Origin of the sequence: Facklamia sp. P12955, from assembly GCF_050409565.1 — a bacterium.
Classification (GTDB): Bacteria; Bacillota; Bacilli; order Lactobacillales; family Aerococcaceae; genus Facklamia.
This window is the reverse complement of the sequence record NZ_JBNUPF010000016.1, coordinates 1-52,588: the sequence shown is the minus strand read 5'-3', so window position 1 is coordinate 52,588 and position 52,588 is coordinate 1. Positions and strand designations below refer to the sequence as shown.

Sequence of the window (52,588 nt, the reverse complement as noted above, 5' to 3'; positions counted from 1 at the left end):
AGTTTTATCCCGCAAATTTTTAAAATTTCAGGACATTTTCATTTACGGTTGACAGTTTTAATGTATAGACTATTATTAAAAAATGTTGAATGTATAGACTATTATTAAAGCTTCTTAATGAGACAGATCGAAATGTTAATATTTTTTGTAATAGTATTTCTATTTTTTCTAAAAAAACAGATCAAAAAACTCCTTTGATTCATAATTACACATGTATAATGCTCTCTGCAAATTATACTGTCTTCATGATCTAAGGAGTTATTTGTTTATATTTAATTATTAAATTTAGGGGTTATTTTAAACTGGATCATCTTAGTTCCAATCAGCTAAAGATCCCATTGGATCCCATGGTTCTAATTCAATGACTGGTTGATTAAGAGCATCTAGCCATTTTTGATCAAGGTATTTCTTATCAACAGTCACTTGATAGTTATACTCGTCAAACCATTGATCACTCATTGAGAAGATACCTTTATCGCCAGATTTTTCACCCCAACTGTTCTCAACCTTCCAATTGACTGGTTTACCATCAGCATCTAGGTCCACACCTACTAAAAGCATGGCGTGAGTTAATAAACTCTCCCCATAATCTAAGCGCTCAGCCTTATTTAATTGAGGCGCTTCAGCTAAGATAGCCTCATATTCGTATAAGTCTTTATCCATAATACCCAATTCACGATCACTCATCTTACCAACATCACAACCAAACCAAACTGGCTTGCCATCTTTGATTGAAGCAATTGCAGCTTCTTTAAGCACTTCAATTGGTGCATTAATATAAGTAATCGGGTGGCCTTCGGCTACAGAGGCTAAATATTTAACAGTGAACGCCCGTCCGAAAGGCTTATCTTCAGTCGGTGCGTTGATTACACTGACTTTACCTTCTAAATCCCAACCCACATACTTATTAAAGAAATCTTGTGGTGTGATGTCTTCAATACGGTGATATTTTCCATCCTTGTCGCGGTAACTGTAAGAGAACTTCTCTGGAACCTGTCCCAAGGCTTTAACTAAGATGTTGTATATAACATACAGCATATCTTCTTTCATTGCTTTCAAATCTTCTTTTGAAGCCTTATTTTGATAAGCCGTTCTTAATTCTTTAGCAAAGGCTCTTAAACGTTTAGTAATGATTGCTACCATTTCATAAGTATTAGAAGAATGGTAAGTTTCTGGCATTACCGATTTAGGAACTGAACCATACTTTTGTAGTAAGGCTGTGAACATATCCCATTGTCCACCATCTTCGACCGGTGCTTGCAATAAATGTTGTACCACACGTGAATTTAAAGGTTCCTCTACCGTTTCAATGATAGAATCCAAGAAGAAGTTTGATTTTTCTAACTTATCCCAGAAGAGGGTATAATTTTGCGAAAATTCAAAAGTTTCTAAATTTAACTCTTCCATTGTATTTACACGCGCACCGTTTAAGGCAGCAAACATCCAGCAACGACCGCTTTTCTTCTGATCGGTAATCTTACCTCTTTTTGTTTCATCGGAGAAAACGAAGGTATGGTCTCTCACGGCCTCATTATTAAATGAAGCTTGATTGAACCCAACTTTAGCTACCGCATTTTCTACTGCATGATTGATCGTTTCTGCTTGATATTTTGTTTTGAATGATTGTATTAATTCTTGATTGATTGTCATAGTCATTTCCTTTCTTTAAATAAGATTTTTTAGAGTCCATTCTAATAATAGAGAACTTCTTCATTTATTCTGGCTAGTCTTTAAATATTTTTCTAAAGAATAGCTTAAAAAATAATCACTACTATTCACACCACTTCCTTTAATAACTAATCATTTTAACTAATTAATAAGATATAGGACTGGCCTTCAAAGCTTAAATCCCTTAAGAATTTATATAGAATTAGCGATTAAATAGGCTTCTAAACTTACTATATAAAAACTCAGTGCCACCATTAAACTTAATTAATTATATAAAGCTACAGCCATTCCCTAATAATATTTTATAACAAAATTAGAGTACTTGCAATAAATTTTTAGGTTAACCTAAAATACCCTTCAGTCTATACCTTGCTAAGTCACAACATACTTTATGATCAGTCATCGAATATAGCTACAATTTAAAAATTCCAGCCAAAAACCCCCCACTTGATTAAAATGAACCTTAGATCAGATATATTGCACAAAAAGTGCTCCTGGATATCCACAATCGGGTCTACCTCTTTAGAACTGTTCAAGGTGGTTCATTCTAAACTTCCTACAAACTTGTAATGTATTTCTACTTTCTATGTGATTTCTCCAACTTCTTCTACTAGGTCATAGACGTATATTTTATCTATTAATTGATTTAAGATATATCGATTCAGTTCTTTAATCTTTGCATATTTTGCTAAGTTTTCTATGAACTTATCACAGTCAGATTCATTTAGTTTGTCTTTTTCAATATAGCTTTCTAAAATCGCCCCTCTTTCTATTAATCTTTTTGTCCTTTTCTTACTTTCTTTCTGACTAATCTGTCTTTTGATTTTCTTCTCTTGATTTTTTAATTGCTCAAGTTCAAGTTCACATTTTTCCTTTTCATCTAATAAGTTTTCTATCTCATCTTTTAATAGATTTAATCTTTTTGTGCTTCCCATTTTTTATCTCCTCCTAAAATTGGGCATGAAAAAAGCGACTAGAATATTATTTTCTTAGTCACTTTTTTATATCATTTCAATTTTTGTTAATTTAAATATCCATTTTAGCCATGCTAACACAGATCCCGAACGCCTTACTATTTGTCCTTCATTACAAACATTATATAGCCTCATCTTATCTTGTATATGAGCTTTAGTTGGGAAATTCCCAGTTGTATAAATTCCAAAAAACAATTCATTAAAAATTTTGTGTTCTAATATTAACTCTACTATTTTAAGTTGACGTTCCTTATATTTCATACTTGCAATTTTTTTACCTAATGCAGTAAGTCTTATTTCAACTATTGCTTTATCTAATTCATCAACTGTATCGAGTTTTTCAAATAAACCTAGATATCTACCTGCATTAAAGTAATAATCTGATTGTCTTAAATCAAATTGCATTATTTCAGCAATGCTTTCAGTTGTTTCATTATTATTTTGTAAGATTTCTAATAAAGATATAACTCTCTCAAAAGAATTAGCTTGTATGAAGGGTATGTCTGTATTCATTTGGTTATCATCAGTTTTAACTTGAGTTTTTTCAAACACTTTTAGCAAATCATTATTATTAATTTCTGTATCTTGTAAAGAATAGCTCTTTTCTTTTACTAATTGAATGGAGGAGTAATTATTAAGTTCATTAAACTTATACTCTAATAATCTAAAAATTTGATTACTGTAGATTGAGAATACTAATCTTATTGGCTTTTCCACCCTAGTTTTCCATAATCTATATGGATAATAAAGTTGTCTAATATGAAAGTCAGGATATACAACATTTTTTGCTTCGATTATTACAACAGAATTAGCATTTTCCAATCCACCATCTATTTCACATTGAGCATTTTCCACAAAAACATTTAACTTTTTTTTTGAAGTTCTATCAACAAAAAAATCAAATTTTCCTGTACCCATCCTTCCATTAAAAGTTGAAACTGAATCATCTTCATTTAAGAAATCATCTAAGATATTAGAAAGTAATAGTACATTAATTGCATTTGATTCAGAATTAATATTTTCTATATCTATACTTTCAAATTCTGGTATCTCTACGCGTTGCATTTTAGTAATATGTTCTGTAAGATCTGGTATTTCTTCATATAATTTAAAGTCACTTAAAATGTATGAACCTCTACTTGTTGGTAAAATATTAATATTGTGTTTTTTGAATATATCTGGTAATGACTCAGAACTATCCCATTTAGCCATTAACCTAGGTTCTTTAAATTCTTTTATTTCACTTGCTTTTATATTAAAAAAGCCATTTTTTTCTATTTCGTTAACAATATCATATTTATCAAATAACTTTTTCCACGCATCATTTGCACTTATCTTTGCCATAATTACGCACCAATACCTCATTTATTTCGCCACGTTTATTACCATTACTATTTATAGAACGACGAGCCTTAACTGTTATAATTTCATAATCTTTATATAAATCTCTTATTAAAGGGTGATCTGAATTAGAAAGCAGGAAATTTATCCCTCTTTCGTTCAGTTTATCGCATTCTTTTTTTAATTCTATTTGTTCTTTTTGTGAAAAACCATTTTCAGTATATCCAGTAAAAGATGAAGATGTGGATATCGGCATATAAGGCGGGTCAAAATAAACAAACGCACCTTTCCTTAAGCCTTTTAATGCTTGTTTATAATCTCCTTCTAATATCCTTATATTATTTTTATTAAAATATGTGGACATAGCCAATATGGCTGGTTTATTTATAATATTTGGATTTTTATATCTCCCATAAGGTGAGTTAAACTGCCCAGCTTGATTAACTCTAAATAGACCATTAAAACAAGTTTTATTTAGATAAATAATTCTAGCAGCTTTTTCAACTTCACTCATCTTTTCATAGTTTTTATTTCTGTCTAATTCTCTAACTTTATAGTAATATTCTTCATTATTTAGCTTATCATGCTCCTCTAATAAAGCTAACAATTCATCTGGATTATCTTTGACCACCTTATAAACATTAATCAATTCACTGTTATAATCATTTATTACAGCTTTTTTAGGTTGTAGATCAAATAAAACTGCTCCTCCACCAACAAATGGTTCCACATATGTTGTAATTTTTCTTGGAATAAGAGGGTTTATTTTATCTAATAATTGTCTTTTTCCACCAACCCATTTTAAAATAGGTGCTAATATAACATTTTTACTTGACATGGTCGCCCTCCTTTTCCTTATATATTTCCACAACATCATCAATATTACAATCCAAAGCAAGGCAAATTTTTTCAATAGACTCTAAATTTACATAAGAGTTCTTTCCCATTCTTGCAACTATATTGCTAGTTATATTAGCTGCTCTTTTTAAATCTTCTTTATTCATATCCTTTTCAACAAGTAAATGTCACAAAGGTTTATAACTTATAGCCATAAAATCTCCTCTCATTTCTTAAAGGTTATTTTCATTAATTATACCACATTTCATCATATAAATCATTATACAGTGTTCTTTACTTTCGTTCGCGTTAGTGTTTATTGAGATAGTCCTGTTCTTTTCCGTGTACCACTTCAAAGTACTCTAAATCGATAGCTCGCCCAGTCACCAAAGAAAATTTAATTCTCAGTGGTCATTTTTCTGATATCATTATCAAAATCTTTGTTGATAGTCGTTAAGTGAAGATTGCACCATTCTAACCATCCATTAGTCTTTTGATGAAAATAATTCAAATTTCCTGCTAAGACTTGCTCAAAATACATTGCAATTCCTTCGGTAAAGAGTAACCATAAAAAATAGTTTTCACCTTGCTCAAATTGGTCAAAATTACCATATTGTTGATGATAGATATGCCCTAATTCTTGAAAAACAAGTCCATACATACGGTCTTTACTCATTTAATCTCATTCGATCATTTTTTCAATTCCCACTAGAATATAAGTTCTTCTGTCCAGTTCTACCACCCAACCTGCCCCATTACATAAACCTAAATAAAGCATAATTGTAAAATCTAGCTCTTTGCCAAATGCTTGAATAACTTTTTTATTTAACCCCCCAGTTACTTGCCTAAATGAGTCTACTACTTTGAACCGCTTTTTGCTTTCTGAAAAAGTCCTTTTTTTAATGGGGAAATAATTGTTTAAAAGCTATACTTCCCACCAACAAACACTCTTTTGGCGTCATCAGACAGTAAATCCTGATAGTTGGCTAACCATCTATCCATATATTCTTTCATAAACTGATTTGAAACTGCCCATTTACAAATAATGGATCAACTTCAGCAGTCGCATTAATGATTTCCATACCAAGTCTCCTCTTATTACCTATGTCAGCATATCCTATAGATCGGATCATTGCCAAACAAAGACCAGGATAATTTAAGCTATTTACAATTAGTCATATTCAGCCAACTAGCAATTTCTTCAGCTATTTTTTCAGGTTGGTCTTGATAGATAGCATGACTCGCGTTTTCGATAATTTTCATGCTTATATTATCATTTAAATTTTTAGATCTTTTTAGCTTGGTCGGTAAAACCTCTTGAAGATCACTAATCAGAAGCAATGTAGGTGTTTTATATGCTTTACTAGTAATCGATAACTGAATCGAATGATTAAGACTCAAAAGATTCAAAACGCTCTCCTCGTTCATATATTTATAATTACCGCTAGATAGGATCTGTTTTGCATTGATCAGTTCATCTTCCAATGATACTCCAAAATCTTCACTTGAGATAATCCCTCCATCAAGTAAAATGACTTTAGTAATATTACTTAAATGTGCAGCTAGAAAAGCAGCTATTTCACCCCCGATAGAATGCCCTATTATAACAGATGGTTTCTCCCCGATAGTATCCTTATAAAAGTTAATCAGGTCTTCTTTAGCTACTACATTGTCATTAAAGGCCTCTTCATGTCCGGGTAAATAGAGATAATTTACTCCTAAGCCTTTTTTAGACAATAATTTCAAAAAAATTTCACTCTCTTCCTTCATGCCACCAAAACCATTAATAAAATAGATACATTCTTCTAACATATTGCTCTCCTTAATCTTATCAAAGACAGATTGTTAAAGTGGTTAAATACATAAATTAATTATACAGCGATACTAAGACAACTTTCAAAGTGTTTTGAATGTTCCACAAACTTGCTCAATGGATAAAAATCATAAATTTATGGGGACTTTAACTCAACTTATAAACAAATAATAATAATTACATTTTAACATAGTAATAGTTGCTGTGTTTAGCTTGTTTATACCGTAGCTATTATCATTTATGTTGGTCTAGTAGCCTATTGATATACCAGTTATTCATCTTTGTACTCTTGTCGCAACAATCTTATTCTCTTTTGTACAATTTGGAGTCATTTCTTAATAAATTGTTGAAAATTTACCTTACTTTTACTTAGAATTTACTAAAAATTTACAATGCTCTGCTAACTTATATCTAGATGAATAAATCATCAATAAATTATAAAGAAGGATTGAGCCAATGAAAAAAACAGTAATTCTATCATTATGTGCTTCTGTATTAATGTCAGTATGTGCCCCTACAATGATTTTTGCTAAACAAGAAGAAGGTCAATGGTCGGAACTTCCAGTAGCAACCTTGGAAGAAGGCCGTGCGTTAACTGAAGATTTATCTCTTATTTCTAAAAACCGAGCAAAATATGTCTTCTTATTTATCGGAGATGGCATGGGAAATATCCCTGTTTCTGCGGCTGAATATTACTTAGGTCCAGATAATGGTGACGAAGGTAACGGTCAAGCAGTCGCTCAACCGTTAAATTTTGCTAAATTTCCTGTTGTTGGTCTGCAAAACCCAACCGATGCTGACCATTATGTTCCGGACTCTGCTGATACTGCTACCGCATTTGGAAATGGCGTAAAGATTGATTCAAACGTCATTGGTCTAACACCTGGCTATACCGAACAAACAGAATCAATTGCTGAAAAAGCTCAAGCTCAGGGAAAAGCCGTTGGTATCCTATCGACAGTAACTTTAAATCATGCGACTCCTGCTGCCTTCTATTCAAACGTTGAACACCGTAGAAATTATTACGAAATTGGTGAACAAATGGCTGCTTCAAACTTTGAATATTTTGCAGGGGGTTCTCTTGGTAAGCGAACAGGTGCTGAAGATGATCAAAAAGACTTATACGAGGTATTAGAAGAAAAAGGATATATGGTAGCAGATACTCAAGAAGAATTCGATACTATTACTGCTGACACTGAGAAAGTTTATGCACCTGCATCTGTTCTTTCTGAATCAGATGGTTCTTCTATGAAATATGCGATTGATCGACAAGAAGGTGAACCTACATTAGCAGATATGGTCGCTAAAGGAATTGAAGTCCTAAGCGCTAACGAAGAAGGTTTCTTCATGATGACAGAATCTGGTAAGATTGACTGGGCAGAGCACGCTAATGATGCCGCAACAACTATTAAAGAAGTGATTGACTTTCAAGACTCTATCCAAGAAGCAATTGATTTCTACTATGAACATCCTGAAGAAACTTTAATCGTTGTAACTGCTGATCATCCTACCGGCGGTTTCACCATCGGAAACTCGGAAACAGGTTATAACTCTTACTTCCATTTACTAGACAATCAAAAAGTTTCTCAAGAACAATTTGATGTAATCTTTGCTAAGGCCAAAGAAGAAAATCCAGAAATGACTTTTGAAGATGCTGTTCCATTACTAGAAGAAAACTTCGGATTTATCTTTGACCTGGAAGCAGAAGAAGTTGTGAAGACTGCTGGCGAAGTCGAGAAAGCGGCTGAAGAAGGTGAAGAAGAAGCCAAAGACTTAATGTTAGTAACACCTTATGAATTAGCAGAATTACGTTATGCTTTCGAACAAACAATGAAACCATATGAAGAACGTAATCTGGGTCAAGCAGATATTATCAAAGGCTACCATGCATATGAACCATTATCAATCGCTGCTACACGTCTATTAGCACGTAAAGCTGGTTTAGCATTCACAACTGTTGACCACTCACCTGAGAAAGTTCCAGTTTTTGCAATCGGTGCTGGCGCTGCAATGTTTGAAGGTAATTTTGAAAATACAGATATTGCCTATAAGATTTTAGCAGCCATGGGATTATATGAAGGTGGCGATACTAAAATGGCTCCTTTAGAAGTAACAAAGAAGTTTTCTGGATCTATTGAGGAAAACGATAAAGAAGAAGCTTCTGAAGAAACAGTTGAAGTAGAAGAAGTTTCTGAAGAAAGTGTTGAAGAAAGTTCAGATTCTGAAACAAGTGAGGAAAGTTCTGAAAATTCATCGGTTGAAGAAAGCAGTAACTCTGAAGAAGAACCTGAAGAAGTAACTGAAAGCTCTGCTGAATAATTAATACATTAGTCACAAAAAGCACAGCTAAGATAAGGCTGTGCTTTTATTCTTTAAGGAGAATCTTATGCAACTTAAATCTATTTTAGCAAGTTTCCTTTTGTTTATTTCCCTACTCTCACCTTGTTCTCTTGTTAAAGCTGAAAGCTCAAGCATGAAAGAATTACCTTTCAGCGGATACTATCTAGCCCCTGAAGCAAGTAGTATTGAAGGATTGCTTTTTCAAGAAAACCAATTAATCATCTATATTAAAAATGAATCAAGGTATGCTCACCCTGTTTATGGACACGACCATGAAGAAAACTATGATAATGAACAGCAAGATGTGGAAAAAGATATTAAATCAAACAAAGACCATCACGATGACACCATTGATCAAGAATTTATAGAATGGTTATTCGAATTTAATGCTTACCCTTATCCAGACCTTAAGAATTATTCTATATCTGTTCAAGAGAGATATAAGAAAGAAAATAATCTTCCAATTAACTTAAAAGAAGTTTATCTAGCCATTGTAGATCAGATAACACCTGAAATGACACAAAGAAATATCTTAGACTTGATTAATCAAACGATTCCTGACATTTCATATACACAAAAAAATGATTATAATTATTTCACTATTTCCTGCCCAACTATCACTGTAAATAACGATCATTGGACCGTCCAATTATTCGGTGAAGAAATTTTTTCTTTTGTGCAACAGTCTGGACAATTAATAGATAATCATGGAAATACTTATGAATACATTGACGGAATTAAACCCAACTAATTGCTGAAAGGTGTGAACTAATGAAAAGAATATTTATTACTTTATTAATTTTAACTGCCTTAACCCTTAATCTACTTTTTCCACACGCCACTTTCGCACAAGCAGAAGCTGATGTTAAAGAAACAAACCATATGAAAGTAGACGGTCATCACCAAGGACATCACATTAAGGCTAATTTTATCCCTGATAAAATTCTTAATCCTGACGATAGTCTATATGAAGCACCAGAAAAAATTGAAAAGTACGTTGGTATATATCAAGCACAAGCAACAGTTCCTAAATTGAATCTTAGCTTAGATATCATTGTCTCAATCGAAGAAAGTGGCTTATTTAATATGGCCTACTATTTTACACAACGAGAAAAAGGAGAAAGTATACGTTTCTACGTAGATGAGAATGAAACAATTGAATCTATACCCGCTCCATATCAAGACCTCGTTATCTTGACAGGAGGTCTCAAAGAGTTTGAAGGTGGCTTAGGCTCAGGCTTAATTCGTAAAACGGTGTCACCGGTAGTACTATTAAATAATCAAGGCAAACCCGAAAGCTTATATCCTTATCAATCAATGGCATATGATCTGCGAGAAAATTATCAAAATGCTAGGGTTTATCAAGACCTTGGTCTTTATATAGTAAATGATGAAATTGTGATCGATGTAAACCATTTGATTGGTCTAGATGATGAACAAGAAAATAGAATCGCATTAAAAGCTACAAGTTTTAAAAATGAAGATGCTTTCCTAGTTGAAAAGAAAACATATGAAATTCTTCAAAAAGCTTTTGATTACTATCTTGATGATTATAATGATTTTAAGCTTCAATTTAAAAATAGTAATGACTTTGTTCAAGTCATTCAAGCAATGCATTTGAAGACCAACGCCAGTTTTCCTGCCGATACTAAATTTGAACTGATCGATCCTAGTCAAGTCAATAAAGATTCTGAAAGTGCCCATACATTTGCTTTGCTCATTAATGACCAAATCTTATATTTTTATGATGGACACAAATTATTTGTTGCAAATGAAATTGAAAATAATAATAGATGCTATTCTGCGAATAAATGGCAAACGAATTAATAGTTGAAGTCACCGAAAATTAAATTCTAAAATTTTCCATCCAGCCAAACCCTATTAAATAATCAACAACTACAAATAATCCCTTGTTAGATTGAGCAAATCGATTGAAGATAAATGCCATCTTTGCTAATGTTTAAATAAAGGAGATGGTATGAATGTTTTTAGTTATGCAACATATAAAACCTAAAGTAGGCAAAACAGAAAGCATCATCAATAAATTATCGAATCGTGAAATCATAAATGATCAACCAGGTTTCATTAATTTATCAATCAGTAGAGGCATTGAAGAGGATTTAATTGTGGTTTTAGGCTCATGGAAATCACAAGAAGATTGGAAAAATTGGGAAAATTCAGAAGATCGAAAAAAATTAGACGATCCAGATGACAGTGAAATTGAATCGATGGAGTCACATAAATTAGAAATTCTAAAGGACGAAAAAATGCCTAAAAAATAATCCAAGTTATCTTAAATAATTCGATAGGATTAGGAAACAAAAGAGCAAGCAGCATGTGTGCTGTTTGCTCTTTATTTAGTTAATTGATTATAAACTATCTATCAAATCTAACATCTCACTATTTTCAGGGATATCTTTCATGGAATGACCGTAGTGAATATATCTCAACTCACCCTTTTTATCTACCAACATTTGAGCTGGCATCCGTCCCATCTTAAAAAGATTTACTTCTTGACCATACAATTTTAATACCGAATGGTTTGGATCAGGTAGACCATAAAATTCTAAGTCATTTTCATGCCAGTAGTCTGCGAATTTTTTATCGTTTTCAGGACCAATGACGACAATAGCGGTGTCTCTTTTTTCAAACTGATTATAATCTTTATGCAACTGCATCATGTGCTTGCGGCAGAAAGGTCATATAAAGCCTCTGTTTAATACAAGCATTACATTTTTACTTCCTCTGAAAGCTGAAAGCTTAACTGTCTTTCCTTCGAAATCTTCTAATTCAAAGTCTGGTGCCTTTTTATTGACTTCAATACTTGCCATAAAATTCATCTCTTTCCTTTCACTGATTAAACAATATACTATTTAAAAATCACTATCTTTCAGCTTTATTAAATCAATAAAGTGGTTTAATGATTAATCTTAAAGGATTAACTTTTTATATCCACTTTAATAAAACACTTTAAATAGTTGATACATACAACTTACCACTCATTGCTTAGTCATTTTAAATATTTACAAAGCTTATTGTTATAATGTTTTTGTTTAAAAAAAAGAGACATGAATTTAATTTCATGTCTCTTATTTTTAATTTATATCAACACTTTTGACCTACTCATTAGCTTCAGTAAGAACTTTTTGAACAGCTGGATCTTCCTTAAGATGTTCTACCATACGCTTAACGTTTGGATAGTCTTTATACGTTTTTTCTAAATTCTTAGTCCAAGTTGCAAAAATGAATGCTAATGGATCAAGCACAGTACGTTTATTTTGGTAGAGGTGATTAGAATCACCAATAATATCATCAAGATGTTTGAAGTTCGCATCAATACGAGCAGGTGCTGCCGCACGAGCCATTTCAATTACATCTATGTCTTCAGATGTTGTATAACGCTGTGGGTTAAAGAACGGCCAGAATGATGGATGAATATCTGCAGAAAGGAATAGAGATGTTTCATCAAACTCAAAAACATTTTCTAACCCTTCATTAGGTCCTAAATCTTTTTCTGGAACGGAATTAGCAATGTATTGTAAAATTGCTCCTGCTTGAGTCATCGGACGATCGGCTCCAATTTCAAGAGCAGGAACCATTCCTAAAGGATTAATTTTACGATACTCAGGATCATTGTAATCCACACGAATGGTTTCATACTCAAGACCAGACCATTCTAAAGCGATCCAGCAAGCCAAGGAACAAGTACCAGGTGCATAGTATAATTTCAACATTTTATCAAACCTTTCTTTTTTTTATTGATTATATTATAGCATTAAAAAGTGTCATAGGAAATAATTGAGTGAATTCGATAGCATGCTTTTAAAATAAGAGTAAGCTAGTAACTAACTAATTTTAAACAGCAGCTGTAACTCCTCCATCAATGACAAACTCAGATCCAGTTGAATATCTTGCTTCATCGGAAGCTAAGAATACAACTAAATTAGAAACTTCTTTAGGCTGAGCCACTCGGCGCATAGGAATAGTTTCTTTAAATTTATCAACCGCTTCCTTAACACCCGGTTGTTCTAACATTGGTGTGTGTACTACACCAGGATGGACAGAATTAACGGTTATATTATATGGAGATAACTCTCTCGCTGCTGATTTCGTCATTCCTCTAACCGCAAACTTAGTGTCTGTATATCCGATCGCCCCACCTACTAAACCATTCATAGAAGAAATGTTAATTATAGAACCATACTTTTGTTGCTTCATAATAGGTGTTACGGCTTTAATACCTAAAAAGACGGAAACTTGGTTGATATTCACAATTTTCATGTAATCGTCTAATGAAACATCTTCAATTTTCATATTATAAGTGATACCTGCATTATTAACGAGCGAGTCTATCCTGCCCCATTTATCCATTGTCGCATCAATTACCTTTTTCCAGTCACTTTCCTTGGTCACATCTTGTTTAACAAATAGAACATTTTGACCAAGTTCTTTAGCAACTTCATTCCCTTTTTCTTCATTAATATCAGTAATGACAACCTTAGCTCCTTCAGCTAAAGCGACCTCTGCATGCACTTTCCCCATCCCTTGAGCGCCGCCAGTAATAATTAAAACTTTACCTTCTAATCTTTCCATTTTGTTTCCTCCTAATATAATTTAATACTTCCTCCATCGACCATAAATGTTTGACCTGTGATGTAACGTGATTCATCACTTGCTAGAAAAACTGCGACTGGTGCGATATCTTTGTCAATATCACCAAATTTTTGGAGTGGAATACCTTGAACGACTTTTTCATAATATTCAGGGTTTTCAGCACGCCAAGCATCGACACCTTCAGAATAGGCTATAGGTGAAATGACATTCACATTGATACCATCTTTACCAAACTCATTCGCCATCACACGCGAAATCCCACGAATCGCTTCTTTGGCTGCTACATAAGCCCCTTGATGGTTATCACCCTTAATGGCTGCTCCTGAACCAAAATTAATGATATTTCCTTTAGTCTTTTTAAGATATGGAATAGCTAGTTGGCTCAAGAAAAAGGTAGCATAGAAACCAGACTCCATTGATAGAGCTAAATCTTCTTCTGTAATATCTAAGAAGCTCTTCATCCTTGAAGCATGAGCATTATTGACCAACACATCGATTTGATGATAGCGGTCAACAACCCCTTGAATGCACGTTTCTAAGGCTGATTTTTTAGTCAAATCAGTCTTGATAAAGAAGGTATTATATCCCTCCTCATTTAGAGAACGGCTTAAAGCCTCGCCTTTTTCTTGATTAAGATCGACGATTGCTACTTTTGCCCCTTCTCTAGCATAGGCGCGGACAATGGCTGAACCAATTCCACCAGCCCCGCCTGTTACTATTGCCACTTTATCTTTTAAGCGCTCCATTCTATTTCCCCCTTATAATTTATTTTTGAATCTGTAACATCTGCATATTTTAATCATACGCCACTTTAAGAAAATTGGCTAATAAAGCGACTCGTAAAAACGTCCTTAGGGTTGCTATAAATACATTTGTTAAAATTTTAAACAGTTAGGATAAAAATAATTTTAATCCTTTATATTTAAATTCCGTATAGGGCGGATCATTCAGTTGAAGCATATCTTCTTGAAGCATTTCCTGTAATAAAGTGTTGATATATAAGTCACCGATCTCTGTAAGTTCTATAAAAGCTTGCAATTCTTTTTTAAAAGCATCTTGATAGCTATTCGGATCTTTTAAATAACTAATTACAAAATCTTTTTCTTCACGACTATATTCCATTTAACCCCCTCCTTCTCTATTAAAAGCATCCTCTTATCCATATTCGGTGGCAAACCAGACGGCTTAAAAAAACCTCCTGCTGATACAGGAAGTTTAAATAAGTCGCCCACTTAATCTTCATAAGATTTAAAGGGATCGTTTGAATTAGGTAATCGGTCTGGTGTAATGGTTAAGCCCATTTCTCTTTGTTCATGATTCAATTCTTTGATGAGGGATAAAATAACTAAAATAAGAATGAAAACAAAGGGTAAGGAAACGATTATTAAGACATTTTGAATAGCTAGTAAACCGCCAGACAATAGTAAGACAACCGCAATAATTGAAAGTGTAAATCCCCAAGTAATCTTAGTTCTATTATTAGGCTTGATATTACCTTCTTCCGACAACATGGCCAAAACAAAAGTCGCTGAGTCCGCTGACGTAATAAAAAATGAGACAACAAGAATAATCGCCACTAAAGAAAGAAGGCCGCTTAAAGGATAATAGTTAAAGGTTGCAAATAGCAACTGTTCGGGTTCAAAAGCTGTTAAGTCGGCTATATTCATTTGAACATTGGCTGCTAAAGTTCCAAAAGTAGAGAACCAAATAAAACTTAATAGCGTAGGAAGTAGAAGTACCACCGTTAAAAACTCACGTATGGTGCGTCCGCGCGAAATACGGGCTATAAAAATCCCCACGAAGGGCGACCATGAAGTCCACCATGCCCAATAAAACAAAGTCCAAGTATTAATCCACTCCCTCTTATCCCTATCAAAAGCGGCTGATCGAAAACTCATTTCAATAAAATTTTGTAAATAATTACCCAATGATTCTGTAAATGTGTTTAAAACACCGACAGTCGGGCCTACAATAGCGACAATGGCTAATAGACAGCCCGCTAAAAGCAGGTTTAAATTGGAAAGAATTTTAACCCCTTTTCCTAAACCTGAAATAGCAGAAAGTATAAATAAGATCGTTGTGATAATTATAATAATAATTTGGACACTATTAGAAATAGAGATATTAAACAAATAATTTAACCCTCCATTAATTTGGGCTGCGCCAAAACCAATAGTAGTTGCGACCCCAATAACAGTGGCAACAATCGTTATTGTATCCACTACTGTTCCGATCCAGCCCGTTGCTTTATTTCCTAGTAAAGGTTTTAAAGTATGAGATAATAGGTAGTTTTCTTGCTTACGAAAACCAAAGTAAGCTAGGGCAAGTGCTACCACACCATAGATCGCCCAACCATGTATCCCCCAATGGAAAAAAGTAAAGCGAAAGGCATCCGCTAACGCTTCTTGACTTCCTGCTGGAGCAATCGGAGTCGAAATAGCAAAGTGTGACAAAGGTTCTGCCGCTCCGTAAAAAACAAGCCCAATTCCCATACCAGCGGAAAACATCATAGCTACCCAAGAAGTGGTCGAATATTCAGGTTTTGAGTCGGGTTCTCCTAAGCGAATCTGGCCTAAGGGACTAAGTATGAAATAAATACAAACTAATAATATTAGTGGAATGAGTAGAAGATAAAGCCAACCAAAATTGTTTGCCACCTGATCTTTTAAAATTTGTGTTCCAACACTTAATTCATTAGGAATAAAAATACCTAAAATAACTAATAAAAATGACGTTATAAGCGATGCATGATATACTGAAATTTCTTTTAACTTTTTCAAATTATTCCTCCTAAATTCATTTTAAAACAGGGCTTTTATACTATCAAAATTGACTTTGTTTGTAAAATTTACCCATTTTTCATCGTAAGACTTGTTGTTTTTGACAAGATTTTATATAGTTAATATTTATAAGTATTCAATAGAAAGGATGCCCTTATGACCAAAAAAATTATTGGTAAAATTACTAGTGCTTATTTTATCTTCACCATACTGACCACACTTTTTGTCCATTTAGGTTTAGAAATTAAAAAAAATGAATTGGTAACTTTCGATACTCCCATTCAAAGCTGGGTACGCGACCTTCAAAATCCCTTGATGGACAAAATCATGCTCTTTATTACCCACTCTTCAAGTGCCATACCAGTCTTAATTTTTTTCGCCATCATCCTTTTAATGCTTTTTAAAAAAAGAGCCTTTAATAAAATGCACTTCCTATTGATAGCTATTCCGGGAACTTTGGTTATTAATACAATTCTAAAGTTGATTTTCCAAAGAGACCGACCAGATTTGCTCAATCTTTTAGTTGAAGAAAACTTTTATTCTTTCCCATCTGGTCATGCTATGATTAGTTCTACCGCTGTCTTTGCCATAATGGTCTTATGTTGGCGTAGCAAGCACTTTTATAAAATTTTAACTTTAGGTTTAATTTATACTTTTCTAGTTGGTTATTCCCGCGTTTATCTAGGAGTACATTTCCCTTCGGATATTATAGGCGGCTGGATGATTAGTTTCGCTTGGGTGGTCTTAGCTCAAAAATTAATTTTAAACAAGAATGTGATTGAATAAAAAAGCCAGCTCAATTGTACTGACCCCTTAAACCCGAACAAGGTTTTAGGGGGTCGGTACATTGAGCAGGACTCTTTTTTTAATTAGCTTAAAATCTTAAAGATAAACACGTTAAGCTACCGTCAATTTTCTTAAATTCATCAGTATTTACTACTTTTACAGGATAACCTAAACTTTCAATATGTGCTTGTGTTTTAGGGTGACCTTCAGGAACCAGCACCGTCCCATTGATATAAAGACTGTTGATGGCATAGAGTTCTTCCGCTTCAACCACATATCGCTTATATTTTTGGAAATCCTCGACCTTATTCATCACCGGACTAACTAACATATTGTTATTTTCTAAATAAATAACAAAGTCTTTTAAGTGCAGTCCTTCTGTGACCGACACCGTTGAAGAAGTATAGCCAAACTGGCGCACAATTTGGTCAAATTGTTTAGCCCCTTCTTGATTAGTTCGATCGGATAAGCCCACATAAAAATGCTTATCTACTAGCATCACATCTCCACCCTCCATAGTTCCGGGTGCCTCAATGTAAAAGATTTGATCTTCTTTATAGAAATCCTTAAGTACTTTTTTCATTTCATATTTTTCTCCATTACGCGATTCTTTGGGTGAATTAGTCACAATCGCAAACTCTGCCATAACCACAGCTGGATCTTCAACAAAACAAGAATCAGGGTATTCTTCTAAAGGCTCTAAAGCAGTGACTTTTACTCCTAATTCTTCCAATGCTTTGACATAGTTAGCGTGTTGCACCAAGGCATCTTCATAAACTGGTTGCTCTTTAGAGAACATTCCAGTCGTAATACCTTCTAACATTGATTGACTAGGTGTTCTAACGATGGCATGCGAAAATTTTAACATGTAATTCCTCCTGTTTTTTTAGTTATTGATGTGTTGGCACTATTGTATTTATTCAAGGACTTGTATTTATTTTATTTGTTCAATTAATTTGTTATCAATACTTAACAAATCAATTAGGACAATGTCTTCATGTTTGATTTCGTATAACTGATTTTCAGTCAAATCATCGATTGTTGAAGAAGAAAGAACAAATGATTCCTTGGTTTTTTCTATAATCCTACCTTGAAGTATAAAATCATTCTCGGTAGTTATAATTGATACTTGTTTATTCACTAAGATAGGCTCATTGATTGGGTCTTTTCCTTGAAATTGTTGTTCATAATCTTTGGTCAGTGAATATGGGTCGTAAAGATTAATTGATTTATTATAATCAATTATTTTTTTAAAATTTTTAAGATAGCAAGTTGAAGAAACGATATTGGATATAAATGCATTTTTCCTATATTGAAAACTCTCAATCATTCCATATTCATTAATTGAAATTAGAGTTGAGAAGTCGTCTTCAATTGCAATTAAGTATCCAAGTGAAAAATATTCTTCATTTTTGTTACTAAATTCAGAATAAATTTCTACTATTTGATTTGTTTTTAAAGTTAATTCTAATTCATTCATATAAATCAGCTCCTTAATCAGATTGCTAAATTCTCATGAAATTCACTCCCTTTTTTTAGTGGTTATAGGTGGGGTTAGTGAATGTCCGTTTGTAATCTTTCTATTATTTAGGCTTTTTAGTAAAACTTTGTAACCTATTGTCCTCCTATAAAATGAAAAAGTTCCAGCATAGGCTTTGGTTCTAGTAGGATACACTATTCCTCCAAAAACAAAGTGATGGTTTTCTAACAATGCATTATAATTCATAGCTTATCTCTTCAAATAAATCAGCTTGTTCCACCCCTGCTTTTGTCTTTTCATGCTCCTTTCTTTCAATAGATAATCTTTCAACTTTTTTCTCTAGACTCTTCCATTAATAAGTTGAACTGTCTTACACTTTCCTCTCGGAATATAGGAAGGGCAGATTGTTTATCGATATATTTTACATTTCCACTGAAACTTTGCTTTAATCGAAAGGCTTCTCCTAAACGTTCACTATAGTCGAAAATGCTAATAGGTGTGTGTCTAATCGCATGCTTGATAGATAGTCTCCCAATTTTTATTTGTTCAATTTAAAGCTTTATTAAGCATCGGTATATTTAATTGGTTAAAAAGCTAGTGTCTTAAAACTATCCACCTGCAAGATGTTTGTATTTTCTTTTAATCGTTTAAGTATTGATTTATTGCCGATACCATTTAGCTCTTTGAACGATAAAATCAGCTTTGCAATCGCTCGATTCATTTTTTCCAATATTTTCACTCCAATTGATTTGTCTCATTAATTTTATCAAAAAAACGCTTTAAAGTCTTAGCTATTCATAGTTAATATTTAGAGAATCTAACTTCGGAATGACCGATATAAAAGACGCTCCTGCTGCTTAAACTCTATTTTTTTGACTTACAAGCTATGAGGAGTAAAACGAAGCCATAGATAGACAACCGTCTATATAGGAGAATGCAAATGAATTGAGAAGAACTTAGTTTATTACTAAAAGCAATCGCCGATCCTAATCGTCTCAAGATCTTAGAACTTATTTCATGTCAGGGAAAGAGAGCTAGTGAACAAGCCACGACCTATTGCTGGCATTGAGAATTTAAAAGTAGCTAATTTCAGTCCTGAAATTTCCCCTTCAAAGGTAAATTGATTAGGATTAGAAACGAAGCCTCCTAACTGTTGGCTCCATTAAACATTACGCCTAAAAAAGAGTGCCCTTCACTGATTAAAAATACCCTTTAACCGGTTAAGATTCCATTGTTTTTAATAACTCATAATTGCTTGACTTCCTCATCCGTTAAAGTAACTCCTTTGCCCATCTTATCATGATCAGGTAAACAATCTCCAAGGCCCTATTTAGCAGGACACTTATTCCATGAAAGAAGATTGAATTCTTTAGACCATCCTTTATTAGCGGAAAGACTCCCAATGGTTTCAATATTTTTGTAAGTAATAGCTGCCCTTTTAAAGTAGTCTTATTTTTAAACGAATAGCCGCCCTCTGTTTCTATCCATCTTATAGTCTTCATTACCGTCATTATTATCACTAATCCTTCCAGTTTAATTTACCATAAGCCTCGATGACTAAAAACTATTATAATCAAAAGCACTTATCTCTAAGAGACAAGTGCTTGATCGTATTACGGATATTCTTTTGCTTTTAAATTTCTTTCTAAATGGGTTTCTTTCACAAGAATTATTCATCTATAGTGAGTAGTGAAACCTGAGCTAAAATTTCTTTCTAAGTACTGCTTGCCATAATCCGTCATATATAACAAAAAAATTATGCAAAGATTGGCTTTTAATGATTATTTCCATTTTAGCAGTAACATTTAGCTTTTTAGTAGAGACGTAACCATTCTTGTAATATAGATAAACTCTTAAAGAAATGAGTTGCCTTCTCCTTCCTCCGCTATTGGTTGATAGGCACTAAAAATTAAATGAATTCCGCTTGCTTAAAAGCTTTTATTTCTTGGACCATCATGGCTAAAGCAATAAGAATTACAATCAAATCAACTAGTGCTTCTGCCCACCAAACAGCCCCACTTCCAAATATTCCAGGTAAGATAAGCAAAGCTGGTACGAATAAAATAAGTTGTCTTAACAGAACAATAATCCCAGCTTTTTTACCATTGCCAATCGATTGGAAAAATGTGATTGCCATATTCATAGCTGCATAAAGTATATATACTGAGAAAAACAGTCTAAAATGCCCCACTCCACGTTGGATAATTTCTTCGCTCACGTTAAATAAACCAAATATTCTTGCAGGGAAAAATTGTGCCGGTAGGTAGAACACTAAAGATAATATAGTACCTGATAGGATAAAAATCTTCATCGTTTCTTTAACTCTTGCATACTGCTTCGCTCCAAAATTAGCCCCTATAATAGGTTGAAGGGCTTGACTCATACCCCAAAGTGGAATAAATGAGAAGCCATAAAACCTCAAGGTCGCAGCCATTAGTGTTGCCCACTCATCACTTCCATATTGAAAGGCTTGTCGATATAACAAGCTTTGTTGAACCATAAATAAAATCTGCATGAGCATAGCTGAAATACCTACCCCCACCATTTCTTTAGAAAGTTCATTAGCCTTTTTGATTTTTCCTATCTTTACAACATCACTCTTATAACGGAAATAATACAAGGTAAACCCTGCTTGAACGGATTGAGCCAAGATTGTAGCTAAGGCTGCTCCTTCTATTCCATATTCTCCCATCGCAATCATGAAAATAGGGTCAAGAATTATATTGAGAATTGCTCCAAGCCCCATTATCAGCATAGCCTTTTTTACTTGGCCTTCGCCTCGCATGACCATATTAGATGATTGAACATAATTGATAAAAAATGACCCTGCGAAAATAATTCTCACGTATCGAAGACCTAGCTCTTTGATTGCTCCACTTGCTCCTAATAAATCTAAAAAATAAGGAGATAAAAAGATTCCAAATACTGTAATCAAAAGTGATAATACAATTACCCAATAAACTAAGTTCCCCATTATCTTATCGATTTTCTCCTGATCACCTTCTCCTAAGGCTCTTGATAAAATAGAAGCACTCCCTATTCCAATCAATGTCGATACGCCATTATTTACAAAAGTAATCGGCGCAGAAACAGAGCAAGCCGTCATGGCAGCTTCTCCTAAAATATTTCCAGCAAAAATTCCATCCATCAAAGGAAACAGTCCGATAACGAGCATACCGAGTACAGCTGGAACAGCCTGATGAAACATAAGTCGAACAAGATTATCCGTTAAAAGTCTTTCTTTCATTGTTTTTTCCATTTTGTTTTCTCCGTTCTTTGAAAAGTGCTACAAACATTTTTTCTATAATTTCTTTATTTTTTTTAAAATTATCTCTAGCTTCTAAAATATCTGCCCCTAAAATCATTGAATTAATAAAATCTGTCACAAAATCATAGAGTGCATCATTCAATAAAAATTCTGGAACATTCCTTTGAAGCTGACTAAATTCTTCCCTACTTTGTGCTTTTAACTGGTTAAAGATACTATTGAGCTTTTTGCTTCTCTTTTTTTCAATTAAAAATTGGACATAAATTTCCATATATAAATTATCATCCAGTATTTTTTCGACAAGTTGTTTTGCTATAAACTCTATTTCATACCCTTGCTTGAACTCACTTAAGTTGGATTTGATTACTTCATTTCTATAATGTATCCCATCAACCATTAGGTCATGAAGAATATCAATGGTGCTTTTATAATAATGATAGAAGCCTCCTTTAGACATGGTCGTTTCGTTAATAATATCTTCCATCGTAGTATTAGCGAACCCTTTACTAACAAATACTTTTCTGGCTGCTTCTTTAATTTCATTTTTTCTTTCTTCTGGCTTTAATCGCCTAGCCGAGCACATGCAACCCCCCCTTTTTTTATATACCGACGGTATCGTCGATAATAGTTTATTATTCTTACTTTAGAGAGTCAAGAGTTTTTATAAAAAAGAATGCTCTAAATTTTACCCCCCGTGCAAATCTCGTTCCATACAACGAAGTAAGAAAATATTAAATAGTTTACGTCTAAATTTTTTAACGGCTTCTGAGACACTTATTAGTCGTGTCCCTTAGAGTGCGTCCTTTAATTCATTCATTGAAACAATATGGGTTGTTAAAATAGGTTGAAATACAGCTTCCTTCGTTTTTAATCGGTAGGATTATAACGCTTGAGTAAGTTTGAGACGTTTCACTTTTTTAAGCTCCTAATTGAATTGCGAATTAGGGGCTTTAGATAATGCAAAAACTCATTAAACCTTTCTTCTTGACAAACTAAAAAAAATTAATATAATAATGTGTGTAAACGGTTACACATGGAGGTGTGAAGTTTTTGGTGACAATTCGTGATGTGGCAAATGAAGCAGGCGTTTCAGTCGCAACTGTTTCGCGCCTGATGAATAACAGTGGTTATGTGAGCGAACAATCCAAACAAAAGATTCTTTCGGCGATTAAAAAATTAGATTATATCCCTAATGAAATTGCTAGATCTTTAAATAAACAGTCGATGAAAATTCTTGGTTTATTGGTTCCGGATATTACTAACCCTTATTTTCCTTCTTTAATCAAGGGAGTCGAACAATGTGCCTTGCAACACGACTATATGCTTTTATTAGGCAATACCGAGGGCCAAGAAACGATTGGTGAGAACTATCTTAATTTTTTTAAACAATATAAAGTCGCTGGATTAATCAAAATTGATGGGACTCATCTAAACACACCTGAGGACGTTCCAACCGTCTCATTAGACCGGATGAATGATCAAGATCGGTTTGCAGTAATCTCTGATGATTTTTATGGCGGAGAACTCATTGGACAAACTATTCTTGAAACTAATTATGGCTCTATTTTGATTATGACGGGTCCAATGGATATTCAAGTGTCTAAAATGCGTTTACAAGGAATACAGTCTGTATTTGATCAATATAAAATCGACTATCAGATATATTCTACTCCGTCCTTCCAGACAGAATTTGCAGATCAAGTTGCCAAGGAGATTATTCGTGACTATCCCAATATTGATACGGTGATTGCTCCTAATGATATCTATGCTTTAGCCCTTATCCAAGCTTGGAATCAATTAGGTTCTATTATCCCAGAAGATGTCCAAATCATTGGGTATGATGGAATTGTCTTTGGAGCCTATGCCCATCCGAGTTTAACTACCATTGAACAACCGGCTTATAAAATAGGTTATCAGGGAACAGAATTGTTACTAGCTATTATTAACCAACAAATAGATCCTGAAATGTCTAAAATCATCCAAGTCAAACCGCGATTATTAAAAAGAAATTCTTTAAGGGAGGTAAAATAATGGTAAAAATTGCAGTCATTGGAAGTATATCTACTGATTTTGTGGTGACTTCTAAACGAAGACCCCAAGCTGGAGAGACTATTTTTGGGGAATACTTTGAAACTTATTTTGGTGGCAAAGGAGCTAATCAAGCCGTTGCAACCAGCCGACTGGGTGCAGAAACTTATATGTTAGGAGCAGTGGGAGCTGATAAATTTGGTGAAAGTTTAATAGCCAATTTGCAAAATAACCGGATTGAAGTTTCACACATTAAAACAAAGAAGCAGCTCCCTTCAGGTTCTGCCATTATTAATGTTGTTGAAGGCGAAAATACGATCATTTATGTAGCGGGAGCTAATGATGCTTATTCAAGCGAACAAGTTTTAAAAGAGCAAGCATTTCTCACTACCTGTGATTTAATTCTAATCCAAAATGAAAGTCCCATCGAAACGGTTGAAACCCTTATACAACAAATGGCTGATGCCTCTTGTCAAATAATATATAACCCTGCGCCCGCTCGCTCATTTAATCCACAATTGATGGCAGCTATCGATTACATCACACCTAATGAACATGAATTTCGCTTAATGTTCCCAGATCAAGAAATGGCAGAAGTTCTGGCTCAATATCCGAACAAAATGATTGTAACCTTAGGAGCTCAAGGGGCCGTCTTTCATAATGGACATGAACTTATTGAAGTCCCTTCCTATAAAGTTGATCAAATTGTAGATACTACTGGGGCTGGTGATACATTCAATGGTGCGCTCGCCTTTGCTATTGGCAACCAGTTCGAACTCGAAGAAGCAATTCGTTTTGCCAACTTAGCCGCCGCCCTATCAATCGGAAAAGAAGGGGCTCAAAAAGGAATGCCTACTATCAAACAAATGAAGGAGAGTGTATATTTTGAAAAAACATGGGATATTAAATAGTCATATCTCCAAAGTTTTATCCGATATGGGCCATACTGATCAACTAACAATTGCAGATTGTGGTCTTCCTATCACAACGCATGTAGAAAAAATTGATTTAGCTATTCGCTTAGGTGAGCCTGATTTTATCAGTGTTTTAAAAACAGTAATGAGTGATATGAAAATTGAACGGATTGTTCTCGCCGAAGAAATCAAACAATATAATCCGAATTTGCTAGCTGAAATCCAGCAATTAGTAAATCCACTTATTGAGATTCAATTTATAGATCATGACTCATTCAAGAAGCAGACCCATAAAAGCAAAGCGATCATAAGAACAGGTGAGGCGACTCCTTATGCAAATATTATTTTGCAATCAGGCGTCATTTTCTAGGGGGGAGTATTATGGAAATTCAAATGACTAATATCCATAAACAGTTTGCAGCCAACCAAGTCTTAAGAGGAGTAAACTTCGACTTAAGAAGTGGAGAAGTCCATTCACTAATGGGTGAAAATGGAGCTGGAAAATCAACTTTAATGAACATTTTAACCGGTCTATTATCAGCTGACCAAGGAAAGATTACCATTAATGGAAAAGAATCATTGTTTGATAATCCCAAAGATGCTGAAAATAATGGCGTTAGCTTTATTCATCAAGAATTGATAACTTGGCCAAAGATGACCGTCTTAGAAAACATGTTTATGGGGAAAGAACTTACCAAATATGGCCTTTTCTGTGACCAAGCTACCATGAAATTAAAAGCTAAAACTATTTTGCAAGAATTAGGTATTCAGATTGATCTTGATGCCTTGATGGGAACACTCAGTATCGGTCAACAACAACTAATTGAAATTGCCAAAACACTGATGAACGATGCTTCTGTCATTATCATGGATGAACCAACAGCTGCTTTGTCAGACCATGAAATTGATACACTCTTTTCTATAATCCAAAAACTTAAGCAACAAGGAGTCGCAATTGTATACATCTCGCACCGCTTGAAGGAAATATTTCAAATAAGTGACCGTATCACTGTCATGCGCGATGGCATTTCGATTATGACTAAAGATGTTACCAACACGGATGAGAAAGAAATTGTTCGTGCAATGGTGGGTCGAGACATTGGGGATTACTATCCGAGTAAACGTTCAGAAGTTGGCCGTACACTTTTAGAAGTTAACAAGCTAACGGTGAGTGAAAAATTTGAGGATATCTCTTTCACTTTGAAACAAGGGGAAATACTCGGTGTGTCTGGACTGATGGGAGCAGGACGTACAGAAATTATGTCGGCTATCTTCGGCTTGCTTCCGATTGAGCGCGGAACTATTAAAATTAATAATCAGCCTGTGCTTCTCTCTTCACCACTTCATGCTATTAAACAAGGAATTGGTTACTTAACTGAAAACCGTAAAGAGGAAGGCCTTATTTTAGACTTTTCGATTAAAGAAAATATTGGAATCACTGCCTTTAAAGAATTTTCTAAAAACGGTTTAATTCACACCAAGGAAGAAGAAGATTTTGTGCAGTTACTCATCGAACGTTTGGCTATAAAGACAATGGATATGCATCTACCAGTGACTTCCCTATCTGGTGGGAATCAGCAAAAAGTGGTCTTAGCCAAATGGATTGCTGCTGGAACTCAAATTTTAATTTTGGATGAACCTACCCGTGGAGTGGATATCGGTGCTAAACGAGAAATATACTTGTTGATGCGTGAATTAACCGATCGAGGTGTTGGTATCATAATGGTATCAAGTGATTTACCTGAAATAATTGGAGTCAGTGACCGTGTACTTGTTATTCATGAAGGAAAACTGAATGGCTGTCTGTCCCATGAAGAATTATCGGAAGAACGCATCATGACTTTAGCTACAGGAGGAAAATAATGGATAAAGTTGAAAAGAAATCATCGAAAAAGCAATTTGATTTAAGAAGATTAGGTCCAGTATTGGCCTTAATTGTTTTGTTTGTTCTCGTTACCCTCTTAAATCCAAATTTTATTAAAATAAATAATTTACTTAATTTGCTTAGACAAGTCTCAATTAATGCCTTTATAGCATTCGGTATGACCTTTGTCATTATCACTGGGGGTATTGACTTGTCGGTCGGCTCTGTCTTAGCTTTGTCAAGCGCGATAGTCGCATACTTAATGATGTATGGTATGAGCCCTATACTTGCTGTTTTAATTGGGGTCTTACTTGGGGGACTTTTAGGAGCAATTAATGGATTAATTATAACTAAGGGGAAGGTTGTTCCATTTATTGCTACCCTTTCAACTATGACTATCTATCGCGGGTTAACTTTGGTACTAACGGGAGGAAATCCTCTCACTAAATTTGAAGGGGGGCAATTTTTTGAATCCATTGGAAGGGGGTATTTATGGAAAATTCCAGTGCCGGTTCTTCTAATGTTGGTTGTTTTTGGCATTCTCTACATGCTTTTGCATCGCACAACATTTGGACGGAAAACTTTTTCCGTTGGAGGAAATGAAAAGGCGGCTTATATTGCTGGAATTAATAGTCATCGAGTTAAACTTATTGTCTACACTATCTCCGGGGCTTTGGCTGCCACTGCAGGTTTAATCTTAACTTCACGATTAAACTCAGCGCAACCAACTGCTGGAGTCGCTTATGAAATGGATGCCATCGCTGCTGTTGTCATTGGTGGTACAAGTATGGCTGGAGGTCATGGTCGCATCATTGGAACCTTAGTCGGCGCTTTAATCATTGGTACGTTGAATAATGGTTTAAACTTACTTGGAGTATCTAGTTTTTATCAACAAATTGTTCAAGGTATCGTTATATTAATCGCTGTTCTATTAGATCGGAAAGAAAAATAACTATATAAAAGGAGCATTCAAATGAAATCTATAAAAAAAATTACTATCGCCTTGTTCGCTATTTTACCACTTGTTCTATTAAGTCTAACTGCTAAGCTACAGGTTAAGGCAGAAGAAGAATATACAATAGGTCTAGCAATTTCCACTACCAATAATCCCTTCTTCGTCGATTTACAAGAAGGTGTTGAAGAGGCTGCAAAAGAAATGGGAGCCACTGTTAAAATTGTTGACGCACAAGATGATGCAACAACACAGCTTAATGGACTGGATGACTTAATCACTCAAGGAGTAGATATTTTACTCATTAATCCCGTTGATTCCGATGCTATAGTCCCTGCTATTAAAAATGCTAATGAAGCAAAAATTCCTGTTATTACCATTGACAGAAACGCTGCAGAAGGTGAAGTTGTTTCATTAGTAGCCTCTAATAACTTAGATGGCGGTAAGATGGCTGCTGAATTCATTATTGAAAAGATTGGAAAAGGTGCGAAAGTTATTCAATTAGAAGGTGTTCCAGGCGCTTCTGCAACAAACGAAAGAGGGGAAGGTTTTGAAGAAGGAGCCAAAGATCAATTAGAGCTTATCGCTAGTCAATCTGCTAACTTTAACCGTTCAGAAGGATTAACTGTTATGGAAAATCTTCTTCAAGCACACCCTGATGTTCAAGCTGTCTTTGCTCAAAATGATGAAATGGCTTTAGGGGCTATTGAAGCTATTAAAGCTGCTGGTTTAGAAGAAGAAATTCTCGTGATAGGATTTGATGGCAATGACGATGGCTTGGAAGCGGTCAAAGAAGGTGAATTGGCTGCAACAATCGCTCAACAACCTAAAGAAATGGGACATTTAGCGGTTGAAGCTGCCATCAATCATTTAAAAGGAGAAAAAGTTGAAGAATCCATTGCTTCTCCGTTAGAATTAGTAATTAAAGACACACTAGAAGAAAAATAATTCACTTTTCATTTAATAGTTTTAAGACCTCACGACACTTATTTAGTGCCCTGAGGTCTTCATTATTTTTTACCCACCTATATTAGTATCTGTAGCATAATCCCTAAAATCATTTTCCACTAACTCATAGTCAACACTGGATTGGCTACAACCAAGTTGGTCGACCCATGAGTCATCGTTAATCCGCAACTTTTTAAACCCTAGTAGCTCATATACATGTTGGGCCCTAGTATTTTGAAGATTAACATCTAAAATAATTTTTTGATAGCCTTGATTAAATAATTCTTTAATCAATAAACTCAGAATAATTCGACCCAGGCCTTTATTGCGATAAATTGCTTCACAAATCTTTATATGTATTTCTGCGACTTGATTCCCCAAGTTATCATAAAACATTTCACCAATTGATTGACCTTGATACTCAATGAGTAGGAGCCGACCTTTTTCATCGGTATAATTTTCAATCTTATCTTCGATTTCTTCGACTGATTTGCCTAATCCATTGGGAAAACCCAAATATTTCATTAGTTCCCCATCATTCCACCATTGACAGAGTTTGGCAGCATCTGCTATTTCTGCATCACGTATCCATAAATTTTTATACCTTACTTTCATAGAAATCCCCCATTTTAATACAGGGCTGCTTTAAATTAAACAGGCATTGCAATTGATATTCAGGTTTAACTAGGATAAGGCAAAGTAAATCTACCAGCTTTTTTAAGAGAAAGCGAATACTGGATTATTCCTTTTATCTTTTAAAACCTGACATACTTCTTAAAATTATGCCAGTCGTTGTCAAATTATGTAGGATTGATAGGGAACTTGGTGATAATAAATCAAAAACACCTAATAAAATGAGCCCACTATTAATCGCAATGGTTTGTTTAACATTTTTCTTTATTCTTTTATCTAATAAATGGCTAATTTCAGCCAATTCCATTAGACTTTCTAATTGATTATTTGATAAAACAAGATCACTTGTTTGTTTGCAAATATCAGCAGCATCATTCATAACTGCCCCTATGTCTGCAAGCGATAGTGCAGCAGAATCATTGAGCCCATCTCCAAGCATCATGACTTTTTTACCTGAACGTTTTTGTTCTTCAATGAACTGATATTTATCATTTGGTGACACTTCTGTTTGTAAATATTGAACGGATATATTATTCATAAGATTTTGAGTTCGCTCTTTGGTATCACCAGTAAGAAGCGCAACTTCTTTGCCCTTACTTTGTAACCATTGAATGACTTTGGCCGCTTGCGGACGAAGCGGGGTATCAATTAGAAAAAGACCAATTAATCTTCCGTTGTAACCAAGATAGAGTAGGTTGTATTGCTGTTCATAGTTATTAATAACGGCTTTTTGTTCTTCAGAAATAGCAATTTTTTTATCCGTCATTAAAAGATAACTACCAATGACTACTTCTTTTCCATCAATGGTTGATAAGATCCCGCGCGACGCAATATGATGGAGCTTTCCATGCATTTCATCATGGACAATAGCTTTTTCTTGGGCTTCGTTCACTACGGCTTTAGCCAATGGATGATGAATGTGTTCTTCTAAGCAAGCGCCCATTCGTAAAACATCTTCGGTTTCATAATCATCAAAAGAGACGGTTTTATAAACCTTAGGATCGGATACAGTTAAAGTCCCGGTTTTATCAAAGACAAACAGATCGATGTCATTATACTTTTCCACGACATCCATACTTTTAATTAATATTTCCTTCTCAACCGCTTCTTTAATTGCCGTTAAGTAAGAAATAGGAACCGAAAGCTTCAAAGCACAAGAGAAATCAACTAATAGAAACGATAGGGCTCTTCGCAAGGATCCAGTGAATAAATAGGTAAGAATGACACCTAAAAAATTGTACTTAACCAGATTGTCAGCTAGAGCAATATATTTAGTTTGTTGAGTGCCTTTTTGATTTTCTGATTGACGCATTAGAGACATCAATTCGTGGATACGGTAATTTAACGTGGTATTTGTAACGCGAATAGATAATTCTCCCGATTCGATCACTGTATTTGAAAAGACTTGATCTTCTTCTTGCTTAAGGATAGGGAAAAATTCTCCGGTAAGCGAACTTTCATTGACCATGGCTGAGCCAGCATCCACTACCCCGTCAAATAAAATTTCCTTTCCTTCAGACACGATTATAATGTCATTCAACTGAACTTCTTTAGCATTACGCTCAAGCTTATTCCCTTGACTGTCTAACAACCATACCGTTTTAGTAGGATCTTTCATACTGCTTTCCAAATCTGCAATTGACTTTTTATTGGTCCAGTCATTTAATTGATCACCCAATCCCATGATAAACATAATGGAACTAGCGGTTTTAGGCTGTCCAATCAATATGGCAGTTAAAATAGCAGCGCCATCTAAAACTTCCATATTTATATCCTGCGATACTAACGATTGAAGCGCTTTTTCTATATATTTAGTGGATAAATAAAGGGTATAGAGATACTGAATAGGTTGAGGTAGAAATAGACGTCTCAGCACAAACAGGCTCAGTTCCTTCGAAACAATCGCATAAGGCGTCTTTTCTTTGCGATAGGGCTCTTGTAAACATCTAATGATTTGATCTTCATTCAAACCATTTAAAAATTTGAGAGCGTGTGCCATCGAGTAATCTTTATGAACAAAGACAGCCATTGTCCTTTCATCATGATAAAAAACTATTTTTTGAATAGCTGGTTGGAGTTGAGCCTCCTCCTGAATCATTTCTCTAACGGACAACGTTAGTAAAAAAGAACACTTAACTCTTACTCGACTTTTGTTTTGATGACAAATTTTAAACTTCATTAGCGCCTGCTATATCCTCAATGCTATCGGCTTGCTCTTGCTGTTTTTGGGCAAGATAAATTTCTTGAGCATCTGACAAAACGTCATCAGTATGTTGTTTAATTGTTGATACATTCGCATCAAGCTCATCTTTTAATTGGTAAGATTTTGCGATTACATGAGCATAAGTTTCTTTAGCTTTTTTACTCGTTAAAACTTTTAACCCTAGTGTTCCAAATAGAGCTCCTCCGAGGAATAAACCAGATGATTTGCTGATTTTTGTGGCCTTTTTTAAATTCTTTAACATTTTAAATCCTTCTTTCTATTTATATTTAAATAATTATAGCACTGATAAAAGTAAGTTTCAATTAATGGGTCCAAGGCTCAATTCTTATGCGTGTCCACAAGTGATAATGTTTGCTTTTCGTTTTGACAAAACTCGTTCCCATACGCTCTGAAGTTAGACATAAATAATTGTTAAATCAAACAGATGCGCAATCATTTTATAGTAAATCAGCTTAGATTCAAATTGAGAAGTTAAAAATAGAATGACTTATCGATAGAACCAGCCATTAATAGGAGCGTTATGATGACCTTGGGCTTTTGATTCGATCTTTTAAATTATGGCCACTGCAATGGATTAGTGTGTTTTTTCTTAGATTAGGTAGTGACTTGTCCCTTAGTGGATTATTATTTTGTGGAGTAGTTTTAGCAAAACAGACCCATTCTTTGTTTAAATTCAAATAGATATACAGTTTAATTGTTAAGTACTGTTTCTTTCCTATTTTATTCACTTTTTATTTCGTTACGCTACCCTAAAATTGCAATTAGGCTTGCTGAAGTAAGCTTTGTCAATTGATCAATCTTTCACAAAAACACTTTTATTTCATTTGAATTTTTGCTAATTTTTTTTAATTCGAAAAAAATGGTTTCGTTTTCATAAAAATCATTGACTTGCTATACCCTTTTATCATACAATTTAGTTAAATAAAAATTTAGGAGGGGAAGAGATGAATTCTTTAGTCAGTTATTTTGTGAAAAATATCACTCATTTGAGTGATTTAATGTGGTCCAGTGTTCTTTTGTATATTCTTATAGCGGTCGGTATTTTTTATACTTTTTATCTTGGCTTTCCGCAATTTCGTTATTTTGGAACAGCGTTTAAAGAGACTTTTGGCGGCGTTTTTGGTAAAAAGGAAAAAGAAGAAGCCGGTACCATGTCTTCATTCCAAGCCCTAGCAACAGCCATTGCTGCTCAAGTCGGAACAGGTAATGTTGCTGGGATTGCTACAGCTATTATGGCAGGAGGACCTGGTGCTATTTTCTGGATGTGGATGTCTGCTTTTGCTGGCATGGCTACAATTTTTGGCGAGGCCGTTTTAGCTCAGAAATATCGTGAAGTGCGTGATGATAACTTTGTGGGAGGGCCTGCCTTTTATATCAGTAAAGGGATAAAACAAAAAACCTTAGGCAAATTCTTAGCCGGCTTCTTCTCAGTAGCAATTATTATTGGCTTAGGATTTATTGGGAACTTAGTGCAATCAAACTCGATATCTGCCGCTGTCAATGAGGCTACCGGTATTAACCCAATTATCGTTGGTGTTTTGATAGCAATTGCAGCTGCTTTAGTTTTTATGGGTGGTATGAAACGAATTGCTAACTTTGCCGAATTAGTTGTGCCATTCATGGCTGCTTTATATATTATCGGCGTCATCGTCGTAATGGTTCTCTATAAAGAACAAGTCGGTCCTGCTTTTAAATCGATTTTTGTGGAAGCTTTTAAACCTACATCTATGATGGGTGGAGCGATCGGTGTCACCGTTAAACAAGCCATTCGATACGGGGTCGCAAGGGGTCTCTTCTCAAACGAAGCAGGTATGGGTTCTACACCACATGCCCACGCAGTGGCCAACGTAAAACATCCTGCTGAACAAGGTTTAGTAGCGATTGTTGGTGTTGTCATTGATACGCTCGTTGTTGGAACCGCTACTGCAATGGTAATTCTCGTTACCGGCGCTCATGAAAAAGGGTTAGAGGGGGCTTTAGTCACGCAAGAAGCTTTTTCTTCCGCTTTTGGTACGTTAGGTACATCCTTTCTAGCTCTTTGTTTAACCTTTTTTGCCTTTACCACTATTGTAGGCTGGTACTATTTTGGAGAAACCAATATTCGTTACTTATTTGGTAAAAAAGGGCTTTTACCTTATCGTATTATCGTCATTTTCTTTATCGTTTTAGGATCATCACTCACTAAGAAAATCGACTTTGTTTGGACCATGTCAGACTTCTTTAACGGGCTGATGGTCTTTCCAAACATGATTGCTCTCCTTTTATTAGCGCCTCAAGCTAAACGGATTCTAGATAGCTATAAAGCGCATCAGCTCTATAACCGGGAGGATTTAAGTTAGTTTTATTAAAGTATAAAAAGGCCTCTGAAGTTGAATTCAAATCAACTTTAGGGGTCTTTAAATATAATCCAAATATCAATTCTTGTAATATTCGCAAACTATGTGTAATAAAAATCTCACTAATTTAAAAAATAGATAGGACCAGTTCTTTAAAAAAATAATTGAAAAACTCTAGCTCTCCTACTCTTTAGGATGCGGCTAGAGTTTTTAGCACAGTGCTGCCATTAAAGTTAAACCCTCACTATTTTCTCCAAGTATTTAGCAATCTAGGGAAAACATTTTAAGCTACTGATGATTTTCTTTACAAATAAATAGAATATATCCGTTATTTTACCATATGCATTTCTTCTAGTTGTGCCTCGATATTTTCTTGATCGACACCGGCTTGTAATAAAGTTGCAGCGGTATATGCTCCTTCTACGACTGGAACATCATATATTTTGATTGTTTTATCACTCATTTCCATAGCGATTTCTAGATTCATTTTTGCACTACCTAGATCATAAAAAGCCAATAAATTTTCAGCTGTGTTTTTATTGATGGCTGCTAAAGCGGTATCAAAGTTCGTCCCTATTTCGTTTTGATCAATACCACCTACTACTTGCACATCAACATCTGCTGCTGCTTGTTGAATCAAACGATGAATTCCTTCCGCAATCTCATGAACATGTGAAACAATCACAATTCCAGTTTTTTTCATTATTCTGCCTCCGCTTCTAGCATTGCGTGAAATAATAAGCCTGAGGAGTAAGCTCCTGGATCAATATGGCCAATAGATCGATCTCCCACATAAGAGGCTCGTCCTTTTTTAGCTTTTAATGGTTGCGTTGCTTCCACTGCTTCATCAATTAATTCGTGGGTTAATTGATGAGTCTCAACTGCTTCTACAACAGCTATCCATAAATCTACCATTGTTTTGTCGCCTTGTTCTGCTTTTCCACGCTTTTGAATCGTTTCTAACCCAGCTTTTAAAACACTTGCCCAGTCTTCAGCTGCCGATTCAGCTTTCATCATGCCCATAAAGGCTGACCCATATAGTGGCCCAGAGGCTCCACCGACTTTACTTAGCATATTTTTCATCATTAATTGAAGCAATTCATTCAACGTTTTTGGTTTTTCGTCTTCAATCGCTTTAATTACATGGGTCATGCCACGAGACATATTATTTCCATGGTCACTATCGCCAATAGGTGTGTCTAATTGTGTTAAATAGTCTTTTTCGTTTTGAATTTTTTCATTGAATAATTCCATCCAACGAATTCCAGTCTCTAGATTCATTTAAAAGATTCACCCTTTCATTTTATAAAATAATCTTACCAATTAATGGTATCAACTGGTGCTTCAATAGCTTTCAAATAGAATGCTTCATCTAAGCGAAGCAAAGTTAAGGATAAACCTTGCATATCTAACGAAGTCATTAAATTGCCTACTTTCGAAAACGCAATCGTTAGATTCTTTTCTTTCATTATTCTTTGCACATCATTTGCAAATACATATTGTTCCATTAATGGCGTTCCACCTAAACCATTCACGATTATTGCGAAGCGATCATTGGCTTTGGCATCAAACTCTTTTAGTAATTTTGTAAGTAATTCTTGGGATAAATCCTGTGAACTCTGCAATTTTTCTCGTCGATATCCCGGTTCGCCATGAATACCTACGCCATACTCGATTTCATCATCCGCTAAGGTAAAACTTGCTTCATCGCTCCCGGGCGTAGTGACCCCTGTTAATGCGACTCCAATCGTTTTTATATTTGGGATAAGATTTTCTGCTAATTTTTTAATCTCTCCAATGGTTTGCCCTTGTTCAGCAGCATACCCTAATATTTTGTGAACAAAGACCGTTCCTGCAACGCCACGTTTTCCCTGGGTGTAGAGACTATCTTCGACAGCAATGTCATCATCAACTACGACACTCTCTACTTTTATTCCTTCCATCTCAGCTAATTCCTGAGCCATCTCAAAGTTCATAATATCCCCTGAATAGTTCTTTATAACGAGAAAGACACCTGCCCCCTCATCTGCTTCTTTAATTGCTTGTAAAATTTGATCGGGCGTTGGAGAAGTAAAGACTGCCCCACAAACAGCTGCTGATAACATTCCTCTTCCAACAAATCCAGCATGTGCAGGTTCATGTCCGCTTCCTCCACCAGAAATAATAGCCACTTTCCCGGTTTTTTCTAAAGTTCGTTGAATAATTCCTGTTTCAGGAATTCTTTTAAGCAATTTTGAATGACTTTGTACCATTCCATTAATCATCTCATCCACAATATTTTCTGGTTTATTTATTATTTTTTTAATCACGCTAGATTCCTACCTTTTTTAAATTTATTTTGCTTGTTTTCTTGCTTTATAATCGCGACCCATCGCATCCGCTGCAATAATTGCATTTGCAACGGCTTCTTCTGTGATTTCAAAAGGCATTGAATGAATGGATTCTTCTGGGATACATGCTTTTTTAGCTACTTTTAGAATTTCTTGGTAATTAACTTCTTCGACATCTAAGTCCGCTAGAGATACTGGTAACCCAACAGAAATATTAAAGTCTAATAATTCTTCGACTTCTGATTTTGGTGCGTCTTCGAGCACTAATTGAACAAAGGTTGTAAAAGCAACTTGTTCCCCATGGTAATAATTTCCTGGTCCTTCTAAAACAGTTAAGCCATTGTATATTGCATGAGCAGCTGCTAATCCTCCCGATTCAAAGCCTAAGCCAGATAATAAGGTGTTTGCTTCTACGATATCTTCTAAAGCTTGTGTAACAACGTTCTGATCAGCCGCAATTTTTGCATCGTATCCTTTTTCTAGAACCACTTTTAAACTTTTTTCAGCTAGTGTCATGGCTGCAATTGTTCCTTTAGCAGGTCCTGTAGCCCCAGTACGATAACCATTTGGCAAACCAGCATTCACATTTGAATTGGATTGACGAGTCGCTCGAGCTTCATAATAAGTTGCCAAAGTATCGCCCATACCAGCTACTAGGAATCGACTCGGTGCCTGTGCAATAACGGTAGTATCCATCAAAACAACATCTGGGTTTTTGCTAAAGTAAGCATAATCATCAAATTGATGATCGGCCGTATATAAGACAGCAGAGTGACTCGTGGGCGCATCTTGAGCTGCAATCGTCGGGCAAATAATAATATTCTGTCCTTCCGCTACAACTTTGGACGTATCGATTGCTTTTCCTCCCCCCAATCCTACAATAACATCAGTGCCTTTTTCTTTTGCTAATTTTTTCAATCGTTCGACTTCTTCGCGTGTGGCTTCGCCACCAAAATCTCCTCGATGTAATTGAACCTTATAGGTTTCAGCTGTTTGATCCAGTTTGTCTTGTACACGATCAATATCTGCTTTATTTCCTATAACGAGGGCAGATTCACCTAAAGACTGAATATAAAATCCTAAATTCAATAATTCATCTTCACCTTGTACATACTTACTTGGACTAATAAATGCTTTTCTCATTCTTATTCCTCCTGTATCTTTTAAGCTTCTTCTTCTCCACTAAATTAATGGTAACAAGTAAGCGCTATCAATTCAACAGACAAAAACCTTCGTCTGTCCGTTTGGTTTCAGATTTGCTCTGTCGTATACTGATACTATCAAATACTGTTTTATTTTTAATAAAAGGAGTTTGCCTGGATGAAAGAAAAAACAGATACACAAGAAATCATCGCTCAATCATTTCGAGAATTAACACTAAAAAAAGAAAGGGATAAAATTTCAATCACCGATATAATGAAACAAGCAGATTTTCGTCGTCAAACTTTCTATGATTATTTTGATGACAAATATGATTTAGTTACCTGGATTTTTTCGCATGAACTCTATCAATCCATTCAATCAATAATGGATTGGCAAAATTGGGAAGAAATCTTATGGCAACTATTAACTTATCTTGAATCAAACAATAAATATTATCGAAAAATCTTCCTCGATATAAAATTAGATTCTTTTAAAGAATATTTTATTTACTCCATTAAAAAAATAATCAAACAATTAGTAGATGATTATTTCAAAGAGCAGTTTCTTTCGTTAGAAAAAAAGCAAATGATTCAAACAGCTACAGATTTTTATAGCTATGGTCTCTCTGAAAGCCTCTATCATTGGGTCTTAGAAAATTGTGAACCAAATAGTAAACACTACCATGCGATGCTCGTAAAGCTTGTAAACTGTCGAAGCAAATCGAATGAACACACTACTATTTTATCAGGGAAAGGAAAGGATAAGTAATGGCAGAATATATATTATCAATTGATCAAGGAACAACGACGACACGTGCTTTTATTATTGATCGCAAAGGAAATTATATTGGAACTGCGAGTCGAAAATTCCAACAAATTATCCCACAAACTGGATGGGTAGAACACGATCCGAATGTTATTTGGGAAACTGTATGTCATGTTATTGAAGAAGTTATCCAAAAATCTGGGGTTAATTACTCTCAAATCAAAGCACTTGGACTAACGAATCAACGTGAAACAACTGTTGTTTGGAACAAGATAACAGGTGAGCCGATATATAATGCCATTGTTTGGAGTTCTAACCAATCATTAGCTACAATTAATCAATTGAAATCCAGTAAAAATGAAGAATATATCCATAAAACCACCGGACTGATTATGAGTCCCTATTTCTCAGCCAGTAAGATTCGTTGGATTCTAGATTATCATACTGGAGCGCAGGTTGATGCTGAAAAAGGAGCATTACTTTTTGGGACCATCGATAGTTGGATTGTTTGGAAATTAACTAAAGGAAAGTTACATGTCACTGACCATACGAATGCCTCAAGAACCATGCTCTTTAATATTCATCGTTTAGAATGGGATGATGAATTACTTAAGCTTTTTAATATTCCAAAAGCAATGTTACCCAATGTTTATCCCAGCTCTCATTACTATGGCGAAACAAGTTCTGATCTTTTCCATGGAGTAAAAATACCAATTACAGGGGTAGCTGGGAATCAGCAGGCTTCTTTAGTTGGTCAACTTGCTTTTCAATCTGGACAAGTTAAAAGCACTTATGGTCAAGGAACATTTATTGTTATGAATACCGGGACTGAAGCCAAATTATCAAACAATCATTTACTGACAACCATTGCCTATTCGATCGATGGCCAAATTAATTATGCTTTAGAAGGGGCTGCTTTAATTTCTGGAAGTGCCATTGAATGGTTAAAAGAGGGTTTAGAATTATTTGAAACGATTGAAGATTCAGAAAAGCTAGCTCTCATGGCAAATCCAAAGTCTTCCGTCTATTTTCTTCCAACTTTTAAAGGAATTGAAGCTCCTTATTGGGAAACGAATGTCAGAGGGGCTATTTTAGGCATGGATGACTATACGACTAAAAGGGAACTTGTCCTTGCTACTTTTGAATCATTAGCTTATCAAGTCCATGACATTATTGATTTAATGGAATCAGATACTGGAATTGCACTGGATGTTTTACATGTTGATGGTGGCGTTGCTCAAAATAACTTACTCATCCAATTTCAAGCCGATATTCTTAATAAAACAGTTGAACGCGTTGAACGTTTAGAAACAACCGGTTTAGGTGCTGCATATCTGGCTGGATTAGCTGTAGGTTACTGGAAGGATTTAGATGAATTGAGAGCTTTAGTATCCGAGAACGAAGTTTTCCACCCAAACATGAGTCAAACCGATCGCTTTAAAAAACTGAATGGATGGCACAATGCGCTTAAAGCTGTTCGATATTATTCTCAGTTAACTCAAGATTTCTTTTAATAAAGAACACGAATGAATTTAAGTGGATTTCAAAAATAGCTAAGAAAAAGTTCTTAGCTATTTTAAGAAAATTCTTAATCTTATGTAAAATACTTTATTATTATTTCTATCCTCTCCGACTGATTGAACACCTCTAAAATTTATGGTGTCGATGGAGCCATTCGATTCATTGACACCATTTTTATTTTTTAATAAAAAAGTCAATGAATCGCTACCATTAAGTTTCCACAAATAAAGCTAGGAGCATTCACAAAACTCATTCGAATATACGAATGATTATGGAATTAAAATAGCAGTTATCTATATGCTGCATCAATTTCCAGAAATCTACTGATCACTAATAAAAAGCTCATCAACCATTGTATCTAAATGCTTTGCCATATTAAAAGCAAGTTGTAGAGTCGGATCGTATTTGTTCTTTTCAATTGCATTAATTGTTTGTCTGGTAACATTGCACTTATCCGCAAGTTGGGCTTGAGACCAACCCTTCTTAATTCTTAGTTCTTTGATTGTATTATTCATAGATTCACTGAACTTTCTAATTTAAAGACCATTTCATACGATTAAGGACATTACCAAACAAATCTTTCTAAATAATAAGAATTTAGATTCGTTGAAACCTTTTACTTGAGAGCTGCTGCAAACTTCTTCCAAAAATTTCTTCTGATATTATTAAATTCCTGACGATTTATTTCACTCGGTTTTTCAATTTCATGAAGAATGCTCATATCGTCGCGGTGCTGACTCTTTGTCAAGACGGCTAATATCCCATCGGCTTTTTGGCCTATATGATGAAGTTCATAAGGCAACTTTGATATTGGATCAATCGGTGCACGACCCATTTCCATTAGTTGAAGATTGGTAAGATTAAATCCTTTGGCTTTGTAATTTAAATCAATTTTTTGAACCATTTGTAATTTACCATCAATCATTTTGGCTATTAAGCCTGCTTTTTTATAGTGTTCATACTCCTTAATTGTTTTAATCTCTTTAATAAGTTCAACTGGATATCCTGATTCTACTTGTAAAAATGCTGCCTCTTTTATATTTAAACCAGATAACTTGGCACCTTTTAGATTTGTTAAAGCTTTTTGAAATTTATAACCCACTGAACTTGCTCCAGTGATTGATCCAAGAATTGCTCCCCATTTAAATTCGTCACTAGCTGAAAGAATGCCTGCTTTTAATGCTTTTTCTAGATTCTTTGTTTGAGCGCCTGTTAAAGCTGCTGTTGTAATGCCACTTAATCCAGCGGATGAAGATGCTAGTGTTAAAGCCGATTTAGCACCTGTCGCAAACATTAAACTCACTAGTGGAGTCCCTGATGTGACCATCGATGCTGTCACAAAGATTAAGATGACCCCTGACCCTACCGATACGTTATTAACAATTTTATTAAAAGTATCATCATAATCTTCAAATTTTTCGACAGTTGTTTCATTTGTATTACCTAAGGTAAAAACATAACGTTGGTCATTAAACATTTCATTTAAATCACTCAAAGAATAGCCAAAATAATTATTTTCTTTTGAGTTATATGCCAGTTCCTCAATATACTCTTGTGATAAATAAACAGCCTCTACATTCTCTATAAAATACGTTTCATTTTTTAGTTTTTGGATTACCTCAGTATATAGATTATCTTCTACATATCTCAGTAAATCTGGATCATCTAATCCTGTAAATTCGGGTAAGATATTCTTAAAGTCTTGGTTTTTTATTTCTGAATTCATTTCATTAGCATTAACTTTTATAAGCTCACCAAATGTATTCATAGGGTAGGAGGAAAAACAACGATTAAATAGTAATGTTATTGTCACAATAAAGGTTATCAATTTTTTCATAGTTACTCTCCCTCGTTATTTCTTCTTTTAATAACTACCCATAGAGCAATCATCAAGCTAACTATAGCTAATAGTACAATAAAAGCATTATTGCTCTTATTTTCTTCTACTTTAACAAAGGTTTTTGTTTCTTCAATTTTCTGTTTCGGATTCTTACCATCAGATGGTTTAGGTGACAATTCTGTAATCTCAGAGTTTTCTCCTAAGCGAATGTCACTTTCTAACTTATCAACCATGTCCCCATTTTCATTAACTTCTCGTCCAGCTAATAATTTCTTATTCAATTCTTCAATACTTAATTGATTCTTTGCTAATGCAGCAATATAACGATTCTTTCCAACAAAAATAGTAATGGTAGTTGGAGCTGAATCTGAGTATTTATTTTTGACAGTTAATTCATAAATACCTGGTTTATCATACGTGTTTTTTCCATTGCCTACTGTATTTGAACGTATACTACTTGAAACACTGCCGTCATCATTTTTAGTGATTTCTTTTCTTACAACATCTAAAGTTAAATACTTTGATTGAGTAAAATCAACCGTAAAACCGTTATCTGTATAGGCGCCATCCTTTAATTCAGCCCCAGATTCTATATCTCTTGGAAATGCCATTGTATTTCCATTTCTAATTGAGAAGGCAAAATTAATTTTATAATTAGTATAAGAAGGTAGAACATCCACCGATAAAATTTTTCGTGGATTGTTAATAATTTCATAATTCAAGGTAACTTCGTAGTCACCTTCTTGATAAATTTGAATACGGGTATTGGCCCGAGTAGAGGCATTTGCTGCTAAAAAATCAGTATAAATAACCGGATCAAAACTGTGCCCCTCATCATCGGTATATTTCACTATTAAAGTACCATGCTTAAAATTGGTCGGTTTAATTCCCATTGCAACATCATAGCCATTGGTATCTTCTGATATCGATAAGACAGGATTATTGTCCAATCGATTAATGTCTTGATTTAAAGTAAACCATAATTTAATATCATCACCTATCGTCTTTAAAAAGACTGGCTTGCCCTCAATCTGTTTAGCTTCCCTAGTGTATCCATTAATAGTAAAATAACCTAAATCCCAGCCAAAATGAGGATCTTTTGTATCAATTAATTCAGCTTTAGTTATGTCATAACCTGTATCACGACCTATTTTTACTTTTTCTTTAAATTCTTTACGTGGTTTATCCTTGGGAGAAGCATTTGAATCCTCAACTGTTTTCTGATCAATGGCATAAAATTTGTATTCCTCAAATTGATATTTAGTTTCAGTATTTTCAATATCAAAAATAATCAAATCAGTAGGGTCACTCGCTCTTTCTAATTTATAAGTAACCAAAATACGGTAAAATGTCCCATTTATTTGTTGAATGTCATTGGTCGTAAAGAAAGGTTTGGAGAAATCCATCTCTTCTGAAAGAATATCAGTAATTATTTGGTCTGTTTGCCAATCTTTCCCATCAAAAGAAGATTGAACAATAATGGTCCCTTTCATAATCGGTTTCTCTAATTTAAGTTTGCCAATCTTTGTGCTTTTATCTTCGATAACCTGCCATTGGTTTTTTAAATCCGTTATTTTTGATTTATTGAGCTCATAAAAAAAGCTTAAATTCCCTTTTTGTATGTGATAGTGATTATCTCCTTGATCATTAACGTCTCCATTAATAAAGAATTGCCCGATCGTTTCTAATTCACTATTTGCCTCTATGCTATTATTTCTTGATAAATCATAATTTTTTACATTTTCCTGCTCATATACTTTTCCTTCAATGATTGTACGATCCTCTGCATATAGCCTAGTATTCGGGTTTAAAAATAGGCCTAAAAATAGAAATGCCATGAACAATTTATAAAACCTAGTTAAAATCTTCATAAAAACGTAACCTTTCTTTTTAAATAGTTGGGACTAAACTGAAACAACAATTATTATAAATATATAATCAAAAGATAAACTCTTCCACCATTATTATTCTAGATTTTTTCCAAAAATGAATACAGAGTTTGTAAAGAGATATTGTTTGAGTCAAAGTTTCTTTTATCTTACTCTCCTTAAAATTTGATAATATATTTAAAAAAACCACTAACCTATCGCTGAGGTCAATCTCATTCAAATAAACCGGTAGTTTTTCTTCTAGATTTATAATTTTAACGTATTGAAGCCATAATCATTTTTACTGCTTCCTCGATTTCTATTTCCTCAGTGAGTATTTCTTCTTCGATCCCTTCAAGATAATCTTTTTCATTCCACCATCTTTTTAACTCCGCCTCACCAAACTCATTTCGTTCATCCTTAGTCCGATGTCTTCTGACTGTCTCTTTAAACGGCAACTCATAATAATAAGCAAAGATGTTTTCTGGACCGTATAGTTCTTTGACCTTTTCAAAAAGCGGTTGATACCATTTAGCGTTGAGAATTCCCTCGAGAATAGTCACTTTATTGTTTGCATAGCCGTATTCAATTATTGTCTGCAACAATTTAATTGCTTCACTACCCACGCCATCATGCACGCTCAGCATTTCCCTTCTAATAACATCTTGCGCTATCACTAATGTATTCGGTCCAATAGCTTTTTGAAGCTCTTTGGCTAAAGTTGTTTTCCCACTGCCTGAATTTCCTCTGATAACGATTAATTCGGACATACTTTCTCCCCCATAGACTTAATCTAAACCCTTATTTTACTTGCTTATCCTATCTTCTTTAACTCAAGAAGCATGTCTACTTCATGACAACCAGATTCTTCTACATTATTGACTTCCGAAAACCCAACTTTTTGATATAGATTCTTTGCTATTTCATTCCCATAGCGATATGTTGTGGTAATTACAGATGCTTGATAGTCTTCTTTCATTATTTTTAACAGTAACTTTAAACCACTATAACCTAAGCCTAATCCTTGAAAGTTTTTATCAATGGCATAATTCCAAAGAAACCAGCCTTTACTGCTAAATTGTCTAAGCATGGCAAAACCAACTAATTCGTCGTCATTAAAAATATCATAAGCTATGACGTTTTCTTGCTTACACCCGTTTTTAATTTTTTCAAGTGAAGAAATTTGGTCGATTTGTTCTTTATTTAGAGAAATTTTTATTTCATTTGAACGCATAAATTTTATACTCATTGCACACCTCTAAAAACAATCTCAATATTTTAAAACATTCTATTTTTTATTATTATCTCTAGTAAAAAAAGTGCAAAATATGGGCGGGATAAGGTAGCGTCATTTTTTTGTGTAACCTAATATAAGATTATGTAAAAATCTTCTAACTAGATAATATTATAGGCATTATATCGTCATCCCCTATAGGGGATGAAAATTTTTTTGCTTTGACCTTTTCCTTGTATTTCATCTAGCATTTTACTTAGTTCATATTGTACCAGACCAAATCCCATATGGATTCTAGAAGAAAACTTCGTATTGAATTTTGAAACATAGGTATATAGATACTTTTCTAAAGATCTCTCATGGGGAAATGGTTCTTTTACTTTGGCTTTTCTTTAAGGAAGAGGAGAGATAAGCTCTCTATTTCCTTAATTTGCTTTTATGACCCAAAATCTTAGTGAAAACAAATTCCCTTAATAACCTATCTATTTCTCTTACATTTTTTATGTTTTTTGTATACTGGAACAAATTATTCAAGACATCTAAACCTTCAATTATTTTTTATCTTCTGAGTTTAGAGTATCAACTATATTTTGATATTTAGTCTTCAAAAGCATTTTTACAATATCTTCAGTTAATGGCTTATACTCAATAAAGGCATCAAATCTTCCAAATACTGGTTCACCAAGGGTAGATTTTATATCTCATAAATTTAAGAAGTTAGATGTACAGATGATAATACTATTTTGCATATCAAAACTGTAATTTTTATCCTCATATCTCCCTTCATCAAACATCTGATAAAAAGCACTATAAAAAATACTATTTGCTTTATCAAATTCATCAAACAGAAGTATTTTACTTTCACGCTCTAACAAATCTCTTGCTAGTGAAGCTTCTGCATGATTTCCACCAAAAACATAATCAGCAAAAGACTTGTTTTGGTACATAGAGAGCTGTTTTCTAAATAATTTTTCTCCCATTATTTCTGATAAAAATTATGCTGTTTCTGTTTTACCAACGCCTGACGAGCCGTATAGCATGCTGACAACAGGTTTGTTTTGATTATAACTCTTTGCTATCTTATATAAATAAATACTAATTTTCCCTTTTGCCTGCTCCTGACCCAGTATCCGATTATCAAAACGGTCTTCAAAATCCCAAAACTGAGCTTCTTCCATCTGTTTATAAGCATGCTTTGAAACTATTATATCTTCACTATCATATGTTCTTTTTAGTTGATTCAAAATAGAGACTGGAGGATTTTGAAAATACATATCTTTAATGTTAAATTTTTTAACAAGCCAACAAAATTATTTATTCCAGATTCGGTAATCCCTGCATATTCATTTGTTCTTGCAACTAAAGTACCTACTTGTGTTTTACCTTCAACTTTCTTTTTCTAGTCAGACATTTTAACATTAATTTCTTTATTTTTACTGTCTGACTCTGAAACCAACCATGTTAATGATTTTGGCCTTTTATCCTTGGGAAGCATTATGTCAAATTCCTTTGTCGTCCCATAAAAAACTTTAATCATGACTAACTCCAGCTAAGATTACATCATATACATTTACCATATCTTTATCTGATTCCATTTCTTCCTTAGCAAGCAGATAACCATCTACACTATCATCTATTTTAAACTCAGATTCAATATTTAGTTTATCTAATGGCATTTCACCAACTTTAACAGCCTGATACGTTAAATTCATTTTGACTAAATCTGCTAATAAATAAGCATTATCTTTTCCTCTTCGTCCTTCTTCTTTATAAGTTCAAAATAGCCCTTCTCTTTCTCTATTGTCGAACCCATGAGTTGAGCATTGATCTTCAACTCACCAGCAGCCAAGCTTCCCTCAGTCATAGTCATATAGGGAGTAAACAATTTGAAATAAGTTAAAGAGTTAGAATATAGGTAAACATTTACGTTTTCAAAGATTTCTATGCCAAATTTTTCGAGTGGCAGTTCTAGATAATCAGTTAGAGTAGTGTTATTAATGACTTGAGATATCAATTGTTCACTACTCTTTCCTAAACCAACTCCACCATCAACATTAATTTTTGCTTTAAACAAAGTTAAGAAACTAAATGTAGTCCCTATCTCTGTATTAAAATTCGCATTTGACTCTATTTTATTTTCTTTTACACTCTCTATTTCTTTAAGAATTTTCCCCTTATTAACCATATAAACCAAATTTGTTACACTTGGTTCATCAAAATATATAATTCGATTAAAATCTAGAATATTCGTTTTATCCTTATTTTTATCTTTTGTGATATATCCTCACTTCTTTTTATTCTCTAAAAATTCCTTTTATCATCGCCACAATATCATCATTTTTGAGTTGTTTTTTAAATACTACATTGACCCCTTCTTCTTTCATAGCTTCAAAGAATTTTTGAGCAGATATAATGCGTAAGTCTTCATCTTTTCTCAAGGATTTTTCGTCTTTCATATCCTTGGTTTCAACAATGAAATTTATTTCAGCTTTTCCATCTGATGAATTGATGACATACATAAAGTCAGGACTTGTTGTTCCTCCAGTAAATAGAGGAATCTGAATTGATCTACGAGGGATTTTCCCAAACACTAATACTTCATCAATATCACTGCCCATTAGTGTCTGTCTCTCCTTCGGACTATCATAGATAACCGTATCATAAATAAATCTTTCAGGTACATCCACATTGTCATCTCGATAAATTCCTAAAACTCCTTGAGATATTTGATCAATAACCTCACCTTTGTAATCGGTCAAGCTTGTTTCCCTTGTATCTATATTTAGTAGTTTGTAAGAAAATTTCTTAAGTAGCTTTTCATCCAGCCATTTATTAAATTGCATAACGATTAAGGAGACCCCCTTTGTCGTAAAAATACGCTCATCTATATCTCCCTTATCTTCTTTAAACTTACACAAGCTTTCATGAACGATATTTACAGATAGGCCTAACTGTCGATTTATTTCTTTAAGAAAATCCCCATAGGTAATCTTATCTTCTACAAAGTAATAATTAGCTACCCTTTCACGCAGAACAATTTCTCCATCCACTGACTCAGTTCTCATAGATTTTACATCCACAGTTGTATCTCGATAAATATCTCCTTCTAAAACCTTATATAAAGCTTCTCCTAACTCTTCTTTAGGAATATCTTCAAATTTCAAATAGTATTTTTGGTTTACTAACTTCCATAGATTGCTAATATCTTTGAACTTATCCTTACGCACTTTTACAAAATTTTTCTTCTTAGTGCCATCAATAATTTTATTCGGTTGTAAGTTACTAATTGCCTCAGGATAGTCATTATATAGTTCGTCTAACTTTTCTTTTTCAATATTTCCTTTAAAATCAATATATTGTTTCATAAGCATTTGACTAAAGATTTCGTTTTCACTCTTATTTCTAATTCTAGCAATCTCAGAAAGGAAAGCTTTAATATTCATATTTTGACCTGGTGTATCTGATTGTATTTCACCCAGTAGCTTACTGGCAAATCCTTTTTCTGAATAATCTATCAGATACCTTAAATAAAATTGCTCATCTGCAATACGTCTTCCTTTTTCATCAACAGGCAGTCTAAGTCCCCTACCCACTTCTTGAAGTTTACTGATTTCAGAACCTGATGAACGCAGTTTTACAATTTGAAAGACATTAGGATTATCCCAACCTTCTTTTAGCGTCCATTTAGAGAAGATAAATCTCATGGTATTCCATTGTCCCTTTTCATTATGGAAATTTAAGAGATATTCCTTGTCCCTTAAAATCTTATCCACTTCATTTTTTATATCTTCTTCAGAAGTAGAATTATCCTCACTAAAATACCCACCATTGGTTTTTGATATATCTGCTAGAGAGGCCTCAAGGTAAGATTTATATTCAAGTAATCTTAGATCATTTGTTTTTTCCATACTTGCTATCTTATTTTTAAGGCTCTGGGATAAAATGTTTTCAAACTTAAGCCTTAAATGGCCAGATCCACCCTCTTCATCACGATAAGACCTAACTGAGTCAATAAAATAAAGGCTGAGGGTTTTTATTTTGTTTCCTCTTAAGAAGTTTTCTTTTTCTGTTTCCAAATGATTGTAAATAGACTGTTTTAACATCAATTCCTGATAGGTTTCGGTATAAATACCCCCATAGACAATATCACCTTTGGCTAGGACTTGACCATTAGACAAGGTCACCCCATAGTTAATGGCTTCATCAGAAGTCGGGCCAATTTCTTCTATGGTGATTCCAGAGAATTCTTCTCCGAAGACGGATAAATTATCTCCCTTGACTAGCCCTTGCGTTTTTTTAGTCTCCTCATCTCTTAAAACACAAATTTTTGGACTCCTCTTAAAACTCATTAGCTTCAGCTTGGTTTCATTTTCCTTTTCCGCCTCAATCATAAAGGTCTCAACGCCCTTAACTAAATTTTGATTAAAGGCCTGGCTTGAACCAAGATTAAATATCAAATTATTAAAGTCCTTATCTTTGCTGCCTTTCTTATCTGGAAAAGTCGCACCAAAACGGATGACACACTGAGGTTTTAGCTCCTTTAACATTCGTTTATAGGCCTGATTTTCTTTTTTAAACCTGTGCGGTTCATCAATAATTACAATCGGTCGAGTAGACCTTAAAGTTTGATAAGGCTGAGTAAAGTTGCCTAAAATCGTTTGGTCATAGTCATCTTTAGCCATAGTAGCATTGGACAAAAGCATTCCTGAAGTCATAAGAAGTACAGAGAATCTATTTTTTTCTAAACTAGTCCCTCGAGCAAATTCAGAAATAGCTGTAGGAAACATTTTTCTTCCCTTAGTCCTCTTCTGAGGCTCTAAAACAGATAGATCTAAACTTTTATTTGGATATAAATCCTGAAAATGTCTCCTACTATAATCTGCCTCTAGGAAACTCTTACTTCCTTCTCTGATAGGTGTAGAAGGAACTAGGACGATAAATTTGTTAAAGCCATAGAGACTATTTAATTCATACATCATCCTTGTATAGCAGTAGGTTTTTCCTGTTCCTGTTTCCATACGGATATCAAGACCTAGATAATCCTCTTCATCTTTTCCTCTCCATTCTCTAGGTATTACCTGCAAGTCTTGGTAGCCACGCCATAATTCTTCTATATTTTCTTTTAATTTCTCATCTTCCAAATCAATAATAGGGTTTTGAAAAAGCTCTTTAGTTCTTGTAATCCTAATATCTCCAAAGGCCTTTCGAATAGCCTTTAAAAAATCTTCTTGATGAGGAAGTATAGATAACTCAATTGTCATATTAAAACCTCTCAATCAAACTTACATTTTTATTGTTTCTTAAGACCTTTAGGTTCTTTCTAAGCTCGTGAAGCACGTTAAATTGGACAGAATGAACATAGATAACTAGTCTTGTAATGTCTAGTTCTTCATTTTCTATTCTCTTAATAAGACTCATCACATCTTCATCTGTCAGTCCTTCGTCTATAATGTATAAGGACTTTTCAATTTTACTTGCCTTATAATTATTAAGCTTATATTCTTCTGTACTTTGACTAAGGCCATAACCATCTCCATTCAGCCATGTGGCTATGATGCTTTCCTTACCTGAAGAATGTTTATTATCAAAGATAGAAACCATATCATCTGTTATTAGCTTGATTTCTGGTTCAAAATTCTCTAGATCTACTAAAGTTTTTTCTTCCGGTTTTTCTAAATAATATAACTTATATCCATAATCAAGATCTGCATTTGTTTCTTCTTTAATCTTTGCAGCTGCTTTTTCTATTCGTGTTCTGCCAACTTCATCAATAGTACTATAACCTGCTTTAAAGGCTGGTTTATTCTTTTCAATCTTTTCAGGCAATTGAACCATGATATATTTACGACTACCACCATCTTCAGCATTTACTTGCATCACTGCATCCGCAGTAGTTGCTGATCCTGAAAAAAAGTCTAGAACATAAAAATCATCATCGGTAGTGGTTACATTCAAAATGCCTTCAATTAATTCTATTGGCTTAGGTTTTGAAAATAGATTTTTATTCCCTTCGAATAAATCACTTAGTCTTGCTGATCCTTTTTGATTGGATCCAAACTCTGAATGATTCCACCAGTTATTAGCACATTGTCCTTCTAGTTCTCTTTCCTTTTTGAAAATCTTTTTTCTTGGCCAACCTTTACCACCATTCGGAAAATAAATTCTATTATCTTTAAGTAATTCAAGATAGTTTTGTTCGTGCCCCATCCACTCCTCTTCTAATAGTCTGCCGTCAGGAGTTGTTATTTTATATCTACTTCCTGATTGATCTGATCCTACTTTCCAAGGCTTGCTGTTCCAAGGGCCACGAGGATCATTGTCCGGATTAGAAAAATCTCCCGTAAGACCTATTTTACCCACACCATATTCTTTTAAAGCTATGTTATTTTTAGCATATATAAGTATATGCTCTGCTACTAACCCAATCATTTTAGTTCTATCATTGGGCTGATTAGTCCTCCTCCTCCAGTGAACATGGCCTTCAAAATTCTCTTCACCGAAAACCTCATCACAAATTAATCGTAAATTCCCTTGCTCATTGTCATCAATTGAAATGAATATAACTCCATCCTCTTTTAACAAATCTCTAGCCAAGACAAGTCTTGGGTACATAAAAGTAAGCCAGGCAGAGTGAGTACTCTTACCTGCAAGGTCAAGGATTCTCTGGGCTTCCTCCTCAGTGATTCCTATGTTTCTAGACATTTCTTCTGCACTAAACTGAAACTTATCAGGATAGACAAATCCATCAGATCCAGTGTTATATGGAGGATCGATATAAATACACTTAATTTTACCCCCATACGATCCTAGTAGATGCTTTAGTGCATCTATATTATCTCCTACAATATATAGATTCTCACTATCTTTATTTTCTTCCTTTGAGTTGTGGTCTATATCTGGAGCAAGATAAGTTTCGGTTTCTAATGAGCTTAGGTACTTAGCATAGGACTTACCTAAAAACTCCAAACCATAGCCCTCTTTTGAAATGTCAATTTCTTCCTCCTTTAATAAATCCTGAAATTTATCCAACTCAAATTCCCCTTCTTTATTAAAGAATTGTGGAAAGTTTTCTTTTAATTTTATTAATTCCCTACTGTTAGGTCTTATCTCTTTATTGTCTTGAATTTTTTTACCTATCATGCTTATCCTCCCTATTACCTATCTCAATAATATCTTTAAAATCTACATCTAGCTTTATACAAATCCTATATAAAACTTGCATGCTAACGAATTCTCCTTTTGTCATCTTGGCTACAGTTGCTGGTGATAAACCTACTTCTTCCATCAATTCTTTTTTGTTCATGCCCTTGTCTATCATGACTTTCCAAAGTCCATTATAATTAATTTTCATTATCTCCATCCTTAACTAATTAGTTTTTATTTGAATTATTAGTATATATATGCGAAGTTTTCATATAGATTATTATATCATACCTTTATATACATTTTTAAAGCTCATCATGGTTTGATTGAGAAAAAACGGTGCAGTTCGAAGACCACACCGCCAATCTTATCTTTCTGTTTCTATTTTTTTATCTGCCTTTTCCGAGTCTTTGCCCTTATCCTCTGTCTTGCACTTCTTTATAACTCCAAGGATGGATTCTTTTTTAGGACTTTTCTCCTGGCCTTTCTCTTTTGCTTTTAAGAGCTTTGATGATAGAACCCTTATGTTTGTGTATTCTTTTCCATCAGCACCTAGTGTGTTCTTTGTTTGCCCAAACACTCTCATAAAATCTCCCTGTTTAAGGTTTTCCATTCCTTTTGCTTTTTCGCCATAAGCTAAACAAGTGTGGTAATTCTTCCCTCCCTCCTTGTCATTAGAAACCAAGGTAAAATTAGCCACCTTAAGTTTCTCTCCTTGATTATCCTTTATCTCTAATAGTTCCGGATCTTTGATAAGATTTCCTACGACATTGATTAAGTCCTCTCTTTATTCTTTTATCGTAGCTTCTTCCAGTAAACCTTCTTCTTTATATTCTATAATAAATAGGGTTGATGGAAGAAAAACACTTCCTTCCACCCTATTTTTTGGTACACAAAAACACAGAAGTCCGATCTATTAAAAGTGGTAACTAAAATAGAAAGGA

At 34.2% G+C, this 52,588-nt stretch carries 51 protein-coding genes and 2 pseudogenes; 14 read left to right on the top strand and 39 right to left on the bottom strand.

The features are described 5' to 3' along the window. Nucleotides 1–312: 312 nt before the first annotated feature. The 7 genes and pseudogenes from ACQV2G_RS05975 to ACQV2G_RS05945 all read right to left on the bottom strand — a co-directional run bounded on the left by ACQV2G_RS05975 (nucleotide 313) and on the right by ACQV2G_RS05945 (nucleotide 6,632). The gene (locus tag ACQV2G_RS05975) at nucleotides 313–1,650 is read right to left on the bottom strand and encodes an aminopeptidase C (RefSeq protein WP_428876355.1); all 1,338 of its coding nucleotides are present in this window, start codon (nucleotides 1,648–1,650) and stop codon (nucleotides 313–315) included. Nucleotides 1,651–2,252: 602 nt separating this feature from the next. After that, nucleotides 2,253–2,603, bottom strand: a complete 351-nt coding sequence (locus tag ACQV2G_RS05970; RefSeq protein ID WP_428874075.1) for a DUF3847 domain-containing protein — start codon at nucleotides 2,601–2,603, stop codon at nucleotides 2,253–2,255. Nucleotides 2,604–2,669: 66 nt separating this feature from the next. Next, a complete protein-coding gene (locus ACQV2G_RS05965; protein ID WP_428876354.1) occupies nucleotides 2,670–3,986 on the bottom strand; it encodes a type II restriction enzyme in 1,317 nt (438 codons plus the stop codon). Continuing rightward, nucleotides 3,964–4,821, bottom strand: a complete 858-nt coding sequence (locus ACQV2G_RS05960; RefSeq protein ID WP_428874073.1) for a DNA adenine methylase — start codon at nucleotides 4,819–4,821, stop codon at nucleotides 3,964–3,966. Before ACQV2G_RS05960 ends, ACQV2G_RS05965 begins: the two co-directional genes overlap by 23 nt. Further along, nucleotides 4,811–4,993: pseudogene (locus ACQV2G_RS05955) on the bottom strand (helix-turn-helix domain-containing protein); the annotation flags it as partial. The pseudogene ACQV2G_RS05955 and the gene ACQV2G_RS05960, both read right to left, overlap by 11 nt. A 224-nt stretch (nucleotides 4,994–5,217) precedes the next feature. Continuing rightward, nucleotides 5,218–5,496, bottom strand: a complete 279-nt coding sequence (locus ACQV2G_RS05950; RefSeq protein ID WP_428876353.1) for a hypothetical protein — start codon at nucleotides 5,494–5,496, stop codon at nucleotides 5,218–5,220. A gap of 485 nt (nucleotides 5,497–5,981) precedes the next feature. Beyond that, on the bottom strand, nucleotides 5,982–6,632 hold the full coding sequence (locus tag ACQV2G_RS05945) for an alpha/beta hydrolase (RefSeq protein ID WP_428876352.1): 651 nt from the start codon (nucleotides 6,630–6,632) through the stop codon (nucleotides 5,982–5,984). Between the two features lie 457 nt (nucleotides 6,633–7,089). Between ACQV2G_RS05945 and ACQV2G_RS05940 the strand changes: the two genes are divergently transcribed. The 4 genes from ACQV2G_RS05940 to ACQV2G_RS05925 all read left to right on the top strand — a co-directional run bounded on the left by ACQV2G_RS05940 (nucleotide 7,090) and on the right by ACQV2G_RS05925 (nucleotide 11,255). Continuing rightward, nucleotides 7,090–8,952: an alkaline phosphatase gene (locus ACQV2G_RS05940; RefSeq protein ID WP_428876351.1), complete on the top strand. Its 1,863-nt coding sequence runs from the start codon at nucleotides 7,090–7,092 to the stop codon at nucleotides 8,950–8,952. Nucleotides 8,953–9,019: 67 nt separating this feature from the next. Then, nucleotides 9,020–9,724 carry a hypothetical protein gene (locus ACQV2G_RS05935; protein WP_428874923.1) on the top strand — a complete coding sequence of 235 codons (705 nt, stop codon included), beginning with the start codon at nucleotides 9,020–9,022 and terminating at the stop codon, nucleotides 9,722–9,724. 20 nt (nucleotides 9,725–9,744) lie between these two features. Beyond that, on the top strand, nucleotides 9,745–10,800 hold the full coding sequence (locus ACQV2G_RS05930; RefSeq protein WP_428876350.1) for a hypothetical protein: 1,056 nt from the start codon (nucleotides 9,745–9,747) through the stop codon (nucleotides 10,798–10,800). Between the two features lie 155 nt (nucleotides 10,801–10,955). Then, complete coding sequence (locus tag ACQV2G_RS05925; RefSeq protein WP_428874925.1) at nucleotides 10,956–11,255, top strand: antibiotic biosynthesis monooxygenase family protein; 300 nt, start codon at nucleotides 10,956–10,958, stop codon at nucleotides 11,253–11,255. Between the two features lie 87 nt (nucleotides 11,256–11,342). Here the strand turns inward: ACQV2G_RS05925 and ACQV2G_RS05920 are convergent, their stop codons facing one another. From ACQV2G_RS05920 to ACQV2G_RS05895, 6 genes are all read right to left on the bottom strand, one after another. Beyond that, nucleotides 11,343–11,804 (bottom strand): peroxiredoxin family protein, encoded by a 462-nt coding sequence (locus ACQV2G_RS05920; RefSeq protein ID WP_428874926.1) that lies wholly within the window; start codon nucleotides 11,802–11,804, stop codon nucleotides 11,343–11,345. A gap of 288 nt (nucleotides 11,805–12,092) precedes the next feature. Next, on the bottom strand, nucleotides 12,093–12,707 hold the full coding sequence (locus tag ACQV2G_RS05915; protein WP_428874066.1) for a glutathione S-transferase family protein: 615 nt from the start codon (nucleotides 12,705–12,707) through the stop codon (nucleotides 12,093–12,095). Between the two features lie 121 nt (nucleotides 12,708–12,828). Continuing rightward, nucleotides 12,829–13,566 (bottom strand): SDR family NAD(P)-dependent oxidoreductase, encoded by a 738-nt coding sequence (locus tag ACQV2G_RS05910; RefSeq protein WP_428874065.1) that lies wholly within the window; start codon nucleotides 13,564–13,566, stop codon nucleotides 12,829–12,831. Between the two features lie 11 nt (nucleotides 13,567–13,577). After that, complete coding sequence (locus tag ACQV2G_RS05905; RefSeq protein WP_428874064.1) at nucleotides 13,578–14,333, bottom strand: SDR family NAD(P)-dependent oxidoreductase; 756 nt, start codon at nucleotides 14,331–14,333, stop codon at nucleotides 13,578–13,580. Nucleotides 14,334–14,478: 145 nt separating this feature from the next. Continuing rightward, the gene (locus tag ACQV2G_RS05900; protein WP_428874063.1) at nucleotides 14,479–14,709 is read right to left on the bottom strand and encodes a hypothetical protein; all 231 of its coding nucleotides are present in this window, start codon (nucleotides 14,707–14,709) and stop codon (nucleotides 14,479–14,481) included. A 110-nt stretch (nucleotides 14,710–14,819) separates the two neighbouring features. Next, nucleotides 14,820–16,367, bottom strand: a complete 1,548-nt coding sequence (locus ACQV2G_RS05895) for a BCCT family transporter (protein ID WP_428874927.1) — start codon at nucleotides 16,365–16,367, stop codon at nucleotides 14,820–14,822. Between the two features lie 156 nt (nucleotides 16,368–16,523). Between ACQV2G_RS05895 and ACQV2G_RS05890 the strand changes: the two genes are divergently transcribed. Further along, entirely contained in the window at nucleotides 16,524–17,153 is a 630-nt protein-coding gene (locus tag ACQV2G_RS05890; RefSeq protein WP_428874061.1) for a phosphatase PAP2 family protein, read from the top strand. 88 nt (nucleotides 17,154–17,241) lie between these two features. Here the strand turns inward: ACQV2G_RS05890 and ACQV2G_RS05885 are convergent, their stop codons facing one another. The 6 genes and pseudogenes from ACQV2G_RS05885 to ACQV2G_RS05860 all read right to left on the bottom strand — a co-directional run bounded on the left by ACQV2G_RS05885 (nucleotide 17,242) and on the right by ACQV2G_RS05860 (nucleotide 22,484). Further along, complete coding sequence (locus tag ACQV2G_RS05885; RefSeq protein ID WP_428876349.1) at nucleotides 17,242–18,021, bottom strand: dimethylarginine dimethylaminohydrolase family protein; 780 nt, start codon at nucleotides 18,019–18,021, stop codon at nucleotides 17,242–17,244. Nucleotides 18,022–18,087: 66 nt separating this feature from the next. After that, a complete protein-coding gene (locus ACQV2G_RS05880) occupies nucleotides 18,088–18,633 on the bottom strand; it encodes a hypothetical protein (protein WP_428876348.1) in 546 nt (181 codons plus the stop codon). 586 nt (nucleotides 18,634–19,219) lie between these two features. Then, complete coding sequence (locus ACQV2G_RS05875; protein ID WP_428874058.1) at nucleotides 19,220–19,363, bottom strand: hypothetical protein; 144 nt, start codon at nucleotides 19,361–19,363, stop codon at nucleotides 19,220–19,222. Between the two features lie 515 nt (nucleotides 19,364–19,878). Then, nucleotides 19,879–20,061, bottom strand: a pseudogene (locus tag ACQV2G_RS05870) (YdbC family protein). Nucleotides 20,062–20,542: 481 nt separating this feature from the next. Next, nucleotides 20,543–21,892, bottom strand: coding sequence for an MATE family efflux transporter (locus tag ACQV2G_RS05865; RefSeq protein ID WP_428874930.1), 1,350 nt, complete (start codon nucleotides 21,890–21,892; stop codon nucleotides 20,543–20,545). After that, nucleotides 21,855–22,484, bottom strand: a complete 630-nt coding sequence (locus tag ACQV2G_RS05860) for a TetR/AcrR family transcriptional regulator (RefSeq protein ID WP_428876347.1) — start codon at nucleotides 22,482–22,484, stop codon at nucleotides 21,855–21,857. Before ACQV2G_RS05860 ends, ACQV2G_RS05865 begins: the two co-directional genes overlap by 38 nt. Before the next feature lie 470 nt (nucleotides 22,485–22,954). On the opposite strand from ACQV2G_RS05860, the gene ACQV2G_RS05855 reads away from it, so the two are divergent. The 6 genes from ACQV2G_RS05855 to rbsB are packed head-to-tail and all read left to right on the top strand — an operon-like array spanning nucleotide 22,955 to nucleotide 28,607. Next, on the top strand, nucleotides 22,955–23,932 hold the full coding sequence (locus ACQV2G_RS05855; protein WP_428876358.1) for a LacI family DNA-binding transcriptional regulator: 978 nt from the start codon (nucleotides 22,955–22,957) through the stop codon (nucleotides 23,930–23,932). Beyond that, nucleotides 23,932–24,840, top strand: a complete 909-nt coding sequence (gene rbsK / locus ACQV2G_RS05850; protein WP_428874054.1) for a ribokinase — start codon at nucleotides 23,932–23,934, stop codon at nucleotides 24,838–24,840. The genes ACQV2G_RS05855 and rbsK overlap by 1 nt, the downstream gene beginning before the upstream one ends. Next, on the top strand, nucleotides 24,815–25,213 hold the full coding sequence (gene rbsD / locus ACQV2G_RS05845; RefSeq protein WP_428876346.1) for a D-ribose pyranase: 399 nt from the start codon (nucleotides 24,815–24,817) through the stop codon (nucleotides 25,211–25,213). Before rbsK ends, rbsD begins: the two co-directional genes overlap by 26 nt. Before the next feature lie 11 nt (nucleotides 25,214–25,224). Continuing rightward, nucleotides 25,225–26,706, top strand: coding sequence for a sugar ABC transporter ATP-binding protein (locus ACQV2G_RS05840; protein ID WP_428874933.1), 1,482 nt, complete (start codon nucleotides 25,225–25,227; stop codon nucleotides 26,704–26,706). Next, on the top strand, nucleotides 26,706–27,659 hold the full coding sequence (locus ACQV2G_RS05835; protein WP_428874051.1) for an ABC transporter permease: 954 nt from the start codon (nucleotides 26,706–26,708) through the stop codon (nucleotides 27,657–27,659). Before ACQV2G_RS05840 ends, ACQV2G_RS05835 begins: the two co-directional genes overlap by 1 nt. Nucleotides 27,660–27,680: 21 nt before the next feature. Further along, nucleotides 27,681–28,607: a ribose ABC transporter substrate-binding protein RbsB gene (gene rbsB / locus ACQV2G_RS05830; RefSeq protein ID WP_428874050.1), complete on the top strand. Its 927-nt coding sequence runs from the start codon at nucleotides 27,681–27,683 to the stop codon at nucleotides 28,605–28,607. Nucleotides 28,608–28,676: 69 nt separating this feature from the next. Here rbsB and ACQV2G_RS05825 read toward each other — a convergent pair whose 3' ends face one another. From ACQV2G_RS05825 to ACQV2G_RS05815, 3 genes are all read right to left on the bottom strand, one after another. Continuing rightward, a complete protein-coding gene (locus ACQV2G_RS05825; protein WP_428876345.1) occupies nucleotides 28,677–29,222 on the bottom strand; it encodes a GNAT family N-acetyltransferase in 546 nt (181 codons plus the stop codon). Between the two features lie 133 nt (nucleotides 29,223–29,355). Then, the gene (locus tag ACQV2G_RS05820; protein WP_428874937.1) at nucleotides 29,356–31,419 is read right to left on the bottom strand and encodes a heavy metal translocating P-type ATPase; all 2,064 of its coding nucleotides are present in this window, start codon (nucleotides 31,417–31,419) and stop codon (nucleotides 29,356–29,358) included. Then, entirely contained in the window at nucleotides 31,409–31,705 is a 297-nt protein-coding gene (locus ACQV2G_RS05815) for a DUF6110 family protein (RefSeq protein ID WP_428874047.1), read from the bottom strand. The genes ACQV2G_RS05820 and ACQV2G_RS05815 overlap by 11 nt, the downstream gene beginning before the upstream one ends. Nucleotides 31,706–32,408: 703 nt before the next feature. Here ACQV2G_RS05815 and ACQV2G_RS05810 point away from each other — a divergent pair. Then, nucleotides 32,409–33,803: an alanine/glycine:cation symporter family protein gene (locus ACQV2G_RS05810; protein WP_428874046.1), complete on the top strand. Its 1,395-nt coding sequence runs from the start codon at nucleotides 32,409–32,411 to the stop codon at nucleotides 33,801–33,803. Between the two features lie 325 nt (nucleotides 33,804–34,128). On the opposite strand, the gene dhaM is transcribed toward ACQV2G_RS05810, so the two are convergent. The 4 genes from dhaM to ACQV2G_RS05790 are packed head-to-tail and all read right to left on the bottom strand — an operon-like array spanning nucleotide 34,129 to nucleotide 37,273. Further along, nucleotides 34,129–34,503: a dihydroxyacetone kinase phosphoryl donor subunit DhaM gene (gene dhaM / locus ACQV2G_RS05805; RefSeq protein WP_428876344.1), complete on the bottom strand. Its 375-nt coding sequence runs from the start codon at nucleotides 34,501–34,503 to the stop codon at nucleotides 34,129–34,131. Beyond that, the gene (dhaL, locus tag ACQV2G_RS05800; RefSeq protein ID WP_428876343.1) at nucleotides 34,503–35,081 is read right to left on the bottom strand and encodes a dihydroxyacetone kinase subunit DhaL; all 579 of its coding nucleotides are present in this window, start codon (nucleotides 35,079–35,081) and stop codon (nucleotides 34,503–34,505) included. Before dhaL ends, dhaM begins: the two co-directional genes overlap by 1 nt. A 35-nt stretch (nucleotides 35,082–35,116) precedes the next feature. Further along, nucleotides 35,117–36,106 (bottom strand): dihydroxyacetone kinase subunit DhaK, encoded by a 990-nt coding sequence (dhaK, locus tag ACQV2G_RS05795; RefSeq protein WP_428876357.1) that lies wholly within the window; start codon nucleotides 36,104–36,106, stop codon nucleotides 35,117–35,119. A 27-nt stretch (nucleotides 36,107–36,133) separates the two neighbouring features. Beyond that, nucleotides 36,134–37,273, bottom strand: a complete 1,140-nt coding sequence (locus ACQV2G_RS05790) for a glycerol dehydrogenase (protein ID WP_428874043.1) — start codon at nucleotides 37,271–37,273, stop codon at nucleotides 36,134–36,136. Nucleotides 37,274–37,450: 177 nt separating this feature from the next. On the opposite strand from ACQV2G_RS05790, the gene dhaS reads away from it, so the two are divergent. Together dhaS and glpK are read left to right on the top strand one after the other, a co-directional pair. Continuing rightward, nucleotides 37,451–38,041, top strand: a complete 591-nt coding sequence (gene dhaS / locus ACQV2G_RS05785; protein WP_428874041.1) for a dihydroxyacetone kinase transcriptional activator DhaS — start codon at nucleotides 37,451–37,453, stop codon at nucleotides 38,039–38,041. Then, nucleotides 38,041–39,552 (top strand): glycerol kinase GlpK, encoded by a 1,512-nt coding sequence (glpK, locus tag ACQV2G_RS05780; RefSeq protein WP_428876342.1) that lies wholly within the window; start codon nucleotides 38,041–38,043, stop codon nucleotides 39,550–39,552. Before dhaS ends, glpK begins: the two co-directional genes overlap by 1 nt. A gap of 327 nt (nucleotides 39,553–39,879) precedes the next feature. On the opposite strand, the gene ACQV2G_RS05775 is transcribed toward glpK, so the two are convergent. The 13 genes from ACQV2G_RS05775 to ACQV2G_RS05715 all read right to left on the bottom strand — a co-directional run bounded on the left by ACQV2G_RS05775 (nucleotide 39,880) and on the right by ACQV2G_RS05715 (nucleotide 52,344). Next, nucleotides 39,880–40,074, bottom strand: a complete 195-nt coding sequence (locus ACQV2G_RS05775) for a helix-turn-helix transcriptional regulator (RefSeq protein ID WP_428876341.1) — start codon at nucleotides 40,072–40,074, stop codon at nucleotides 39,880–39,882. 101 nt (nucleotides 40,075–40,175) lie between these two features. Continuing rightward, nucleotides 40,176–41,396, bottom strand: coding sequence for an HNH/ENDO VII family nuclease (locus ACQV2G_RS05770; RefSeq protein ID WP_428876340.1), 1,221 nt, complete (start codon nucleotides 41,394–41,396; stop codon nucleotides 40,176–40,178). A gap of 2 nt (nucleotides 41,397–41,398) precedes the next feature. Continuing rightward, complete coding sequence (locus tag ACQV2G_RS05765; protein ID WP_428876339.1) at nucleotides 41,399–43,237, bottom strand: hypothetical protein; 1,839 nt, start codon at nucleotides 43,235–43,237, stop codon at nucleotides 41,399–41,401. A 305-nt stretch (nucleotides 43,238–43,542) separates the two neighbouring features. Beyond that, nucleotides 43,543–44,037 carry an AAA family ATPase gene (locus tag ACQV2G_RS05760; protein WP_428876338.1) on the bottom strand — a complete coding sequence of 165 codons (495 nt, stop codon included), beginning with the start codon at nucleotides 44,035–44,037 and terminating at the stop codon, nucleotides 43,543–43,545. Between the two features lie 44 nt (nucleotides 44,038–44,081). Next, nucleotides 44,082–44,516, bottom strand: coding sequence for a GNAT family N-acetyltransferase (locus ACQV2G_RS05755; protein ID WP_428874033.1), 435 nt, complete (start codon nucleotides 44,514–44,516; stop codon nucleotides 44,082–44,084). A gap of 686 nt (nucleotides 44,517–45,202) precedes the next feature. Continuing rightward, on the bottom strand, nucleotides 45,203–45,481 hold the full coding sequence (locus tag ACQV2G_RS05750; protein WP_428876337.1) for an AAA family ATPase: 279 nt from the start codon (nucleotides 45,479–45,481) through the stop codon (nucleotides 45,203–45,205). Between the two features lie 15 nt (nucleotides 45,482–45,496). Further along, nucleotides 45,497–45,775: a hypothetical protein gene (locus tag ACQV2G_RS05745; protein WP_428876336.1), complete on the bottom strand. Its 279-nt coding sequence runs from the start codon at nucleotides 45,773–45,775 to the stop codon at nucleotides 45,497–45,499. A 255-nt stretch (nucleotides 45,776–46,030) separates the two neighbouring features. Continuing rightward, nucleotides 46,031–46,213, bottom strand: coding sequence for a hypothetical protein (locus ACQV2G_RS05740; protein ID WP_428876335.1), 183 nt, complete (start codon nucleotides 46,211–46,213; stop codon nucleotides 46,031–46,033). 14 nt (nucleotides 46,214–46,227) lie between these two features. Next, the gene (locus ACQV2G_RS05735; protein WP_428876356.1) at nucleotides 46,228–46,725 is read right to left on the bottom strand and encodes a DUF6414 family protein; all 498 of its coding nucleotides are present in this window, start codon (nucleotides 46,723–46,725) and stop codon (nucleotides 46,228–46,230) included. A 70-nt stretch (nucleotides 46,726–46,795) separates the two neighbouring features. Beyond that, nucleotides 46,796–49,762: a type III restriction-modification system endonuclease gene (locus ACQV2G_RS05730; protein ID WP_428876334.1), complete on the bottom strand. Its 2,967-nt coding sequence runs from the start codon at nucleotides 49,760–49,762 to the stop codon at nucleotides 46,796–46,798. Between the two features lies 1 nt (nucleotide 49,763). After that, a complete protein-coding gene (locus tag ACQV2G_RS05725; protein WP_428876333.1) occupies nucleotides 49,764–51,641 on the bottom strand; it encodes a site-specific DNA-methyltransferase in 1,878 nt (625 codons plus the stop codon). Next, the gene (locus ACQV2G_RS05720; protein WP_428876332.1) at nucleotides 51,631–51,852 is read right to left on the bottom strand and encodes a helix-turn-helix domain-containing protein; all 222 of its coding nucleotides are present in this window, start codon (nucleotides 51,850–51,852) and stop codon (nucleotides 51,631–51,633) included. Before ACQV2G_RS05720 ends, ACQV2G_RS05725 begins: the two co-directional genes overlap by 11 nt. 159 nt (nucleotides 51,853–52,011) lie before the next feature. Further along, nucleotides 52,012–52,344 (bottom strand): hypothetical protein, encoded by a 333-nt coding sequence (locus tag ACQV2G_RS05715; protein ID WP_428876331.1) that lies wholly within the window; start codon nucleotides 52,342–52,344, stop codon nucleotides 52,012–52,014. Between the last annotated feature and the right edge of the window lie 244 nt (nucleotides 52,345–52,588).

What these genes read in the sequence shown, in the direction of transcription:
- ACQV2G_RS05975 (WP_428876355.1), bottom strand. Translation starts at nt 1,650, where the DNA reads ATGACAATCAATCAAGAATTAATACAATCATTCAAAACAAAATATCAA.
- ACQV2G_RS05970 (WP_428874075.1), bottom strand. Translation starts at nt 2,603, where the DNA reads ATGGGAAGCACAAAAAGATTAAATCTATTAAAAGATGAGATAGAAAAC.
- ACQV2G_RS05965 (WP_428876354.1), bottom strand. Translation starts at nt 3,986, where the DNA reads ATGGCAAAGATAAGTGCAAATGATGCGTGGAAAAAGTTATTTGATAAA.
- ACQV2G_RS05960 (WP_428874073.1), bottom strand. Translation starts at nt 4,821, where the DNA reads ATGTCAAGTAAAAATGTTATATTAGCACCTATTTTAAAATGGGTTGGT.
- ACQV2G_RS05950 (WP_428876353.1), bottom strand. Translation starts at nt 5,496, where the DNA reads ATGAGTAAAGACCGTATGTATGGACTTGTTTTTCAAGAATTAGGGCAT.
- ACQV2G_RS05945 (WP_428876352.1), bottom strand. Translation starts at nt 6,632, where the DNA reads ATGTTAGAAGAATGTATCTATTTTATTAATGGTTTTGGTGGCATGAAG.
- ACQV2G_RS05940 (WP_428876351.1), top strand. Translation starts at nt 7,090, where the DNA reads ATGAAAAAAACAGTAATTCTATCATTATGTGCTTCTGTATTAATGTCA.
- ACQV2G_RS05935 (WP_428874923.1), top strand. Translation starts at nt 9,020, where the DNA reads ATGCAACTTAAATCTATTTTAGCAAGTTTCCTTTTGTTTATTTCCCTA.
- ACQV2G_RS05930 (WP_428876350.1), top strand. Translation starts at nt 9,745, where the DNA reads ATGAAAAGAATATTTATTACTTTATTAATTTTAACTGCCTTAACCCTT.
- ACQV2G_RS05925 (WP_428874925.1), top strand. Translation starts at nt 10,956, where the DNA reads ATGTTTTTAGTTATGCAACATATAAAACCTAAAGTAGGCAAAACAGAA.
- ACQV2G_RS05915 (WP_428874066.1), bottom strand. Translation starts at nt 12,707, where the DNA reads ATGTTGAAATTATACTATGCACCTGGTACTTGTTCCTTGGCTTGCTGG.
- ACQV2G_RS05910 (WP_428874065.1), bottom strand. Translation starts at nt 13,566, where the DNA reads ATGGAAAGATTAGAAGGTAAAGTTTTAATTATTACTGGCGGCGCTCAA.
- ACQV2G_RS05905 (WP_428874064.1), bottom strand. Translation starts at nt 14,333, where the DNA reads ATGGAGCGCTTAAAAGATAAAGTGGCAATAGTAACAGGCGGGGCTGGT.
- ACQV2G_RS05900 (WP_428874063.1), bottom strand. Translation starts at nt 14,709, where the DNA reads ATGGAATATAGTCGTGAAGAAAAAGATTTTGTAATTAGTTATTTAAAA.
- ACQV2G_RS05890 (WP_428874061.1), top strand. Translation starts at nt 16,524, where the DNA reads ATGACCAAAAAAATTATTGGTAAAATTACTAGTGCTTATTTTATCTTC.
- ACQV2G_RS05885 (WP_428876349.1), bottom strand. Translation starts at nt 18,021, where the DNA reads ATGTTAAAATTTTCGCATGCCATCGTTAGAACACCTAGTCAATCAATG.
- ACQV2G_RS05880 (WP_428876348.1), bottom strand. Translation starts at nt 18,633, where the DNA reads ATGAATGAATTAGAATTAACTTTAAAAACAAATCAAATAGTAGAAATT.
- ACQV2G_RS05865 (WP_428874930.1), bottom strand. Translation starts at nt 21,892, where the DNA reads ATGGAAAAAACAATGAAAGAAAGACTTTTAACGGATAATCTTGTTCGA.
- ACQV2G_RS05860 (WP_428876347.1), bottom strand. Translation starts at nt 22,484, where the DNA reads ATGTGCTCGGCTAGGCGATTAAAGCCAGAAGAAAGAAAAAATGAAATT.
- rbsK (WP_428874054.1), top strand. Translation starts at nt 23,932, where the DNA reads ATGGTAAAAATTGCAGTCATTGGAAGTATATCTACTGATTTTGTGGTG.
- ACQV2G_RS05840 (WP_428874933.1), top strand. Translation starts at nt 25,225, where the DNA reads ATGGAAATTCAAATGACTAATATCCATAAACAGTTTGCAGCCAACCAA.
- ACQV2G_RS05835 (WP_428874051.1), top strand. Translation starts at nt 26,706, where the DNA reads ATGGATAAAGTTGAAAAGAAATCATCGAAAAAGCAATTTGATTTAAGA.
- rbsB (WP_428874050.1), top strand. Translation starts at nt 27,681, where the DNA reads ATGAAATCTATAAAAAAAATTACTATCGCCTTGTTCGCTATTTTACCA.
- ACQV2G_RS05825 (WP_428876345.1), bottom strand. Translation starts at nt 29,222, where the DNA reads ATGAAAGTAAGGTATAAAAATTTATGGATACGTGATGCAGAAATAGCA.
- ACQV2G_RS05820 (WP_428874937.1), bottom strand. Translation starts at nt 31,419, where the DNA reads ATGAAGTTTAAAATTTGTCATCAAAACAAAAGTCGAGTAAGAGTTAAG.
- ACQV2G_RS05815 (WP_428874047.1), bottom strand. Translation starts at nt 31,705, where the DNA reads ATGTTAAAGAATTTAAAAAAGGCCACAAAAATCAGCAAATCATCTGGT.
- ACQV2G_RS05810 (WP_428874046.1), top strand. Translation starts at nt 32,409, where the DNA reads ATGAATTCTTTAGTCAGTTATTTTGTGAAAAATATCACTCATTTGAGT.
- dhaM (WP_428876344.1), bottom strand. Translation starts at nt 34,503, where the DNA reads ATGAAAAAAACTGGAATTGTGATTGTTTCACATGTTCATGAGATTGCG.
- dhaL (WP_428876343.1), bottom strand. Translation starts at nt 35,081, where the DNA reads ATGAATCTAGAGACTGGAATTCGTTGGATGGAATTATTCAATGAAAAA.
- ACQV2G_RS05790 (WP_428874043.1), bottom strand. Translation starts at nt 37,273, where the DNA reads ATGAGAAAAGCATTTATTAGTCCAAGTAAGTATGTACAAGGTGAAGAT.
- dhaS (WP_428874041.1), top strand. Translation starts at nt 37,451, where the DNA reads ATGAAAGAAAAAACAGATACACAAGAAATCATCGCTCAATCATTTCGA.
- glpK (WP_428876342.1), top strand. Translation starts at nt 38,041, where the DNA reads ATGGCAGAATATATATTATCAATTGATCAAGGAACAACGACGACACGT.
- ACQV2G_RS05775 (WP_428876341.1), bottom strand. Translation starts at nt 40,074, where the DNA reads ATGAATAATACAATCAAAGAACTAAGAATTAAGAAGGGTTGGTCTCAA.
- ACQV2G_RS05770 (WP_428876340.1), bottom strand. Translation starts at nt 41,396, where the DNA reads ATGAAAAAATTGATAACCTTTATTGTGACAATAACATTACTATTTAAT.
- ACQV2G_RS05765 (WP_428876339.1), bottom strand. Translation starts at nt 43,237, where the DNA reads ATGGCATTTCTATTTTTAGGCCTATTTTTAAACCCGAATACTAGGCTA.
- ACQV2G_RS05760 (WP_428876338.1), bottom strand. Translation starts at nt 44,037, where the DNA reads ATGTCCGAATTAATCGTTATCAGAGGAAATTCAGGCAGTGGGAAAACA.
- ACQV2G_RS05755 (WP_428874033.1), bottom strand. Translation starts at nt 44,516, where the DNA reads ATGAGTATAAAATTTATGCGTTCAAATGAAATAAAAATTTCTCTAAAT.
- ACQV2G_RS05750 (WP_428876337.1), bottom strand. Translation starts at nt 45,481, where the DNA reads ATGGGAGAAAAATTATTTAGAAAACAGCTCTCTATGTACCAAAACAAG.
- ACQV2G_RS05745 (WP_428876336.1), bottom strand. Translation starts at nt 45,775, where the DNA reads ATGTATTTTCAAAATCCTCCAGTCTCTATTTTGAATCAACTAAAAAGA.
- ACQV2G_RS05740 (WP_428876335.1), bottom strand. Translation starts at nt 46,213, where the DNA reads ATGAATTTAACGTATCAGGCTGTTAAAGTTGGTGAAATGCCATTAGAT.
- ACQV2G_RS05730 (WP_428876334.1), bottom strand. Translation starts at nt 49,762, where the DNA reads ATGACAATTGAGTTATCTATACTTCCTCATCAAGAAGATTTTTTAAAG.
- ACQV2G_RS05725 (WP_428876333.1), bottom strand. Translation starts at nt 51,641, where the DNA reads ATGATAGGTAAAAAAATTCAAGACAATAAAGAGATAAGACCTAACAGT.
- ACQV2G_RS05720 (WP_428876332.1), bottom strand. Translation starts at nt 51,852, where the DNA reads ATGAAAATTAATTATAATGGACTTTGGAAAGTCATGATAGACAAGGGC.